The sequence below is a fragment of the Halomonas piscis genome, from assembly GCF_031886125.1.
GTDB classification, from domain to species: Bacteria; Pseudomonadota; Gammaproteobacteria; order Pseudomonadales; family Halomonadaceae; genus Vreelandella; species Vreelandella piscis.
Map to the genome: position 1 here is coordinate 3,062,255 of NZ_CP119391.1, position 56,812 is coordinate 3,119,066.

Genomic DNA, 56,812 nt, shown 5'->3' on the forward strand with positions numbered 1-56,812 from the left:
GTCGCCCACGGTCAGAGGAAAGCCCTCGGGGCTGTAGTCGCTTTCGTGGGTGATGTGCAGCACGCTGCCGTCCTGCACGCTGACCCGCGCGCCGATCCGGATACGGTGCATGTCGCCGCGGATGACCGTCGTCGGCCATACCGAGCTGTCATCCCCAAGCGTCACGTCGCCGATGACCACGCTTGCCGGATCCACATAAACCCGCGCGCCCAGGCGCGGCGTCGCGCCCTGAAACGAACGAATGGCCGCCGTCATATAACCTCTCCTCGTGTAGACCGGTGATGGATAAACAAGGCCGCACCTGTTTAGAGAAATGCGCTCAGCAGCACGATAAACGTCAGCGGAATCGCGATCCAGCGCACGACGCTTTGCCACAGCACAAAGCCGCGCTCGCTAGCGCCCAGCGCCCGATACGCCGCCGCCCGGGGCATGACCCAGGCGGCAAATATCGCTGTCAGCACCCCGCCCAGGGGGAGAAAAATGTCCGGCGGGACGCTGCTCACCAGCTCGAACACGTTGCGCCCCAGCAGCGGGCGGAATCCGTCAAGGGTGGAAAACGACAGCGCCGACAGCAGCCCCAAAAGCCAGACACCGACCCCGACTGTCAAAGTCGCGCGCCGGCGCCCCAGGCCTGCCCCCTGAAGTGTCGCCACCATGGGCTCGGCGAGATTGATCGCCGACGTCCAGGTAGCCAGCAGCAGCAGCAGAAAAAACACGCCCAGCCAGAACGCGCCCCAGGGCAGCTCGGCGAAGGCAATCGGCAGCGTGACGAACATCAGCCCCGGGCCGTCGGCCGGGTCCAGCCCCTGGGCAAACACTACCGAAAAGATCGCGATGCCGGCCAGTAGCGCCACGCTGATATCCAGCACCGCTACCGTCACCGCCGCTCCGGGCAGGCTTTGCTCGTCGGGCATGTAGGCACCGTAGGCCATCAGCGCGCAGGCGCCCACCGCCAGGGTAAAGAAGGCATGCCCCATGGCGTGCAGGACAACCTCCGGGGTGACGGCAGAAAACGACGGCCAGAACAGCCACGCAAGCGCCGTACCAAAGCCTTCGGTGGTGGCCGCGTAGACCGCCAGCAAAATCAGCAATAGGTACAAAAGCGGCATCAGCAGGTTGTTGAGCCGCTCAAGCCCCTTGGCCACGCCGGCGGCCACCACCGACATGACCATCAGCAGAAACAGCGTATGGTTGAGCACCAGAAGCCCGGGGCTTGCCAGAAACGCCTCGAACCCCGCGCCCACCTCGGCGGCCGTGGCTCCGCTGAACCGGCCGCTTAGAGAAGCCACCAGAAACTCGATCGACCAGCCCGAGACCACCGAATAAAACGACAGGATGCAGAACACCGTCAGCGCGCCAAACAGGCCCAGCCAGCGCCAGTGGCGCGATGCGCCGGCATCCGCGGCCAGCGCGCCGAGCGAGCCCATGGGCCCGCGCCGCCCGGCTCGGCCGATGAGAATCTCCGCCATCATCACGGGAATGCCCAGCAGCAGCACAAAGGCCACGTAAACGAGCAGAAACGCCGCGCCGCCGTTCTCCCCGGCGATGTAGGGAAAGCGCCAGATATTGCCAAGCCCCACGGCCGCACCGGTGACGGCTAGAATAAAGGCACGCCTTGACCCCCAGCGCTCCAGCGTTTCGCTCATCGCACGACCTCGTTTCGTCAGTGATCCGTCAATAGCATGATCGGTGAATAATAAAGCGGCTGACGTCTCGCCATCGCCGGTGGGACACTAGCTCCGGCCGGCAGACAGCGCCGCCCCCGGAGAACCCGCAAGCCTAGCAGGCGCCATGCTCCAGGCCAAACCAGGGGATTGAAACAAGCCTACCCCGCCCGCATTTAGCGAGTATCGCATTTTTACCCGCGGCGGCGGCCAGGCACCCACCGCCACCGTGGCCAACCGAGGTCGATATGCCCACCAATCCCCTGCTTGAAACGCACACGCTACCGCCGTTCGACGACATTCACGCCGAACACGTCGAGCCGGCCATCAGCCAGCTGATCGACGAAAGCCGCGACGCCATTGAGGAACTGGCCCGCCAGGCTCAGGAAACGGCACCCACCTGGGAGAACTTTGCCGCACCGCTGGAAGCCGTCAGCGACCGCCTGGCCCAGGCCTGGGCACCGGTATCGCACCTCAACAGCACCATGAACACGCCCGAGCTGCGCCACGCCTACCAGGCCTGCCTCCCCAAGCTTTCGGCCTTCAGCACCTGGGTGTGCCAGCACGCCGGGCTCTTCCACGCCTGGAAGGCGCTCAAGGACGGCCCCGCCTGGAACTCGCTCAGCGCCGAGCAGCGCCGCACCGTGGACAACAACCTGCGCGATTTCCGCCTGTCCGGGGTGGCCCTTCCCGAAGCGCAAAAAACGCGCTACGGGGAGATCCAGGCGCGGCTCTCCGAGCTCTCCAACCGCTATTCCAACAACGTGCTGGACGCAACCCAGGCCTGGTATAAAGACATCCACGACGCGGAGCAGCTTGCCGGCGTACCCCAAAGCGCGCTGGAGACGCTCAAAGCCACCGCCGACGCCAAGGGCGTCGAGGGCTATCGCATTACTTTGGATTTTCCCTGCTTTTTTCCCGTAATGAGCTACGCCGACAGCCGCGAGCTGCGCCAGGAGGTCTATACCGCCCTGGTGACCCGGGCGTCCGACCAGGGCCCCAACGCCGGCGAGTTCGACAACGCCCCGGTGATGGAGGAAATCCTCGCCCTGCGCCACGAGCTGGCCGGCCTGCTGGGCTTTGACACCTACGCCGACCTGTCGCTTGCCACCAAGATGGCTGACTCCTCGGAGCAGGTGCTCGCGTTTCTCAACGACCTGGCGAACCACGCCGTTCCCCAGGCGCAGACAGAGTTCTCTGAGCTGGAAAACTTTGCTCAAAGCGAGCTGGGCTTTGACAAGCTCTGCCCCTGGGATATCGCCTACGCCAGCGAAAAGCTCCGCGAAGCCCGCCACGCTATTTCCGAAGAGCAGCTGCGGCCCTACTTCCCCGCGCCCCGGGTTATCGACGGTCTGTTCAAGGTGGTCGAACGGCTTTACGGCCTGCGCTTTGTCGAAAACACCCGCGTGCCGCGCTACCACGAGGACGTGCGCTACTTCGAAATCATCGAAAATGACGCCCCCATCGCCGGCTTCTACCTTGACCTCTACGCCCGGGAAGGCAAGCAGGGCGGAGCCTGGATGGGAGGCTGCCGAGTCCGGCGCCAAACCGATAACGGTCTGCAGCTGCCGGTGGCCTTTCTCACCTGCAACTTCACCCCGCCGGTGGGCGAGCAACCGGCGCTTCTGACCCACGACGAGGTCATCACGCTGTTCCACGAGTTCGGCCATGGCCTTCACCATATGCTGACCAAGCAGGAAATCGCCGAGATTTCCGGCATCAACGGGGTCGCCTGGGACGCGGTGGAGCTGCCCAGCCAGTTCATGGAAAATTTCTGCTGGGAACGCGAAGGGCTGGACCTGATTGCCGGCCACGTGGAAACCGGCGAGGGGCTGCCCGATGAGCTTTTAGCGCGTCTGCAGGGGGCAAAAAACTTCCAGTCGGCCATGGGCATGGTCCGCCAGCTGGAGTTCTCGCTGTTCGACCTGCGCCTGCACGTCGAGCACAGCGCTCCCGGCGCCGACGATATCCAGGCGCTGCTGGACGACGTGCGCATGCGCGTGGCGGTCGTGCCTCAGGCCTCGTTCAACCGCTTCCAGAACGGCTTTGGGCATATCTTTGCCGGCGGCTACGCGGCGGGCTACTACAGCTACAAGTGGGCCGAGGTGCTCTCTGCCGACGCCTGGAGCGCTTTTGAGGAGGCCGGCACCTTTGACGCAGCCACCGGCCAGCGCTTTCGCCGGGAAATTCTCGAGCAGGGAGGATCCCGGGACGCCGCCGAACTGTTCAAGGCGTTTCGCGGCCGCGAGCCCAGCATCAAGCCGCTCTTGCGCCACAGCGGCATCCAGGCCGCCTGACGCGCCCGGCACTTTTCCGGCGCGGCCTTGACCCTCGGCGCTTGGGCCGCGCCGCCCAACTTACGCAGGAGTCGCTCATGTCATCGGTCAAACGCTTTATCGCCGGCGTGGTCTGCCCGCGCTGCTCGGCCATGGACCGCATCCGCGCCTGGGAGCAAAACGGCATTCGCTACCGCGAGTGCGTGAGCTGCGATTTCTTCGAGCAGCTGCCCGTCGACGATGAATCCGCCGAGGAGCTGACCACCCGAGTCAACGAGGTGCGCGACGAGCAAAAACACCGGGACGATGTCGTCCCGGTGCGCATTCTCGACCCCGGCAAGCCCTCCTCATAAGGCCTTCACCCTTCCGCCCGGACCGGCACCTGTGTGGCAATCCGCACAGGTGCCGGGTTTGGGTGTGCGCATTCCCCGACACACTGCCCTCTGACCCTGCCTTCGACGCGCTTCCCCTGCGCTTCCTGAAAAATATAGATTATTGATTACTATACAAAAACAAGCAAACGGCACGAAAATTGCTTTATGCAGGCTGCCGGCCGCGTGCACAGGCCGCTGCCGGCCACGCCCAACCGTTACAACAACACAGCAACGCACATCTGCACACGGGTATTACTATGCGCACGACAGCCAAGACAACCGCTCTGCTTTTCGCCGGTAGCGCCCTGCTAACCGCCGCCAGCGCCCAGGCCGACAAGGCCGACTGGCCGGAAAGCTTTACCGTGGGTACCGCAAGCCAGGGCGGCACCTATTACGTGTACGGCTCCGGCTGGGCCAACTTCATCGCCGACGAGCTGGATATCTCCGGCGGCGGCGAGGTTACCGGCGGCCCGACGCAGAACCTGGCGCTGGTGAACAACGGCGATGCCGCCTTTGGCCTGACCACCATGGGCCCCGCCGCCGACGCCGTGAACGGCAAAAGCCCGCTGGCGCCCGGGGTCGAAATGGACAACGTCTGCGCCATGTTCCCCATGTACGAAACGCCGTTTTCCATTACCGCGCTGGAAAGCTCCGGCATTGAATCCATCTCGGACATTCCCGACGGCGCGCGCATCGGCTTTGGTCCGGCGGCCTCCACCTCGGACACCTACTTCCCCGAGATCCTCAAAACCCTGGGCGTCGAGTTCGATCGCCGCAACGGCGGCTGGACCGACCTTGGCGGTCAGCTTCAGGACGGCCTGCTGGACGTCATCGCCTTTGCCGCCGGCATCCCGATCCCCGCGGTCAGCCAGCTCGAGGTGCAAACCGACGTCAACATCATCGAGTTTACCGAGGAAGAAGTCGACACCGTGCTGGAGGACTTCCCGGTAGCCGAGTTCATGATCCCGGCCAGCACCTATTCCACGCTCGAGGAGGATTCCCGGGTGGTGTCCATGTGGAACTTCGCCATTACCGGCTGCGACATGCCCGACGACTTCATCTACGAAGTCACCAAGCGGACCATGGAAAACAACGACAAGATGCGCTCGATCCACCGCAGCGCGGAAACCACGGTGCCGGAAAACATCAAGCACAACACCGTGCTGCCCTTCCACCCGGGCGCGGCGCGCTGGTATGAAGAAAACGGCTACGACATCGATCCCGAGCTGATCCGCTGATTTTTCTCGGCGATTTCTGCCCCGTCCCGGCGCTGCCGGGACGGGGCAGCGTACGCTTTCGCCTCTTCCGTTTGTCCTGCTGTGAGGGTGACCCATGAGTCACAACGCCAACCACCAAAGCGACGACCGTATCGCCAACGCCTCACCCGACGCCATTGCCGACGGCGTCGATGAAGATCCGGTAGAAAACAACCGCCGGCTGTTTACCGGCTGGCCGCTCGGAGTCTTTGCCGCCCTGGCAATAGCCTATTCGCTGTTTCACCTGATCTCGCTTAACGTCTACCCGCTGGAAACCTGGACGTACCGCATCATTCACATCGCCGGAGCGCTGGTGCTGGGCTACGGCCTTTACGCCGGCACGGCCTTTGCCGAGAGCGAAAGCGATACCTCTCGGGGCTGGCTGAAGGGGGCAAGCCTTGCACTGCTGCTGCCCGCGGGCTACGCCCTGGTGCAGGTCTTTTTCATGTACCAGACTTTGGCCGGCGAGGCCATGCGCATCGACCCGAGCGTTGAGACCTTTCACTACGGCCTGCCCCTGATGGCGACGAGCGCTGCGGGCATCGTGCTGAGCTGGTTTTATCGCCAGACCCGCGGCCGCTTGAGCCCGCCGGACCTGGCGCTGGCGGTATGCGCGCTGGCCAGCGCCGGCTATCTGATACTCGTCTACGGCACCAATATCCGCATGGCCACCGGTACCTCTTTCGCCCCGCCGGGGATCTCCTGGGCGGCCATTGCCGGCTCGCTGCTGATTCTCGAGCTGACCCGCCGCGTTGCCGGCCTGGCGCTGGTCATCATTGCCGCCATTTTCCTGGGCTATGTGTTTATCGGCCCCTACCTGCCGGGTTTTCTCAGCTATCCGGGGCTGTCGCTGCAGCGCTTTTTCAGCCAGGTCTACACCGACATCGGCATCCTGGGGCCGACCACCGCGGTATCGTCAACCTACATCATCCTGTTTATCATCTTTGCCGCCTTCCTCCAGGCTTCCAAGGTGGGCGACTACTTCGTCAACTTCGCCTTTGCCGCGGCCGGCCGGGCTCGCGGCGGTCCGGCCAAGGTATCCATCTTTGCCTCCGGGCTGATGGGCATGATCAACGGCACTTCCGCGGGCAACGTGGTGTCCACCGGCTCGCTGACCATCCCGCTGATGAAAAAGGTCGGCTACCCGGCCCGCAGCGCCGGCGCCATCGAGGCCGCCGCTTCCACCGGCGGCCAGATCATGCCGCCGATCATGGGCGCCGGCGCCTTCATCATGGCCGAGATTACCGGCATTCCCTACACCGAGATTGCCGTGGCGGCGATCATTCCCGCGGCGCTTTATTTCCTCTCGGTCTACTGCATGGTCGACTTCGAGGCGGCGCGCAAGGGCATGCGCGGCATGCGCAAGGAAGAGATCCCCCAGTTTCGCCGCCTGGCCAAGCAGGTCTACCTGTTCGCGCCGATCATTATTCTGATTGTGGCGCTGTTCATGGGCTACTCGGTGATTCGCGCGGGCACCCTGGCCACCGCCTCGGCCGCCGTGGTCAGCTGGCTGTCGCCCAACAAGATGGGCATCGCCGCGATTTTCAGGGCGCTGCAGCTGGCCGGCACCATGGCTATCCAGATCATCGCCGTGTGCGCCTGCGCGGGGATCATCGTCGGCGTCATCTCGCTGACCGGGGTGGGCGCGCGCTTTTCCTCACTGCTGCTGGGCCTGGCGGGCTTCAGCCAGCTGCTGGCGCTGCTGTTCGCCATGTGCATTTCCATCCTGCTGGGCATGGGCATGCCCACCACTGCCGCCTACGCCGTGGCTGCCTCGGTGGTGGCGCCGGGCCTGGTGGATCTTGGCATCGACCCGCTGATCGCGCACTTCTTCGTTTTCTACTTTGCCGTGGTCTCGGCGATCACGCCGCCGGTGGCGCTGGCCTCCTACGCCGCGGCGGGCATCTCCGGCGACAACGCCATGGGCACCTCGGTGGCCTCGTTCAAGATCGGCCTGGCCGCCTTTATCGTGCCCTTCATGTTCTTCTACAGTCCGGCCATGCTGATGGAAGGCTCACTGCTCGAGGTGCTGCGCGTGGGCGTTACCGCGACGCTGGGTATCGTGCTGCTGTCGGGCATGGTGCAGGCGTGGTTCTTCGGCCCGGTCAACGTCTGGCAGCGCCTGGCCATGCTGGTCGGTGCGGTTTTCATGATCTACGGCGGCTTCTATACCGACGTGGCCGGAATCGCGCTGGGCGCGGCCCTCTTCGTGCGGCAGCGCAGGCGCTACGCCAACGGCGGCGCTATCGCCGCCGGCTAGCACGCTGGGGTCGTCAACCGGCGCTGCGAAAAAATCCCCGCTTTACTTCGCGTAAAGCGGGGATCGGCGTTTGAGGAGATGGCAGGGAACCGGAATCACGCTCTGAGCTGATCGACGATCTTCAGCACCGGCACCGACTGGTTCAGGGTGTAAAAGTGCAGCCCCGGCGCGCCGCCGTCGAGCAGCTCCTGGCACAGCCGGGTCACCACCTCGGTGCCAAACTCGGCGATGGCATCGGCATCGTCGCCGTAGCTTTCCAGCTGCTTGCGGATCCAGCGCGGAATCTCGGCGCCGCAGGCGTCGGAAAAGCGCGCCAGCTTGGTGTAGTTCACAATCGGCATGATCCCGGGAATGATCGGCTTTTCCACGCCCAGCGCCCGAGCCTTGTCGACGAAGTGAAAGTACGCCTCGGCGGTAAAGAAATACTGGGTGATCGCCATGTCGGCGCCGGCGTGCATCTTGCGCACAAAGTTTTCCACATCCCGATCCAGGTTGGACGCCTGGGGATGGGATTCCGGATAGGCGGCCACGGCAATATCGAAGTGGTCCCCGGTTTCCTCGCGGATGAATTCCACCAGCTCGTTGGCGTAGCGCAGCTCGCCGATGCTGGCCATGCCCGAAGGCATGTCACCGCGCAGCGCCACCAGGCTGTCGTGGCCTTCCTCGCGGTATTCGGCGAGCAGCTCGCGCAGCTGGGCCTTTTCGCTGCCGATACAGGAGAGATGGGGGGCTGTGGTAATGCCGCTTTCGCCCACGGCGCGCACCGCTTGCCGGGTACGCGCCTGGGTCGAGCCGCCGGCGCCGTAGGTCACCGAGAAGAAGCGCGGCTGGCGGCTGGCCAGGGCGTCTCGCACCTGCAAAAGCTTTTCCCGACCGACCTCGGTGCCGGGGGGAAAGAACTCGAAGCTGATCCCTAGCGGGGGTTGCTGGCTACTCATGCATCGTCCTCGTACAAAACGCGCTATTAACAGGCGCCCAAACATCGGATATCTTGCGCTATTGTGTCCTTTTACCGCCAGACCGGCCAATGAAAGATTCGGCGCCGCACCTTCAATCCCGCTCATACCGGCGCCTCAGCTCAGGAATCCCGATGGAAGATATTGCACCCGGCGCGCTTGCCGGTCCGCTCACCATGCTGCTGGGCTTTGTCGGCCTCGGCTTTATCGCTGCCCGCCGCCTGGCGGTCGACCCGCGCCCCATTGCCACGCTGCTGATTTACCTGATCGCCCCGTTCACGTTTTTTCGCGCGCTGATGAACGGCGGTCCCACGCCGGGCTACGTGCTGCTGACGCTGATCCTGTTCTGCCTGTCCAGCGCCATTGCGCTGGCCGTGCGCGCGCTGACCCGCCATCGCTTTGGCCCCCAGGAAGGCGCGCTGCTGGCGTTTTCCTCGGGCACCGGCAACACTGGCTACTTTGGCCTGCCGGTCGCGCTGATCGTGCTGCCGCCCCAGGGCGTCACCCAGTATCTGTTCTGCATTCTGGGCATCACCCTGTACGAATTTACCGTCGGCTTCTACTTAAGCGCCCGAGGCCAGTTTTCCATTCGCCAGAGCCTGGGCAAGATCGTCCGACTGCCGCTTATTTACGCCTTTCTCGCCGCGCTGCTGCTGGCCCAGTTCGACCTCGCCCTGCCCGAGGCGGTGATGGCGTCGCTTGACGTCTTCCCCGCCACCTACACGCTGCTGGGCATGATGATCATCGGCATGACCCTGAGCCGGGTGACGCTTGCCGCCTGGGATACTCGACTGGTCGTCGCCTGCACGGCGCTGCGCTACGGCGTCTGGCCCCTGGCGACGCTCGCCACGGTGCTGGTGCTGCAAACTTTCTTTGCGCTGTCGCCAGACCTGGCCATGGCCATTCTACTGCTCGGCGTGGTGCCCATGGCGGCCAACGTCGTGGTGGTCGCCATGGAGCTTGGCATTCAGCCGCAGAAAGGGGCGCTTGCCGTGCTGGTCACCACACTGCTAGCGCCCCTGATCATGCCGCTGTATCTGGCCGGCATGCTTTCCCTGACCGGACTTGGCTAGCGCTCAGGCCTTCACGCGGATGAGCTTCTTGTTGACGAACTCATCGATACCCAGCCGGCCGAGCTCGCGGCCAAAGCCGCTGCGCTTGACGCCGCCGAAGGGCAGCTCGGCGGCTTCCCCACCAACTTCGTTGATGAAGACCATGCCCACCTCGAGGCGATCAGCGACGCGCAGCGCCTGTTGCTCGTCCCGGGAAACCACAATGGCGCCGAGGCCGTAAGGCGAGTCGTTGGCAAGCGCCACCGCTTCGTCTTCGCTTGCCACCCGATAGACCACGGCGACGGGGCCGAACAGCTCTTCGCGGTAGGCGTCCATCTCCGGGGTCACGTCGGTGAGCACCGTGGGCGCGAAAAAGTTGCCCTCGGGGTCGGCCCCGCCGGCGCGGAGCACCGCGCCCTGATCCAGCGCCTTCTGCACCTGGTGCTGGAGATTGCGAGTAGCGCTTGCCGAGGACAGCGGCCCCAGAGTGGCGCCGTCGACGGTGGGGTCAGTGGGCCTGTGCGCCGCCATGGCGGCGGCAAAGCGCTCGACGAACTCATCATAGAGATGGTCCATGACCACCATGCGCTTGGAGCCGTTGCAGGCCTGGCCGTTGTTGCCCAGCCGCCCGGCCACCGCCATCTCCACGGCGCTCGCGATATCGTCGGTGTCGAGAATGAGAAAGACGTCCGAGCCGCCGAGCTCGAGCACGACCTTTTTCAAATGGCGCCCGGCCTGCTCGGCCACGGCGGCGCCGGCGCGCTCGGAGCCGGTGAGCGACACACCCTGAACCCGGGGGTCGGCAATCACCTCGGCCACCTGGTCGTTGGTGGCGAACAGGTTGACGTAGGCGCCCTCGGGCAGGCCGGCGTCGACAAACAAGCGCTCCAGCGCCAGCGCCGACTCGGGGCACTGGGGCGCGTGCTTGAGCAGGATCGTATTGCCCAGCGCCAGGTTGGGAGCGACAAAGCGTGCCACCTGATAGAAAGGGAAGTTCCACGGCATGATGCCGACCAGCACGCCGAGGGGCTGACGGCGGATAAAGGCGGAGCCGCCGGCGGGGGAGTCGATCGGCTCGTCCGCCAGGAAAGCGGCGGCGTTGTCGGCATAGTAGCGAAAGATATCCACGCAGAAGTCGATTTCTTCGCGGGCCTGATCAACGGGTTTGCCCATCTCGCGCACGATAATGCCGGCCAGTTCCTCCCGGCGTTCGGCGTGAAGCTCTGCCACCCGCGCGAGGCGCGTCGCGCGCTCGGCGACGTCGACGTCGCGCGACCAGGCGTGAAACGACTTCGCGGCGCCGGCCAGCGCCTGCTCGATATCGGCCGCGGTGGCCGTGGGGTAGTCGGCGACCCTGTCGTCGGTCGCCGGATTGGTGACGGCGTAGTCAGCCATGAAGTCTCCTTGTGGCAGTGGTGCGGATACAAAGCTGACACTATCATAGCGCGCCGGCGCGGCGTCGATAGCCGTTGTCTCCCGCCGCGGCGCCGCTTTGACGCTTTATGCCAAATTTATGTCGCTTTATGCATACTAAGGGCGGCGTATATCAGGGACACTCTCCGCACGTTTTCAAGACGATCCGTTCAAGGAGGTCCCATGAACCGCAACGTCATCCTGACCTGCGCCGTTACCGGCGCCGGCGACACCACCGGCAAGAACCCCAACGTGCCGGTAACGCCCCGGCAGATCGCCGACAGCTGCATCGAAGCCGCTCGCGCCGGCGCCAGCGTGGCGCACATCCACGTGCGCGACCCGGAAACCGGCGGCATCAGCCACTCCACCGACCACTTCCGCGAAGTCATGGAGCGGGTTCGCGAGGCGGACACCGATATCGTCATGAACATCACCGCCGGCGGCGGCGGCGACTGGACCCCGGACTCGGAAGACCCCACCCGCGGCGGGCCCGGCACCGACATCCAGACGCCGGCCGAGCGCCACGAGCCGGTGGGCGAGCTGCTTCCCGAGCTCTGCACGCTGGACTGCGGCAGCCTCAACTTCAGCGACATGGTCTACATCAATACCGCCGAGTGGCTGCGCGAGCATGCGCGCCTGGTGCAGCAGGCCGGCGTCAAGCCGGAGCTTGAGTGCTTCGACCTGGGCCACGTCTGGTTTGCCCGCCAGCTGCAGCAGGAAGGCCTGATCGACGGTGACCCGCTCTATCAGCTGTGCCTGGGCATTCCCTGGGGCGCCGAAGCCGACACCGAAACCATGCTCGCCATGCGCAACAAGCTGCCGGACAATGCCGACTGGGCCGCCTTCGGCATCGGCCGCCACCAGATGCCCATGGTCGCCCAGGCCATGCTGCTCGGCGGTCACGCCCGGGTCGGCCTGGAAGACAACCTCATGCTCAAAAAAGGCGTGATGGCAACCAACGGCCAGCTGGTCGAAAAGGCCGGCGGCATCATCGAAAACCTCGGCGGGCGCGTCATGACCCCGGCCGAAACTCGCGAACGGCTCAAGCTGCGCGATCCCAGCACCGGCAAGATCGTTGGGGGTGAGGCATGAGCCAGCAGCTGACCGTTATCGGCACCGGCGTCATCGGCAACGGCTGGATCGCCCGGGCGCTGGCCCAGGGCTGGGACGTGGTTGCCTTCGATCCGGCTGCCGGCGCCGAGGCACGCACCCGAGAGTTCGTCGCCAGCGCCTGGCACTCGCTGACCCGCGCCGGGCTCGCCGAGGGCGCCGACCCCGAGCGGCTCACCTTTGCCGACAGCCTGGAAGCAGCCGTCGAAGGCGCCGATCTGATTCAGGAAAACGTGCCCGAACGCCTCGAGCTCAAGCGCGAGATCCTCGCCGCCATCGACGCCGCCGCGGCGCCGGAGGCGATCGTCGGCTCGTCCACCTCGGGCTTCAAGCCCAGCGATCTGCAGCAGGACTGCCAACACGAGGCGGGCCGCGTGATCGTGGCGCACCCCTTCAACCCGGTCTACCTGCTGCCGCTGGTCGAGCTGGTGGGCGGCGAGGCCACCGCCGCGGCGCAGACCGAGCGCGCCCAGGCGCTCTACCAGTCGCTGGCCATGCGCCCGCTGGTGGTGCGCCGCGAGATTGAAGGGCACATCGCCGATCGCCTGATGGAGGCGCTGTGGCGCGAAGCACTGCACCTGGTCAACGACGGCGTCGCCACCACCGAGGAAATCGACGCCGCCGTGGTGTACGGCTGCGGCCTGCGCTGGTCGCTGATGGGCACCTTTTTGACCTTCCATCTGGCCGGCGGCGATCAGGGCATGCGCCATATGCTCGAGCAGTTCGGCCCGGCGCTGAAGCTGCCCTGGACCAAGCTCGAAGCCCCCGAGCTTACCGATGACCTCATCGACAAGGTCGTCGAAGGCTGCGAACACCAGGCCGCCGGCCGCTCGGTAGCCGAGCTCGACCGCCGCCGCGACGACTTCCTGGTCGAGCTGCTCGGCCTGGTGCAGAAATACTGGCCCGAGGCCGAAGGCCTCGAGGGGCGCATCTGATGGCGCTTCTGGAAACCCGAGTCGCACCGGAGTGGGTCGACTACAACGGCCACATGAACGACGCCGAATACGCCCGGGTATTCTCCCTGGGCGTCGAGGCGCTGATGACCGCCATCGGCCTTGACGAAGACGGCTGCCGGCGCCACGGCTATACGATCTACACCCTGGAAACCCACCTTTGCTACCGCCGCGAGGCCCACGAAGGCCAGGCGCTGGCGGTGGAGATGACGCTGCTGGACCACGACGCCAAGCGGCTCCACGTCTTCTTCACCCTGCACGATGCCGAGGGCACCCTGCTCGCCAGCAGCGAGCAGATGCTGATGGGCATCGACAGCGACGCCGGCCGCCCCGCGCCCTTCCCCGAGGCCGTGGCCGACGCCGTCGGCACGCTGCCCGCCGCGGGCGACGACTGGCCCAAGCTCGCCGGCCGGCGCATCGGCCTTCCTCCCCAACGCTAGACGCCCGCCCGGTACCTCCGCGTACCGGGCTTCTCCGGGATCGTCGGCCCCTCGTTCGGCTCGCCCAGGGAGCCCCTATAGACTCGCCTGATCCTTGCCACCTGCAAAGGAAGCCACCATGTCATCACGTCATTCTGCCACCGCTGACGCGTCGACAACGCCCCGCACCTACCCGGACGCCGTGCTGGCGCAGCGGGGCTTCTTTCGCCACATGCACAAGGGCATGACCATCACCTCTGCGCTGCTGGTGCTCGCCTTCGCGCTGTTCACCGGCATCGACCCGGCATTTTCCGGCAGCGTCTTCGGCACCGCCCGGGAATGAATCGAAACCACCTTCGACGGCTACTACCTGGTGACCATCGTGCTGCTGATCCTCGTCTGCCTCTATATCGTGCTCAGCCGGCACGGCAGCGTGCGCCTCGGCGCCGATGACAGCCGCCCCGAATTCAGCAACTTCTCCTGGTTTTCGATGCTGTTTTCCGCCGGTATCGGCATCGGCATTCTGTTTTTCGGCGTCGCCGAACCGATTTTCTATCTCGACGACAGCGGCGCCCTTGGCTACCCCAACAACCCTCACGCCGACATGGCCGGCGCTGCGGCCATTGGCCACGAGCGCGCCGTGGACGCCCTGCGCGTGGCGGTTTTCCACTGGGGCCTGCACGGCTGGGCCGTCTATGTCATCGTCGGCATGGGGCTGGCCTACTTTGCCTATCGGCGCGGCCTGCCGCTGGCGCTAAGGTCCTCGCTCTATCCCTTCATCGGCGATCGCATCTACGGCCCCATCGGCCATGTCGTCGACATTCTCGGCGTGCTGGGCTGCGTGTTCGGCGTTGCCACCTCGCTGGGCCTCGGCGTCAGCCAGATGGCGGTGGGGCTTGAGCGCCTGATCGGCGTCAGCGCCGGCCTGGATACCCAGCTTACCCTTATCGCGCTGATCTCGACGGTTTCCATCCTCTCAGCCGTTTCCGGGGTGCGGCACGGCATCAAGGTCATCTCCGAGCTCAATATCTGGGTCTCAGTGCTGGTGGTGGGCACCTTTTTGATCGGCGGCCCGACCCTGTGGCTGATCGCCGTTTTCGGCGAGACCATGGCCGACTACGCCGTCAACTTCGTGCCCATGGGCCTGTGGTTCGCCGACGAGCCGGGGCCCTCCCAGTGGCAGCAGGCCTGGACCATCTTCTACTGGGGCTGGTGGCTTGCCTGGGCGCCTTTCGTCGGCCTGTTCATCGCGCGCATCTCCAAGGGCCGCACCCTGCGGGAGTTCGTGCTCGGCGTGCTGCTGGTGCCCACCCTGATCATCTTTGTATGGCTGATCACCTTCGGCGGCACCGCGCTCCACCAGGAGCTGACCGCCGCCGGCGGGCCGGGCACGGCGGGGATCATCGAGCTGGTCAACGCCTGGAACCTGCCCGCCGCGCTGTTTGCCAGCGCCGACGGCGTCGCGGGAACCGGGGCGCTGGGCTGGACCCTCTCGGCGCTGATGGTCTTTCTGCTCATGAGCTGGTTTGTGACTTCTTCGGACTCCGGCACCCTGGTGCTGACCACCATCCTCTCGCTGGGCAACAACGAACCGCCCCAGCGCTTCCGCGTGTTCTGGGGGCTGGTCATCGGCCTGGTGGCCGCCGTACTGCTGCTGGCCGGCGGGCTCAAGGCGCTGCAGACGGCGCTGCTCGCCGCGGCCCTGCCGCTGAGCGTGGTGATTCTGACCATGACCCTCGGCGTGCTGGTATCGCTGTTCCAGGAGTCGCGCCGGGCACGGCCGGCGAAAGCCTGAGTGCCCCCAAGCGCCGGGCACGCCCCGGCGCTCACTGCCTGACCTGGCGCGGCGACTTCCCGTAGCGCTCGCGAAAGGCCCGAGACAGACTCGAGCTCGAGGCGAAACCGCAGGCCAGCCCCACGGCGAGGATGTCCAGGTCGGTTTCCTCCAGCAGGTAGCGCGCCCGCGCCAGCCGCAGCGCCAGATACCGGCGCTGCGGAGAAACTCCGAAGGTATCCTGGAAAAGCCGCTGCAGCTGGCGCAGCGAAACGCCGCTGCGCCGGGCTATTTCGGTGAGCGCCAGCGGCGTTTCCAGATGATGTTCCATCAGGCTCACGGCGTCGATCAGCCGCCGGTTGTGGGTCCCCAGGCGCCGCGCCAGGGTCATGCGCTGCTGGTCGTGACGGGTGCGAATGCGCGCGTGAACCAGCTGTTCGGACACGTCCACCGCCAGCCTCTGACCGTGGCGGCGGGCGATGGCGTGCAGCGCCATGTCCATGGCCGCGGTGCCGCCGGCGCAGGAAAAGCGCCGCTCGCCAAGCTCGAACAGCTCGTCGGAAGTGGCGATGGCCGGAAAGCGTTCGCGAAAGGCCGGCAGGCTTTCCCAGTGCAGCGTCACCCGCTCGCCTTCCAGCAGCCCCGCCGCCGCCAGCAGAAAACAGCCGGTATCCAGCCCGCCCAGCGCGCCGCCGGCGGCCTCAATGCGGTGAAACCAGCGCATCAGCGCCCGGCTCAGGTAGCGCTCGGGGTCAAAGCCGCTGCATACCGCCAGCGACGACAGCGAATACGCCTGGTCAATGGACTGATCGGCGAGCAGCGTCATGCCGTTGGAGGCGGTCACCGGGCTTCCGTCTTCGCTGATCAGCATCCAGTCAAAAAGCGGACGCCCGCTGATGCGGTTGGCAATGCGCAAGGGCTCCACGGCCGAGAAAAAGGCCATCATCGAAAAACGCGGCAAAAGCAGAAAGCCCACCGGCTCGGGGGTGGGGCCGAAGTAGTCAAGGCGCATGGCACAAACCGCAAAAGCAAGCAAGGTCGCTCATGGTGACCGCCCATCCCCGGCCGAACAAGGGCATCGTTGCAACGGCCCGCGCAGTCTCTACAATCGGCACCACCACGCCACCATGCCGATCCCGCACTCATGAGACTCCACGCCCCCGACACCACCCCGGAGCGCATCGGTTTTTTGCTGCTGCCGCGCTTTGCCATGGTCGCCTTCTTCTCGGCCGTGGAGCCCTTGCGCATTGCCAACCGCATCAGCGGCGAGACCCTGTTTGACTGGGCCACCATCAGCCAGGACGGTGGCCCGGTCACCGCCTCCAACGGCATGACCCTGGACGCTGACTACGCCATGGCCGCGGCGCCGAACGTGCCCAGCCTGGCCGTATGCGCAAGCTTTGCCCCGGAGGCCGGTATCGATGATGCCCTGCTCGACTGGCTGCGCGCACGCGCCGCCGCGAACTGCGTGGTCGGCGGCGTCGACACCGGCTGCTTCGCGCTGGCCGCGGCCGGGCTGCTCGACGACCAGACGGTGACCCTGCACTGGGAGTCGCTGCCCGAGTTTCGCGCCCGCTTCCCGCGCGTCGACGCCGTCGAATCGATCTTTGAAGTCACTCCCGACAGCTTCTCCTGCGCCGGGGGCAGCGCCGCCATCGATATGAGCCTCGATCTGATCCGCCGCCGCCACGGCGACCGGCTGGTCAAGCGCGTTCGCGAACAGCTGATCCACGATCCCGGGCGGCGCCCGGCCAGCCGCCAGCGCGACCGCGGCCGGCCCGACGACCCCAACCTGCAAAAGGCCCTCGACCTGATGGAAGCCAACCTGGAGGCGCCGCTTGCCATCGGCGAGCTGGCCGCCAGGCTCAACCTCTCCTGGCGCAGTCTGGAGCGGCTGTTCGTCCGCCATTTGGGCAGCTCGCCCCAGCGCGTCTACCTCGACAGGCGCCTGAGCCACGCCCAGCGGCTGCTGCGCGATACCCGCCACAGCGTCATGGATATCGCCCTGGCCTGCGGCTTTGCCTCGGCGTCGAGCTTTACCCGTGCTTTCCGCCGCCGCCACGGGCTGACGCCCAGCGCCTGGCGGCAGCTGCCCTGAACCGCCTTGCCAGGAGCGGAGCTGTCGAACTGTGCATAGCTGCCGTCGAATTCTGTGGGGAATCACCGTCGCCGCGCTGCCATCCTGTGGCCGTTCCCATGACGACGCTCAGGAGTTTTCCATGACCCATAGCGAACTTCCGCTAACGCCCGATTACGACGCCTGGCCGGTGGACGCCGAGCTGGCTGACGTTTCCTTTACCCCGCGCCTGGTCACGGTGAACTGGAGCGACGGCCGTACAAGCCGCTATCACAGCGTCTGGCTGCGCGAGAACGCCGCCGATGAAAGCACCGTCAATCCGGCGACCCGGGAACGCATCCTGGATCTCTCCACCCTCTCGGCCTGGCCGGAAGTCACCGCCGCCGAGATCGACGACGCCGGCGCCCTCTGCGTGACCTTCGCCCCCGAGGATCGCCGCCTGCGCTTCCATCCCGGCTGGCTGCGCGCCAACGACTACGACAACACAAGCGACCCGGAAGCCCCGCTGGTGCCGGTCACTACCTGGCTTGGCGGCAGCGATGCCGGCCCCGACACTCTGGATGCCAGCGGCCTGCTGGAAACCGAGCCGGGCAGCGAAGCCGAAGAGACCGTTCTCGCCCCGGCGCTGGAAAGCGTGCTCGGCAAGGGCCTGGTGCGGCTGCGCAATCTGCCCACCGAGCCCGACTCCATCGAGTCGCTGGCCCGGCGCATCGGCCCGGTACGGCCGACCAACTTCGGCCAGCTGTTCGACGTCAAGGCCAAGCCCGACCCGGACTCCAACGCCTACACTTCGATCGCCCTGCCGCCCCACGTCGACCTGCCCACCCGCGAGTATCATCCGGGCCTGCAGATGCTCTACTGCCTGGAAAACACCGTGGAAGGCGGCCAGGCGGTAATGATGGACGGCTTTGCCATCGCCGAAGCCCTGCGCGAGCGCCACCCCAAGGCCTGGGAAACGCTGACCCGGGTGCGCTGGTGCTACGCCAACACCGCGCGCACCACCGACTACGTCTGGTACGAGCCGATGATCCGCCTCGACGCCCGCGGCGAGCTGCTCGAAGTGCGCATCGCCGACTTTCTGCGCGGCCCGCTGCAGACCGCCTTCGAGGATGTCGAGCCGGCCTACGAGGCGCTGATGGTGCTGCAGCAGCTGCTGCGCGACCCGGCGTTCTCCATCCGCTTCACCTACCATCCCGGTGACGTGGTCATCTTCGACAACCGTCGCCTGCTGCACGCCCGGGACGCCTTCGAGAACAGCACCGGCCACCGCTGGCTGCAGGGCTGCTACATGGAGCGCGACGAGGTACGCTCGCGCTATCGCATGATTCAGCGCGCCCGCCGCCAGCGTCGCGTGGACGACGCCGCCTAAGAGCCCCAAGGCGCCCGGAGGCTACCACCATGACCGCCACCGCCCCGACACCCGCCACCGCCGTTTCCGCGGCCTGGAGCCTCTGGGCGCTGCTGCTCGGGGTGGGCCTTTTGATGCTGGGCAACGGCCTCCAGGGCAGCCTGCTGGGCGTGCGCGCCGCCGAAGAGGCCTTCGGCAATAGCGTGACCGGCGTGGTGATGTCGGCCTATTTCGTCGGCTTTCTGGCCGGCTCGACCCTGACGCCGCGCAAGCTGCGCGACGTCGGCCACGTGCGGGTCTTCGCCGCTCTGGCCTCGGTCACCTCGGTGGCCATTCTGGTGCACGCGCTGTTCATCGACCCCTGGGTGTGGGCCGCCATGCGCGCCCTCACCGGCTTTACCTACGCGGGCCTCTACGTGGTCAGCGAAAGCTGGCTGAACGGCCATGCCGGCAACCACCTGCGCGGCCGGCTGCTGGCCTTCTACATGGTGATCACCTACCTGGGGATGGGCGGCGGCCAGCTGATGCTGAGCCTGGCGGACCCCAACGAAGTCACCCTCTTTCTGGTGGTCTCGGTTTTGGTCTCCGTTGCGCTGGTGCCGATTTTGCTCAGCTACACGCCCCAGCCGGACACCGGCCAGCCGGAATCCATGAGCCTCAGGCGGCTCTATCGACTGTCGCCGCTGGGCACCCTGGGCTGTCTGCTGACCGGCATTGCCAACGGCAGCGTGTTCGGCATGGGGGCGGTTTTCGCCAACGCCAGCGGCCTTGGCGTCAAGCAGGTAGCCGTCTTCATGGGCGCCTTCATTCTCGGCGGCGCCCTGCTGCAGTGGCCGCTGGGCAAGCTCTCCGACAAGACCGACCGCCAGGCGGTGATCATGGTCGTCGCCGGCCTCGCCACGGCGCTCGCCCTGCTGGGCCTGTACGCCGGCGGTGCCGCTCAGCTGACCCTGCTCGGCGTGCTGCTCGGCGGCACCACCCTGACCCTCTATTCCCTCTTTCTCGCCTGCGCCAACGATGTCCTCAGCCCGTCGCAGACGGTGGCCGCCAGCAGCAGCCTGGTGCTGGCGCTGGGCATCGGCGCCATTCTCGGCCCGCTGAGCACCGGCCTACTCATGGAGTGGCTTGGCCCCGACGGCTTTCTCTGGGATCTGGCGCTGATCCACGCCGCCATCGTCGTCTTCGGCGTCTACTGCCTGATACGTCATCCGGCGTCTAGCGCCGACGATCAAGGCCACTACGTGGCGGTGCCCGCCGGGACCGCGACGCTCGGCGCCACCTGGGTCGAAGAGGCGGCGAGCGAGCCGGTGCAGCTCGAGCTTGATTTCGACCCGGCGCCGGATGCCGCGGCCGAGGCGGAGCCGCAGGACTGACGGCCTGTTAATTCGGCAAATCGAATCAAGCATCAGGCGACCAGCGCTGCGCCGAGCAGGCGCCCGTCACTCTCGTCGGCGTAGAGCTTGAGGCAGCCCGCATTGCGCCCAGCCATCAGCGCTCGCGCCTGTTTGCTGAAATCGACGCTGCCGGTGACGATGCCGGTGTCGGGCAGCTGCCGCGACGTCAGACCCGCATGGCCCGCGCCCGGCTCAGTGAAGACGATCCCCTGGGGCGTGCGTCGAGCAAGACATTGGGCATCCGGATGCAGGGCGTGATAGGCGGCAATTCTTCCCGCGTCCGCCGCCTCGTGCAGCAGCGGGCGCAGCCCGTCCACGTCGCCGGCGATAAAAACCGGCAGCTCGCCGATACGCAGCGTCGATTCGTCGAACAACGGCACGCCCCGCTGGTCGAGTTCTACCCCAGTTTCTCGAGACCCAGCCCTTCGACGTTGGGCCGCCGCCCCAGGGAGGCGAGCACCCAGTCGACCTCCACTGCTTTCCCGCCGCCCTGAACCATCACACCAGTATCACTTTGGTGCAGCGACACATCCGCCTCAGTGGTGACCGTCATCTGGCGCTCGAGCACCTCGAGCAGGCTGGCGTTGACCTGCGGGTCGCTCAGTCCCGCCACGCTGGACCCGCGAGTAAACCCGTGCTCCTCGCAGCCGAGCTGGGCAAACGCCTGGCCCAGCTCCACGCCGATCGGCCCCAGGCCGACCACGCCCAGGCGCCTGCCCGGCGCCTCGAGCTCGAAGACATCGTCGGAGGTCACCACGCGATCGCCGAGAGAGCGCCAAGCCTCGGGCAGGTTGGGCCGAGTACCGGTGGCGATGATTACGCTCTTGGCTTCAATCCGCTCGCCGTTGACTTCGAGGGTGGTGGGGTCGAGAAAGCGCGGCTGTCCGTGAATGCTGCGCTCGCCGAGGGATTCGGCGGTGTCGATCGGACCGGCAGTGAAGCGATCACGCAGGGTGCGCACGTGCGCCATGATCGTGACCAGATCCGCTTCAAGGGTGTCGGTGCCTCGTATTCCGCTCTCTCCCAGCCAGTCCCGGCGCCCGTAGGCATGGGCGACCTCGAGCAGCGCTTTCGAGGGCATGCAGCCAACCCGCGCGCAGGTCGTGCCGTAAGGGCCGGCGTTGATCAGCAGCACGTCGTCCGTGTAGCGCCGCGCCTCGCTGAGGGCAGTCAGCCCCGCTGTGCCGGCGCCCAGAATCACCAGCTTCACTTGTCGTGTCATGATTTCTCCCTCTTTCACCGTGTTGCGTTGACCCACCTATCCCACGTCATGGCCAGCCGCTTGGAGACGATCCAGGCTCAAGGAACAGCGATCAGCGCGGTATCATTCTCCGAGCATCTCCGTGTCCTCGACAAACAGTCCCACGAGCTCCGCGTCTTCGCGCTTGGCCAGCCGCGTGGCCTCGTCGAGCATCCGCTGGGCGCGACGATTGCCGTCGAGCAGTACCACGACCCGCGAAATCAGGCGACCACTGTCATGTATCGTCATCGCGCTTCGCATCCTGTCGGTTGTCGCCGCTGCTCTGCCGGCGGCCAATGTCGGCGAACTCGTTCAGGCAATCCGCGACGCGCCGGTTGACAGTGCCAGCGGGGAAGGAGCCGTCTGTCTGGCGCTCACCGGCAACCAGGCCAGTCAGCAGACCGATGGCCTCATCGACGCTATCAAGCGCATACACCCTGAACTGCCCGGCCCGTACCGCCTCGACTACATCGCTGCGCAGCATGAGATGCACCGCGTTGGCCCTGGGCAGCAGGACGCCGTGACTGCCATTCAGCCCCCGGGCCCGGCAGATGTCGAAAACCCCCTCGATCTTCTCGTTGACGCCGCCCACCGCCTGCACCTGCCCGTGCTGGTTGACGGAACCGGTCACCGCCAGGGATTGCCGCAGCGGCGCCCTGGCGAGCACCGAAAGCAAGGCGCAGAACTCGGCCACGGAGGCGCTGTCGCCGTCGACCATGCCGTAGGACTGCTCGAAGGCCAGGCTCGCCGACAGCGACAGCGCCGATTCACCGGCGTAGCGCGAGGCCAGCAGGCGCGACAGGATCATCACCCCCTTGGAGTGGATGTTGCCGCCCAGCTTGGCCTCGCGCTCGATATCCACCAGGCCACCGCGCCCGGGCCGCGCCGTGGCGGTGATGCGGGTGGGACGCCCGAAGGAATGGCCGCCGAGCTGGATCACCGACAGGCCGTTGACCTGGCCCAGCGCCTCCCCGGCGGTGTCGATGAGCATGATGTCGCGCAGAATCGAGCGCTCCAGGCTCTCGTGCACCCGCGCGGCGCGATAGATCTGCTGGTCGATGGCTTCTTGCACATGTTCGGCGGTGACCTGATCGCTTCCCGCCTCGGCGGCCCAGTAGTCCGCCTCGCGCAGCAGATCGCGAAAGGCGCTCGCTGTCGTCGGCGAGACGGCTGGCATGCTCGATGAGCCGCGCCACGGCGTCGCGCCCCAAAGCCTTGAGATTCGCCTCCCGGGCCAGGGTGGCGAACAGGCGCGCATAGAGCCGCTGGGTATCCGCATCGCGCTGCACGTCTTCCTCGAGGTCCGCCTGTACCTTGAACAACTCCAGGAAGTCCGGGTCGTAGGCGCACAGCAGGTAGTACAGCATGCGATTGCCGATCAGCACGACCTTTAGATCCAGCGGCATGGGCTCGGGCTCCAGAGACACCGTGCTGGCCAGGCTGTAGAGCTGTTCCAGGGACTCGATCTTGACCCGCGCCCCGTAGAGGGCACGCTTGAGGCCCTCCCAGACGAAGGGTTGGGTCAACACCTTGACGGCGTCGAGGATCAGATAGCCGCCGTTGGCGCGGTGCAGCGCGCCGGCCCGGATAAGGCGAAAGTCGGTCAGCAGCGCGCCCTGGTGCACCTGATGCTCTACCCGCCCCACCAGATGCTGATAAGTCGGCATGTCCTCGTAAACTACCGCGGCCCCCTGCTGCTCGGCGTTGTCCACCAGCAGGTTGGCCTGATAGCGACTGAAGACCGAGGCCATGGAACTATTGCCGGGCGCCTCCTGACTGATCAGCGCATTGACGTTCTCGGTCACGTCCTTCTGGATGGCATTGATGTGCTCGACCGCTCGGGGGTGGTCACGATAGGCCTCGCGCAGCTCCTCGAGCAGCGGCCCCACCGAGGCCGCAGCCATCTCCTCGTTAAGCTCCTGGATGCGCTGCTGCACCTCCTTGCGCCAGCGCGGCATCTGCTGAACCGTCTTCTGCAGTTTCTCCTGCAACACCGCGATGGTGCGCTGAATGGCCTGGCGACGCTCCTCGGGCAGCGCCTGGAACGCCTCCACGTCCATCACCTCGCCTTCGTCGTTGCGCGGCGCAAAGCTGAAGCCATGGGGCGACTGGATCAGGGCAATGTGATCCTGCTCGGCCTCCTTGCCGATCTCGCGAAACGCCTCGCTTTGGCGCTGACCCAGCTCCTGCTGGATTTCATGCAGGCGGCTCTGGTACTCGTCGCTCTCGAAGGTGGAAGGAATGGCGTGCTGCAGCTCCTCGACCAGCTGCTCGAGATCACGTCGAAACCGCGCGCCCTTTCCCGCGGGTAATTCGATAAGACGTGGATGCCTGCCCTGCATGAAATCGTGCAGATAGCACCAGTCGGAAGGCGTCAGCGCCTGGCGGGAACGCTCGTGTAGAAAGCGCTGCACGATCTCGTGCTTGCCCGCCCCGGAAGGCCCCAGCACGAACAGGTTGTAGCCCTGCCCCTGGATGCCCGTGCCGAAACGCAGCGCCTCTAGCGCTCGCTCCTGACCAATCAGCTGATCAAGCGCCCTGAGTTCGTCGCTGGTCTCGAAATCCAGCGAATCGGGGTCGCAATGTCGGTAGAGCCGATCAGCGGCAAGCGGTGCAGGATGAGCCGTCATGATTTCCTCATGCCCCCTGAGTTCAAGTAGTATAGTGGCATAACAAGTCAGGAAAACACTGAATAAATGTCTTCATGACACGGTAACATCTTCGTTCATGTAGTATGAATTCTCACTACGCTTAAAGGTTAGTTAACTTTTCAGGGTGCGATTAATGGGTTGGGCCTATGTTTTCTGGGCGGCATTTGTCGAAATCTTCTGGGTTCTGGGCTTGAAGTATTCAGACAATCTCTGGATGTGGTCGGGAACGGTCATTGCGCTCGTTTTCAGCTTTTATTTCATCATCAAGGCCTGCGCCGTGCTGCCCTCCGGGGCGGTCTATGCGACCTTCACCGGAACCGGCGCAGCCGCCATCGCCATCATCGACTTTACCCTGCTGGGCGAGCCGTTTACCTTCCTCAAGGGGCTGTTTATCCTGTCTATCATTGTTGGGGTTGTCGGGGTTCAGCTGACCACTGAAGCTGACAGGAAGCCACTTGAAAAGGCTCCGAGCCCAAAGGGAGACCGTGCATAAATGGGCTCTTCGTCGTTGGGTGTGGAATTCGCCCCCTGAGCTGGGCCAGAATATGACCTCCACGACGACAGGAGGTATGACATGGACGGCACCCAGATTCTGACCCTCGGCCTGGGCTTGGAAGCGCCCTGGATTCTCAAGGACCAGCACCTGGACACCTCCGTATCGCCCCACCGTCTGGACCTCTACGTCGAGGCCGAGCGTGGCAGCCTCTACCCCTGCCCTGAGTGCGGCGAGGCCTGTCCGGCTCATGACTTCGCTGACAAGACGTGGCGGCACCTGAACTTCTTCCAGCATCACTGCTACTTGCATGCTCGCGTGCCGCGTACCAAGTGCCCGGAGCATGGCGTCAAGCGTATCGAGGTCCCTTGGGCGAGGCCGGGCAGCGACTTCACCCTGCTGTTCGAGCAGGCGGCCATGTCACTGGTCAAGGAGATGCCGGTGTTGGCCGTCTCCCGACAGCTGGAGATCTCCGACAAGCGGCTGTGGCGCATCGTGCATCACTACGTCGGTCGGATGCTGGGGCAGCTGGATCTGAGCAACGTGGCCACCGTTGGCGTGGACGAAACCGCGTCCCGGCGTGGCCAGCGCTATGTGACGGTGTTCCTTGATATGCAACGCAAGCAGGAACCGGTGATCTTCGCCGTCCCCGGCCACGGCAAGGACGCCATCAAGGCCTTTAGCGCCTTCCTGGCGGCCCATGGCGGCGATCCGGACAACGTGGTCGAGGTCGTCTGCGACATGTCACAAGCCTTCCTCAGCGGCGTGGCTGAGTACCTTCCCAAGGCCGAGGTCACGGTCGACTGGTTCCATATCGTGCAGACCTTCACCAAGCGGCTAGACGAGGTGCGCAAGAAGGAGCGCCGCGAGCAGGAACACCCCAAGTCGCTGCGCTGGGCCCTGCTGAAGAGCCTGGACAACGAGAACCTGACGCCCAAGCAGCTGGCGGCTCTCCAGGAGCTGGTGGCTGACCAGAGCGCCACGTCCGATGCCTGGGTGATCAAGGAGAAGCTGCGCTGGATCCAGAAGGCGCCGACGCCACGAGCGGCTCGATGGCGCATCACGCACTACCTCAGGGTCATGAAGGCGGCGGTCTCGGAGAAGCCATTGCTGAAGCCGATGGGAAAGGCCCTGGCGACGTTGGAGCGCCACGCCGATGCGGTGGTTAGGCGTTGGATTTCGGGACTGACGAACGCACGACTGGAAGGCATGAACGGTCTGTTTCAGGCGGCTCGGTCACGCGCACGGGGTTACCGGAACGAAGCCAACTTCATCGCCATGATCTACCTGATTGGCAGCCCGGTGGGGCGCCTGTTCGATCAGGCCAAATCCACATGAAACGACGAAGAACCCATAAATGGCCTGGATCTACCTGTTTATTGCCAGTTTCGGCGAGATCTTCGGCGTTGCCAGCATCAACATGTACCTGAAAAGAAACTCATGGAAATGGCTGCTGACGGTTATCGTCGTCTTTTCATTGGGCTTTTACTTTCTTGCCCTGGCGATGCGCGAGATCCCTCTGGGCACCGCCTATGCCATCTGGACCGGGCTTGGCGCCACGGGCGCCGTCATCATGGGAGTAATGTTCTTCCGGGAGCCCATGAGCCGTCTGCGTCTTGTATTCCTGACTTTTATCATCTGTGGCGCCGTTGGCCTGAAAATCGTGGCGTAGTAATCGTGGCGTAGTAAGTGCTTACGCATAATTAATCGTGCGTTCCGTCCCGTAACCTTTGAGCAGCCGATGGACTTCATCGCAGAGCCGATCAAATGATAGATAGGCACTGAGGGGCAGCCAGTGGTATTTGACCTGCCGCCAAAGGATCTCGATTAAGTTCAGCTCTGGCGAGTAAGCGGATAGGTAAACCAGATGCACGCGATGCGACATCCATTCCAGAATCTTGCGCTTAAACGCTTTGGAGCGATGCATACTGGCATTGTCCAGCACGACGATGGCGAAGGCCTCGGGGTCTTTCTGAGCCACAAATTGATCAAACGCCTCGATGACGGTCTCCGTGGTGACCGACTTGGTGGTCGTATGGTAGACCAGCTTCCCTTTTCGGCTCACAAAGCCCAGCACGTTCAGCCTATGGCTATGTGAGTACGCCGTCACTTCCCATGGCTTGCCGACGGAGCTCCATGCATAAGGTATCGATGGCGACTGGGAAAAGCCGGATTCATCGAAGTAGTAAAGCTCGTGTTCGCCTCGATCCTCTTGCTCTTGGAAATGGGATGGACCCGTCCTTCTGTGCCAAGCTGGATATAACATCTAGCCAGCAGTGCACAGAACACTGACGGCATCGGTGAAGGAGGATCCATCCATGAAACAGATTAGCATTATAGGCATTGACCTGGCGAAACACGTTTTTCAACTGCATGCCGTGGATGCGCACGGTCACAAAGTATTCAGCAAGCAAGTCCGGCGAGAGAAGTTACGCTTGACGCTGGCCCAAATTCCGCCTTGCCACGTCGCCATGGAAGCGTGCGGCTCCGCTCATTACTGGGCGAGAGACATTGGCACGCTGGGCCATGAGGCAGAACTACTGCCGCCGCAGGCGGTCAAGCCCTTCGTGCTGGGCCACAAGAATGATGCACGCGATGCCGCGGCTATCGCCGAGGCCGCAGCACGCCCGGCGACGCCTCGGGTGACGATCAAGACAGAAGCGCAACAATCCCTGCAAGCGGTGCACCGGGTGCGCAGTCGGTTAGTGCGCGAGCGCACTGCCATCGGCAATGAGCTGCGCGGCCTACTGGGAGAGTTTGGCCTGATCGTGTCGCAAGGGCATGCGGTAATACGCCAGGGTGTGATCCGTGAGCGACTGGACGAGCAACGGGCGCGGCTGGGTGAAGAACTCTACACCCTGCTGAACGACCTGCTCGACCAGTGGCTCGAGAACGATGCGCGAATCGCGCGCTATGACAAGCGGCTGCAGCGACAGGCCAAAGCGTCAGCCGACATGCAGCGGCTGATGAGTCTGCCCGGCATCGGCCCGATCAACGCCACGCTGTTGTTCAGCCACCTGGGCGATCCGGCACGGTTTCCCAACGGGCGTCAGTTCAGCGCCTCGTTAGGGTTAGTGCCACGCCAGCATTCCAGTGGTGGCCGCCATCAGTTAATGGGTATCACCAAATGCGGCAATGGTGAGGTTCGACGGCAGCTGGTGCACGGTGCCCGCGCGGCATTACGCCAGTTTCAGCGCCAGGAACAGCCCGACCGGCTGTCCCGCTGGGCCTGCTCATTAGCGGCGCGTCTTGGACAACGCAAGGCCATTGTGGCCCTGGCAAACAAGATGGCGCGGATTTGCTGGTCGCTATTGGCCCATGAACGCCGCTACCAGCCGCAGGAGGCCGCTTAATGATACCGAATAAACAGGCGAGATCGTTCAGCATACGATAAGTTACCCAACCCCGAGGTTGCGCAGGCGAGATGCTTCGATGGCATAACGGGTCAGACCGGCTCTCTGTCACTCTGTAAAGTGCGCAGGCCCATCACGAGGCCGAGTGGGAGATCAGAGCAGAGAGCGCGTATTCCATCAGGGCCAGGCACGGCAAGTGCCATCAATAGGCCGGATATAAGCGTGCAGTCCTCACTCTTATGCGTTGTTGCTTCTGGCTTGCACAACAGGACGGGTCCATATAAGCACTTTCAGAAGGCCTTGGGTATTGCGAAAATCCGTCTCATCGCGTCGGCCCTTTAGTGAGTGCCGAATGCGCTTGAAGCTATTTTGATTTTTTTTCAATGCCCGGCGCAAGGTGTCCGTGCTGAAGGTTTTTCCCGTTTCCTCCTGAAGCCTAGCCTGCAGGGTGCGTAGCTGATGAGGATGCTCCTCCACCAAGGTCTGTAGCCGCTCTCGATCGCTGTCATCAAGAATTGGGGTGCGGCCACTACGGGGCTTATCAACGAGCTCTTCGAGACCGGAGGCTTCCCACTTCTTGAACCAGATCGTCAAGGTATTTCTTCCGACCACCAAAATGTCGCCGATCTGGGCGATGGTGTAGCCTTGGTCGCTCAAGAGGATCGCATGAGCGCGACGGCGCGAGGCGCGTTTCTGCCCGTACTGATGGACATGGGTCAACGCCTGTCGGTCGGTTTCTGTCAGAGGAGAGATGAAGCGCCTTGCCATGCTGCCGTCCTAAGCTGATATTATACCGACATTATGCATGAAAATATTTGCCTAGGCACTTATAAGCACCTTGAGCGCCTTCTGCTGCGCTGGTAGCTGGGCTTTGCTTACCCCTCTTTGCTCTCTGTTCGGACCTTTGCAACAATCGTGCTCTGCAACGGTCAACGCTCCTGCGCGGCAGGACATCTCAGCACCTTGGCGTAACCGCCAAACGAACACGGCCCTTACCCCATGCGAGTCTTGCTGTATAGCGATCTAGACACGGAATCGATCCCCGGCTTCAAGAAGCTGCGCACCGCCCTGGAAGCGGACAACTTTCGGCAGGCCGATGTCCGCAAGATCGGCGACAACCTCTATCGGGCACGGCTCAACAAGCGCGACCGGATACTGTTCTCGCTTTACCGGCACGCGGGCGAGACCTGCTGCCTGATACTCGAATACCTGCGCAATCACGCCTACGATCGATCGCGCTTCCTGGCCGGCGACGCGGTGATCGACGAGGACAAGATTCCGCGCCTTGACGCCCCGGACGAGGCGGACGTTGAGGCCCTGGGCTACTTGCACCCGACCCGCGAGCGCTTCCACCTGCTCGACAAGATCCTGACCTTCGACGACGAGCAGGAGGATATCTTCGCCTCGTCGCCGCCGCTGGTGGTGGTCGGCTCCGCCGGCAGCGGCAAGACGGCGCTGATCCTCGAGAAGCTCAAGGAGGCCATCGGTGAGGTGCTCTATGTCAGCCTTTCATCCTATCTGGTGACCAGCGCCCGGGATCTCTACTACGCCCACGGCTACGACAACCCCGACCAGTCGGTGGACTTCCTGTCGTTCCAGGAGCTGCTGGAAAGCATCCAGGTGCCGCAGGGGCGGCAGGTCGAGAACCGCGACTTCCAGGCCTGGTTCCAGCGCCACCGCCAGGGCAGCGGCCTGAGCGACCCGCACAAGCTCCACGAGGAGATCCGCGGCGTGATCACCGGGCCGGTGACCGAGAGCGGCTGGCGATCGCGGGAGGAGTACCTGGAACTCGGCGTCAAGCAGTCGATCTTCCCCGAGGCCGAGCGGCCCCGGGTCTATGACCTCTTCGAGCGCTACCTCGCCTTTCTCGAGGAACAAGGGCTCTATGACCCCAACCTGGTCGCCCACGATCACCTCGCCCTGGTGCAGCCCGGCTATGACTTCGTGGTGGTCGATGAGGTGCAGGATATCACCAACGTTCAGCTCTACCTGATCCTGAAAACCCTGCGCGAGCCCGGTCAGTTCCTGCTCAGCGGCGACGCCAACCAGATCGTGCATCCCAATTTCTTCTCCTGGGCCAGCGTCAAGTCGCTGTTCTTCCACGAGCGCGATCTGACCGGCCACGGCGAGGTGGTGCGCATCCTGCACGCCAACTATCGCAACGCGCCGCTGGTCACGGCGCTGGCCAACCGCATCCTCAAGCTCAAGCATGCGCGCTTCGGCTCGGTGGATCGCGAGAGCAACTACCTGGTGCGCAGCGCCGTCGAGCAGTCGGGGCAGGTACAGCTGCTGGAGAACCGGGAGGTGCTCAAGCGCGAGCTCGATAGCCGCACCGCCCGCTCCACGCGGTTCGCGGTGGTGGTGCTGCATCCGGCGCAGAAGGCGGAGGCCCGGCGCTGGTTCCGCACCCCGCTGGTCTTCTCGATCCAGGAGGCCAAGGGACTCGAATACGACAGCGTCATCCTTTACAACGTGGTCAGCGACGATGCGGACATGTTTCAGGAGATCGCCAGGGGCGTGGACCCCGAGGCGCTGGAACGCGAGGAGCTCAGCTACCGCCGCGCCAAGGACAAGCGCGACAAATCGCTGGAGATCTACAAGTTCTTCATTAATGCCCTCTACGTGGCGGTGACCCGGGCGGTGCGCCACGTTTACCTGGTGGAGACGCGGCTCGACCATCCGCTGCTACGGCTGTTGCAGGTAGAAAGCCTGGAGGGCGAACTTCAGCTGGAGCAGGACGACTCCTCCCTCGAGGATTGGCAGCACGAGGCCAGGCGCCTCGAGCTCCAGGGCAAGGACGAGCAGGCCCAGGCAATTCGCGAGCGGATACTGGAGGAACAGCCGGTGCCCTGGACGGTGCTGGACCATGCCGGCTTCGAGGCGCTACGCGACCGGGTGCTCGCCGAAGGCGGCAAGAAGGCGCGCCTCGAGGTCTTCGAATACGCCCTGCTCCACCATCACCGTCCCACTCTGAACGCCCTCGCCGAGGCCGGCTTCAAGCCCGCCCTGGATACCGAGAACAAGGCGGTGCGCCAGCTCCATCGTAACCATTTCATGAGCTACGAGATGAAGCATCCCACGGCGGTGTTCCGGGATACCCAGCGCTACGGCGTGGACCATCGCACCCGTTTCGGCCTCACGCCCCTGATGCTCGCGGCGCGGCTGGGCAACGCCGCCCTGGTGGAGCAGCTGATCGAGCGCGGCGCCGACCCCACGCTGACCGCCAACAACGGCTTCACCGCCCTGCACTTCGCCCTGGAACAGGCGGTGCTCGACGACGCCTTCGCCCGCCAGCGCCTGGCCGGTCTCTATCCCCTGCTGGCGCCGACGAGCCTCAGCGTGCAGGTCGACGAGCGCCTGGTGAAGCTCGATCGCCGGCTCATGGAGACCTTCCTTCTCGAACTGCTTCAGGCCATGTTCTATCGCCATCTCGGCCCGGCCATGGTATGGCACCAAGGCTACACCGCCCAGGATATCGAGGCCTGGGTGGCCCGGCTTCCCGACCGGGTCCTGCCGCCGCGCCGCAAGCGCCGACAATATCTCTCCAGCATCCTCGCCAAGAACGAGATCCGGCGCGAAGACCGCTACAATCGCAAGCTGTTCCTGCGAGTGAAACGCGGCCACTACGTGCTCAACCCGGCCCTGAAGCTTCGCGACGGCGCGGCGTGGGTCCCATTACACCAGCGCTTCCCGCTGGAGGACCTGGATATCCGCCGCTTCGCGGAAACCCTATCCTCGCAGCAGGCTCACCGGTTTGGCGCCGACATGCTGCACGACCATGATCGGTGGCAGCGTGACAGACTGGACACCCTGCGCCGTACCCTGGAGGCGGATCGGCCCGGGGAGGCATAGTCAGCGCGCCGCCTCAAGGCAGCTGCTGCCTCGGCGATCCGCCGGCGAGGACTGACGCCGCTTATTCCACCGCCCGGGCCGCAGTTTCCCGGGGGGATTCGGCAAAGCGGGCGCGGTAGGCGCGCGAAAAGTGCGCCAGGTGCTGAAAACCGGTGGCTACGGCGGCTTCTGTTGTCCGGCAGCCGCTGCCGGCGAGCAGCTGCTGGGCGCGGTCCAGCCGCATCCCCAGGTAGCACTGCTTGGGCGTCTCGCCGAAATGGGTCCGAAACTGGCGCGTCAGCTGGCGCTGGGACTGGCCCACCAGCCGGCAGATCTCGGGGATCGGCAGCGTTCTGGCCAGGTTCGCCTCCATCACCGTCAGGCTTTTCACCACGCTGCGCGGCAGATGCGCATAGCGCACGTCGAGATCCACCGGCGAGCGCTCGTGGCGCTGGTAGATCAGCTGCCGGCCGACGGCGTCGGCGAGCGCCGGCCCGTAGGCAAGCCCGATCCAGGCGAGCATCATGTCGATGCTCGCCACGCCGCCGCCGCCGGTCAGCCGCCGGGCGCTGAGTTCGTAATACGACGAGCTGACCTCGAGCTGGGGAAACTCCCGGCGAAAGGCCGGCGCGCTCTCCCAGTGCAGCGCCACCGGATAGCCTTCCAGCACCCCGGCGCGCGCCAGAATAAACGGCGCGGTATCCAGCCCGCCGAGCCAGCCGCCGTGGGCCGCCACCCGGCGCAGCACCGCGCGGTCCTGAGCGCTGACGGCTACCTCCGGCTGATAGGAGGACACCACCATCAGGCTGGCGTCGTCGGCCACCCCGTCCAGCTCGCCGTCGACCTCGATGCGCACGCCGTTGCTGGCCACCACGCCTTCGCCGTCAAGCGAGCGCAGGCGCCAGGCAAAGAGGTCGCTGCCGAAGCGGTTGGCTACCCGCAGCGGCTCCAGCAGGCAGAACAGCGTCAGCATCGAAAAGCTGGGCACCACCCAAACGTCCAGGGTGTACTCGGCCTGCTCGGGGGCGAGAAGCGGCGGCGAGTCGGGGCGCGGATAGGGCCAGGCGGGGTCGAAAGTGTCGCTCATGGCTAAAATGATCAACAAAAAGTCTATTTTTATCAAGTCATCTCCCCTGCCCCGGACTAGGGTAGATGCCCGTCACCCGTAGCACGCTTGTGGAGATGTCGCCATGACTCACGTCAAAACCGTTGCCGACAACCGCCGTCTGGTCGTTGACTACCAGGATCAACCCCGGGAGCTCACCGCGCTCTGGCTGCGCGAGCGCAGCCCCGCCGAGGACACCCTGGACCCGCGCACCGGCCAGCGCCTGATCGAAGCCGCCGACCTGCCGCTGGACTTGCGCATCGAGCAGGCCAAGGCCGACGGCCGGCAGCTCGCGGTAAGCTTCAGCGACGGCCATCGGGCCGAGTTCGACCTGGCCACGCTGCTCGACACCTCATCGGAGAAAGCGGAAAAACCGCTCTGGGACGCCACCCTCGAACAAACGCCCGAGGCCGACTTCAACGCCGCCCTGGACGACGACGGCGCGCTGCTTGACATGCTCGAGGGGCTGCACCGCTACGGCTTCGTGCTGGTGTCCAACGTCCCCACTACCGAGGACGGCATGCAGGCGCTGATCGAGCGTATCGGGCCGCTGCGCCGCACCAACTGGGGCGGCATCGCCGACGTCAAGTCGGTGGCCAACGCCTACGACCTGACCATGACCCAGCGCGGCCTGGAGCCCCACACCGACAACCCCTACCGCGACCCGATCCCCGGCTACATCTGGCTGCACTGTCTGACCAACGCCGCCGACGGCGGCGACAACACCCTGGTCGACGGCTACCGCGCGGCCGAAGTGCTCCGCGAGCGCAATCCGGACGCCTTTGACGCCCTGACCCGGGTCTGGCCCACCTTTTGCTACCGGGACGACACCACCCACCTGGAAAGCGAAGGGCCGCTGATCGAGCTCAACAGCCGGGGCGAAACCGTTCGGGTGCGCTACTCCAACCGCACCGAGCGGGTGCCGGCGCTGCCCGCCGACGAGCTCGAAGCCTACTACGCCGCGCGCCAGGAGTTTTATCAGCTGATCACCGGCGACGAGCTGACCGTGCATCTCAAGCTCAACCCCGGCCAGATGCTGATCATGGACAACTATCGTCTCTTCCACGGCCGGCGCGCCTACGAGCTGGCCGGCGGCGTCCGCCACATGCGCCAGGGCTACGTGGATCGCGACAGTACCGCCAGCCGCCGCCTGGTGCTGCGTCGCCAGCTGTCTCCGTCCCGCAACGATGAGGAGGTTGCATGAGCCAGACACAGAATCCTTCCCAGGCACAGTCCCAGGCACAGTTCCGCCACTTTGGCGAGGCCAGCCACGACGAGTGGGCGCTGATCGACGATCGCTTTCGCGACTACGTCGCCGATGCCCCGCGGCGGGTGCTCGAGCACCTCCACCGCCTGGCCGGCGACACCCACGGCTATCCGGTCGACCGCTACGAGCACAGCCTGCAGACCGCGACTCGGGCGCTGCGCGACGGCGCCGACGAGGAGATGATCGTCTGCGCGCTGCTCCACGACATCGGCGACGATCTTTCGCCGGCCAACCACGCCGAGATCGCCGCCGGGATCCTCGAGCCCTTCATCGATCCGCTCAACGCCTGGATGATCCGCCACCACGAGCTCTTCCAGGGCTACCACTACCGCCATTTCTTCGGCCTCGACCGTCACGCCCGGGAGCAGTTTCGCGACCACCCGGCCTACGAGCGCACGGTGCGCTTCTGCGACCGCTGGGACCAGGCCAGCTTCGACCCCGACTACGACACCCTGCCCCTGGAGCACTTCGTGCCCATGGTCGAGCGCGTGCTGAGTCGTGAGCCCTTCGGCGGCCTGCCGGCGGTCACCGACGAAAAGGAAAGCGTATGAACTGTGCCAGGCTACTGATCCAGCAGCTCGAATCCTACGGGGTCGACACCGCGTTCGGCATTCCCGGCGTCCATACCATCGAGCTGTACCGCGCTTTGGGGCAAAGCCGGCTGGCCCACCATACCCCGCGCCACGAGCAGGGCGCGGGCTTCATGGCCGACGGCTACGCCCGCGCCAACGGCAAGCCCGCCGCCTGCTTCATCGTCACCGGCCCGGGCATGACCAATATCGCCACCGCCATGGGCCAGGCGCTGGCCGACTCGGTGCCCATGCTGGTCATCTCCAGCGCCAACCACCGCCCGACGCTCGGCCGCGGCCAGGGCCGGCTGCACGAAATGCCCCACCAGAGCGAAACGCTCGCCGGGGTCAGCCGGTTAAGCCACAGCCTCAACGACCCGGCGGCGCTGCCCGAGGTGCTGGCCCGCGCCTTTGCCGTCTTTCAAAGCGCGCGCCCGGGGCCGGTGCATATCGAGATTCCCCTCGACATCATCGACGCCCCGGCGCCGACGGAGCCCACGCGGCCGGCGCGGGTCTTCCCCCCCGCGCCGGCTCCCGCCGCGCTTGCGCTTGCCGGCAACTGGCTCGGCAACGCCGAGCGTCCGCTGGTGATGCTCGGCGGCGGTAGCGCCGCCTACCCCGAGGCGGCCCGGGCGCTGGTCGAGCAGCTCGACGCGCCGACCTTTACCACCATCAACGCCAAGGGCGTGCTGGGCCGGGAGCACCCGCTGGACCTGGGCGCCACCATGAGCCTGCCCGCCGCGCGCTGCCTGGCTGCCGGCGCCGACGTGGTGCTGGCGCTGGGCACCGAGATCGGCGAAACCGACTACGAGCTGGACGCCGAAGGCGACTTCCACCTCGACGGCAAGCTGATCCGGGTCGATATCGACGCCGAGCAGCTGGGCCGCAACCAGGCCGCCGATCTCGCCATCCAGGCCGACGCCGGCGAAACCCTGCGCGGGCTCGCCGAGCGTCTGCCGGCAAGCGCCGCGCGCGACGGCGCCGAGCGCGCCGCGACCGTACGCCGCCGTCTGGCGCTGGCGGAAGATCCGGAACTGGCGCCCTACGCGCCGCTGTTCACCACCCTCAACGAGGCGCTGCCCGACGCCATTCTGGTGGGCGACTCCACCGGCCCGGTCTACGCCGGCAACTTCCTCGCCTCGATGCCCGCTCCGCGGCGCTGGTTCAACGCCGCCACCGGCTTTGGCACTCTCGGCTACGGCCTGCCCGCCGCCCTGGGCGCCGCCCTGGCGCAGCCCGACCTGCCGGTGGTGGCGCTGGTCGGCGACGGCGGGCTGCAGTTCGTGCTCGGCGAGCTGGGTACCGCCCGGGATCTGGGCCGGCCGGTGGCCGTGATCATCTGGAACAACAACGGCTACGAGGAAATCCGCCGCTACATGTCGCTAAGCGAGGTGCCGCACCTTGGCGTCGACCTCACCGCGCCGGACTTCCCGTCCCTCGCCTTGTCCTACGGCTGCCGCCATGCTCATGTCGGTAGCCCGGCCAGCCTTCACGCAGCGCTTGGCCGGCTCGACGAGGCCGACTCACCGCTGCTGATCGAGGTCGATGCGGCCGCCTGGGCCGCGTCGCTCTGACACCGCGCTCGACATCGTCCGCTTTTCACCCGTGATAAGGAGGCGTCTGACGCATGAACACGACACTACAACGCACCGCCACGACCCTGACCCTGATCGCCGGACTGAGCCTGTCCGGCTCTGCCCTCGCCGCCGATGAAGACGACACCCTGCGCCTGGTGGTGCCGCCCTGGCCCGGCGTCACCGTCAAAAGCGAAATTCTCTCCCAGCTGATCGAGCCGCTTGGCTACACCACCGAAAAGCAGCAGCTCAGCTCGACGGTGGGCTACTCCACCCTGGAAAACGGCGACAGCGACGCCTTTTTGGCCGGCTGGGTGCCCGCCCAGCAGGAAAGCTACGACGCCGCCATGGAAAGCGGCACCATTGTCGACCTGGGCAACAACGTCAACGGCGCGCGGATGGGCTTTGCGGTACCCGGCTACGTGGCTGACGCCGGCATCACCAGCGCCGAGCAGCTGGCCGACCCCGAGATAGCCGAGCGCTTCAACCACAGCGTCTACAGCATCGAAAACGGCTCCACGGTCACCGACATGCTCAACGACGCCATCGACGCCGACGTCTACGGCCTCGGCGACTGGGAAGGCAAGCCCTCTTCCACCCCCGGCATGCTCAGCGAAGTCGAAGGCGCAGCCAAGGAAGAGCGCTGGATCATCTTCTACGGCTGGACGCCCCACTGGATGGTGCCGGAATTCGACACCGAGATTCTCGACGACCCCGAGGGCGTCTACGGCGACGATAACGGCAGCAGCGACGTCAAGACCATCGTCACCCAGCGCTACGCCGACGCCAACCCCAACATGCTCAAGCTGCTCGATCAGTTCGTGCTGTCCGCCGACGAGCAGAGCGAGTTCATCCGCGCCTACGGGCTGGAAAAAGGCGACCTGGAAACCGTGGCCCACGACTGGCTGGCCGACCACCCCGAGCGCGTCGCCACCTTCCTCGAGGGCGTGACTACCCGAGACGGCGAAGACGGCCTGGCAGCGGTCAAGGAGAGCCTGTGAACACCACCTCCGAGTCCGAGGCGGCCATCCGCCACGACCTGGCCGCTGCCTACCGTCTCATCGCCCTGGACGGCATGGACGACGGCATTTCCACCCACATCTCCGCTCGCCTGCCCGGCGAGCGTTTCCTGCTCAACCCCTTCGGGCTGCGCTTCGAGGAGATCCGCGCCGACAGCCTGGTGACCGTGGACGCCGAGGGCAGAGTGCTCGACGACCCCGCGGGGCTGGGCATCAACCCGGCCGGCTTCACCATCCACAGCGCCGTCCATGCGGCGCGTCCCGAAGTCGCCTGCGTGCTGCACACCCACACCGTCGCCGGCGTCGCGCTGTCGTGCCTCGAGGAAGGTCTGCTGCCGCTGAATCAGTGGTCGCTGCAGTTCCACGACCGCCTGGCCTACCACGACTACGAAGCCATTTCTCTGGATCTCGACGAGCGCAAGCGGCTGACCGCCGACCTCGGCGATCACTCGGCCATGGTGCTGCGCCAGCACGGCCTCTTGACCTGCGGACGCAGCGTCGGCGAGGCGTTTTTGCGCATGCGCGACCTGGAGCGCAGCTGCCAGACCCAGCTGGCTGCCCAGGCCACCGGGCAGGCGCTGCGGCTGGCGTCCCCCGAGCTTGCGGAAAAGGTCGCCCGCCAGTACGAAGCCTGGGCGGCTAGCCCCCACGGCACCGCGTGCGCCTGGCAGGCCGAGCGGCGCCGCCTGCCCGACGACGACATTTCCCCCGAATACTGAGGGCTGACATGCGATATTCCCGACTCACCGAGCGCATCGCCGGCGAAGGCGCGGCGGCCTGGGACATTCACAACCGCGCGCTGGCCCGCCAGGCCAACGGCGACGACATTACCGTGCTCTCCGTCGGCGACCCGGACTTCGATACCCCGGCGCCGATCGTCGAAAGCGCCGTGGCAAGCCTACGCGCCGGCGCCACCCACTATCCCGACGTCCAGGGCAAGCTGGCCCTGCGCGAGGCGATTGCGCGCCGCTACCGGGCAAGCGGAATGGACGTCTCGCCGGACAACCTGATCATCATGGCCGGCGCCCAGTGCGGCCTTTACGCCGCCGCCCAGTGCCTGCTCGACCCCGGCGACGAAGTCATCGTCGCCGAGCCGAACTACGTCACCTACGAAGCGGTGCTGGAGTCCACCGGCGCAACCATGGTGCGCATTCCCCTGTCCGGCGACCGCGGTTTTCGCCTGGACCCTGCCGACATCGAAGCGGCCATCACCCCGCGCACCCGGGCGATCATGCTCAACACCCCCCACAATCCTACCGGCCAGCTGATCGACGCCGAGCAGTGGGAGGCCGTGGCAGCGCTCTGCCGCCGCCACGATCTCTGGCTGATCTCCGACGAGGTCTACGCCGAGCTGATCTTCGACGGCGAGCACGTCTGCGCGGCGGCCCTTGCCGACATGGCCGAGCGCACCGTGGTCGTCAACAGCCTCTCCAAGTCCCACGCCATGACCGGCTGGCGGCTGGGCTGGGTGCTCGGCCCCGAAGCGCTGATCGGCCATATGAGCCACCTGGCGCTGTGCATGCTCTACGGCTGCCCGGATTTCGTCCAGGACGCCGCCTGCAGCGCTCTCGAGCAGCAGCCGCCCCAGCTCGACGCCATGCGCGAGGCCTACCGCGCTCGCCGCGACGTCGTCTGCGATGCCCTGGACGACTGCTCGGCCGTAGCGGTGGTCAAGCCCGCGGCCGGCATGTTCATGATGGTCGACGTGCGCGCCACCGGGCTTTCGTCCCAGGCCTTCGCCGACCGTCTGCTCGACGAGCAGGGCGTGTCAGTGCTTTCCGGCGAAGCCTTCGGCCCATCCGCCGCGGGCTTTGTACGCCTCAGCCTGACCGTCGACGAGGCGCGTCTCGCCGCGGCCAGCCGCCGCCTGGCAAAGGTTGCCACGGCGGCCCGCGCCGAGGCCGCCTCCCTTTCCACCGTTCAATGAGTTGCCTATGACGACATCGCCCAACCCCTCTCCCGCTTCTTCCACCGCCCCGGCGGTGGAAGCCCGCCACCTCGTCAAGCGCTTCGGCGATCTTGAGGTGCTCCGCGACGTTTCCCTCCAGGTCAGCGAGGGCAGCGTCACCTCCATCATCGGCGCCAGCGGCTCGGGCAAGAGCACCCTGCTGCGCTGCCTGAACCTGCTCGAACGCCCCGTGCAAGGCGAACTGACGATTGCGGATGAAACCATCCGCTTCGACCGCAATCGCCAGGGCGACATTGTCGGCCTGGACCGGCGCCAGCTGCAGCGGCTGCGCGCCAGAGTCAGCATGGTGTTTCAGCAGTTCAATCTGTGGCCGCACCTCACGGTGCTGGGCAACATCATCGAAGCGCCCATGCGCGTCCAGAAACTGTCGCGCAAGCGCGCCGTCAAGCGCGCCGACCACTACTTGAAGCGCGTGGGCATGGCCGACAAGCGCGACAGCTACCCCGCCTTTCTCTCCGGCGGCCAGCAGCAGCGCGTGGCCATTGCCCGGGCGCTGGCCATGGAACCCAGGGTGCTGCTGTTCGACGAGCCGACGTCGGCTCTCGATCCCGAACGGGTCAGCGAGGTGCTCAGCGTCATCCGCAGCCTTGCCGACGAGGGCCGCACCATGGTGCTGGTCACCCACGAGATGGCCTTTGCCCGGGAGGTATCCGACCAGGTCGTCTTCCTCGACCGCGGCGTGGTCGGCGTTGCCGGCACCCCGAGGGACGTCTTCGAGGAGAACGGCAACGAACGCTGCCGCCGCTTTGTCGCGCCGGCGGCCTGACCTCGCCACCGCTATTGCTTCTATCCCCGTTACGGAGATCACCATGAAAAACAACCTGATAACCGCCGCTGCCCTGGCCCTGCTGACCTTTTCCACCGCAAGCCAGGCCGACGAGCCGTTGCAAATCGGCATTTCCGCCGAGCCCTACCCGCCCTTCACCTACACCTCCGCCGACGGCGACTGGACCGGCTTCGAGGTCGAGCTGGGCCTGGCCTTCTGCGAGGCCATGGGCCGGGAGTGCGAGATCAAGCCCACCGGCTGGAGCGGGATCATTCCCTCGCTCAAGGCCGGGCGCATCGACATGATCATGAACTCCATGTCGATCACCGAAGCCCGCCAGCGGGTCATCGACTTCAGCGACCCCTACTACTTCACGCCCGGCGCCTACGTCGCCGCCAGGGACATGGCATTCACCCCGCCGGAAGACCTCGACGGCAAGGTGCTGGGCGTGCAGAGCGCCACTACCAACGCCACCTATACGCGCCGTGCCCTGCGCGACAGCGGCGCCCGCGTACGCCTTTATGACCAGGCCGAGCAGGTCAACCGCGACCTGCTGTCCGGCCGGCTGGACGTGATCCTCGCCGACCAGATCGCCATGCTTGAGCTGGTCGAGCGCGACGCCGCCGAGGACTTCGAAATCAAGGGCACCGCGCCGCATCACCCGGCCTACGGCGACGGCGTGGGCATCGGCCTGCGCCAGGAAGACGACGCCCTGGAAGCCGACCTCAATGACGCCATCGCCGAGGTGCTGGAAAACGGCACCTGCACCCGCCTTTCCAACGAGTATTTCGATACCGATATCTGCACCTGACAGTCCTTAGCGACGCTAACCGGGAGGCGTCTGAACCGCGCCTCCCTTCTTGCCTCAACAGGGACCCATCACTGCCATGAACAACGTTTCTCAAGAGGGGCTGCTCGACTGGGCCGGCCCCATCGCCGAGGGCGCGCTGACGACGCTGGAAATCGCCTTGCTGTCCTACGCCATTGGCCTGGTACTGGGCCTGATCGGCGCCAGCGCGCGGCTCAGCCCCTGGGCGCCGCTGCGCGGCCTGGCGACCGCTTATTCCACCGCGGTGCGCGCCATCCCCGAGCTTTTGCTGATCATTCTGCTGTACTACGCCGGCTCCCAGGCATTGACCGCGATCACCCAGGCGCTGGGCCTGCCCGGCCAGGTCGCCATCAACGGCTTCGTCACCGCCGTGGGCGTGCTGGCCTTCGTCCAGGGCGCCTACATGACCGAAGTGCTGCGCGGCGCCATTCTGGCGATCCCCAGGGGCCAGCTGGAAGCCGCCGACGCCTTCGGCTTCTCCGCCTGGACGCGCTTTCACCGCATCGTCATCCCGGGCATGCTGCCCAACGCCATTCCCGGCATGTCGAACCTCTGGCTGATTCTGATCAAGGACACCGCCCTGATCAGCGTGATCGGCTTCAGCGAGCTTTTTTTCACCGTCCAGCAGGCCGCCGCCAGCACCCGCGCCCAGTTTCTGTTCTACAGCGTGGCAGGCGTCATCTACCTGGCCATGACGCTGACCTCCACCGCGCTGTTTGCTCGGCTGGAGCGCTACGTTCGTCGCGGCCAGCCGGCCACCGAGGAGGGCTGACATGGATTTCTCCTGGCTGCACGACCCCTTTTATCAGTCCTATCTCATAGAAGGCTTCGTCAATACGCTGCTGCTCATCGCCGTATCCGCCGCTGGCGGCCTGGCGCTGGCCGTCGCCCTGGCCATGGCGCGGCTCAAGGGGCCAAGGCCGCTGGCCTGGGTCGTTCACGGCTTCACCACGGTGATGCGGGGCACGCCGCTGCTGGTGCAGCTGTTCTTTTTCTACTACGGCGTCGGGCGCCTGCTCGAAGGCATCCCCGGCATTCAGAACAGCCTGATCTGGCCGGTGCTGCGCGACCCTTTCTTTTACGGCGCGCTAACCTTCATCCTCAGCGTCGGCGCCTATTCCGGCGAAGTGATCCGCGGTGCCCTGATCAGCGTGCCCGCCGGCGAGCGCGAGGCCGGCCGCGCCTTTGGGCTGTCGCCGGTTCAGGTCTTCTTTCGCCTGTGGCTGCCCCGGGCCATCCAGACATGCCTGCCCACCCTCACCGGCGAGATGATCCTGCTGCTCAAGTCGATACCGCTGGTGTCGACCATTGCCATGATGGACCTGCTGCAGGCGGCCAACATCATCCGCGACGAGATGTTTCTGGTCTACGAGCCGCTGATGCTCATCGCCGGTATCTACCTGGCCATGACGGTGGTGCTGACGCTGGTGCTGCGCCAGGTCGAGCAGCGCTTCCCCGGCATGCGCCCGACCCGCGGCCGCCGGCTGATACCGGGGCGCGCCTGAACGGTTTAAAAGCCGTCGACGCCGGCCGCCCTCAGGCGGGCGGCGAGCGCCTGCACCCGGGGCGCGCGGAAAAACGCCGTCAGCGCCTCGGCGCGGGTGGCACCGACGCCGGGTAGCGCCCGCCACTGCTGCCGGCCGTAGCCGGCAAGCGCGGCCCAGTCGCCGCTGGCCCGCTCGCTTCCCGGCGGTGCGCCCAGCGCCTTGAGCCAGGCGGAAAACGGCCGGGTTCGCGCCGCGGCAAAGCGCGCCATCAGCGCTTGCGCCCGGACCTTACCCACTCCCGGCACCTGCTCAAGCTCGGCCCGCTCCAGCGCCAGCCAGTCCAAAAGCCCGGTCACCGCGCCTGCCTCCATCAGCGCCTGCCAGGTGCCCTCGCCTATCCCGCGCATCGTAAGCGCCTCGCCCAGCCAGCCGAGCCGAGCGAGCAGCTGGGCCTTGCAGCCCAGCGGGTAGGTGCTCGCGTCTTCCAGAGAGAAACAGCTGAGCCGGTGATAGTCGTCCGCCGCCGGCACCGTCAGCGGCTCGCGTTCGACGGCCTGCCAGACAACGCCGTCGAACGCCGGAATCGTCAGCCCGCCCAGCACCACGGCCACCTGGTCGCCGACGCGCACGTCAAGGCGCCGCCAGCGCTCAAGCGAGCCCAGCGAGACCCGGCTTATGCGCCGGCCCTCAAGGCGCACCGGGTCAAGGTGCAAAAGCGGCGTCACCCGCCCGGTACGGCCGAGGCTAAACTCGACGCCGCGCACTCCGGCCAGCGCCCGCTGGCCGGGGTACTTCCACGCCACCGTCCAGTCCGGCGGTTGCGGGCGCCAGTGCGCCCCGCCGGGCCGCTTGCCCTGCTTGAGCACCACGCCGTCGGTAGCGAAGGGCAGCGGCGCGGTATACCAGTGGTTTCGCCAGTGGGCGGCGTCGCGGCGGTCATCAAGGCGGTGGGTATAGTCGGCGGTGGCAAAGCCCAGCGCGGCAAGCCCTTCAAGGCGCTCGGGCATGGTAGCGGGGCCGTCGGGCCAGCCCCAGACAAACAGCCCCGCGCGCTCAAGCTCGGCGGGAGAGGGCTCGGCCTGGCGCATCAGCCCGGCAACTTTATTGCGCGCTCGGTGACGCTGAGGCTCGGCCTGCACGTGGCCGTCAAGCTGCCAATAAAGCTCTCCCTGCAGCACGATGGAGACCGGCTCGGGCAGCCTGTTGGGCACCGCGGGAAGCCTAAGTGCCCGCGCCGTCCAGTCCTGCCCCCGCTCGCCGTCGCCTCGGCTCACGGCCTCGGCCAGCCTGCCGGCCGCGTAGCGCAGCGTTACCGCCACCCCGTCCACCTTGGGCTGAATCCACAGGTCGTCCCGGCGGCTGGCCCAGCGCTCGGTGCCGGCTTCGTCGGCTTTCTCGAGCCCGGTCTGGGCAATCGGATGGCGACGTACGCGGCTCTTGCCCGCCGAGGGGCCGGCGGTCACGCTAAGCTCAGGGGCATGGCGCCGGGGCTTGCCGGCGCAGGTCCGCCAGCTTTCCAGCCGCGCGGCCGCCTGGTCGTATAGCGCATCGTCAACGGGCGAGACGCCGTCTCGATAGTAGGCGCGGTCCCACTCGGCCAGGCGCGCCTCTAGGGCGCCAATCTCCCGGTCCAGACGCGCCTCGTTCCAGACCGGGCAGCCGGCCGCCGCCGGCCCCGACCACAGCGCCAGCGTTGCCGCTATCGCCATCGCCGCCCGCGCGCCCGTCGCATTATCCGGCTTCCCGCCTGGCCAGCAACAGCAGGCCGCCGGCAACCAGCGCGCCCACCAGGTCGCTGATCAGGCCGGGGAAAATCAGCGCCAGCGCCCCGCTCCCGGCGAGCAGACGCCAGAACACGTTGAGCGGCCGGCGCAGGTAGCCTTCCACCGCCACCGCCAGCAGCAGCACGCCGACCACGCCGGTGGCCACCACCAGCAGGATGTCGCCGACGCTGGCGTCGATCATCAGCATGCTGTGGGCAAACACGAACATGTAGGGCACCACGAATCCGGCCACGGCCAGGCGCATGGCCTGAAAGCCGGTGGCGTTGGGCGAGCCGCCGCTGATGCCCGCGCCGGCGTAGGCGGCGAGCGCCACCGGCGGCGTGAGGTTGGCAAAGATGCCGAAGTAGAAGACGAACATGTGCGCCACGAAGATCGCGGTATCGCTGCTGCCGGCCAGCTCCCGGAACAGCGGCAGGTTGAGCAGAATCGGCGCGGCCATGGTGCTGGTGATGATATAGGTGGGAATGCTCGGCAGCCCCATGCCCAGCACGATCGAGGCGAGCATGGTGAGCATAAGCGTCACCAGCAGCTGCACCGTAGGGAACGGGATCTGCTGGCCCAGCGTCACCACCGCGTCGGCCACTTCCAGGGCGATGCCGGTGAGCGTCGCCACGCCGACGATAATGCCCACCGCGCCGCAGGCAATGGCCACGGGGATGGCGTTGCGCACGCCGTCGTGCATGGCGTCCCGGCAGTCGGCAACGTCCATTTTTTCGGCCACCAGGCCACGCTTCGCCCGCAGCGCGTTGATCGCCGCCGGCAAAGCCACGATACCGAACAGCATCAGCCGGCTGGCGGGCAGGCCGGGGATCGGGTTACCCGCCAGCAGCGCCTGCCACTGGGGCTCGACAATCAGCAGCGCGAGAATGAGGCTGGCCCCCAGGGTGACCCGCCAGGTACCGCAGATCAGCACGGTGGCGGCGATGGACCAGAAGGCGGCGAAAAACGGCGCGCGGCCGTCAAACAGCAGCCACAAAAGCACCGCCATGGGCACCAATAAATGCCCGCGCTTGAGCAGCACGGCCTTGAGGGGCGTAAGCCTGGCGCGATCGATGCCTTCCAGGCCGTCGCGCAGCGCGCGCAGGTGCACCTGGAACAGCACCCCCAGATAAAACAGCAGCGCCGGGATGATCCCCGCCAGGATCACCTGGGTGTAGGGCACCGAGAGCACCTCGGCCATGATGAAGGCCGCCGCCCCCATGATCGGCGGCAGTATCTGCCCGCCGACGCTCGCCGAGGCCTCCACCGCGCCGGCAAAGTTGGGCCTGTAGCCGGTGCGCTTCATCAGCGGAATGGTAAAGGCGCCGGTGGTCACCACGTTGGCAATGGCCGAGCCGTTGATCGATCCCAGAAAGCCGCTGGCAATGACCGCGACCTTGGCCGGCCCGCCCCGGGTATGCCCGGCCACGGCCAGCGCCAGGTCGTTGAACAGCTGCCCCAGCCCCGACTTGCCGAGAAAGGCGCCGAACAGGATAAACAGAATGATGTAGCTGGCCGACACCCCGGTGGCGGTGCCCAAAAGCCCCTCGGTGATGAATACCAGGTGCGAGACGATCTGGCGGCAGGTGGCCAGCACGATATTGGCGTCCAGGGCGGGGTAGAACAAAAGCTTGGCGTAAAAGCCGTAGGCCAGAAACGCCGTGGCCAAAAGCGTCAGCCCCCAGCCGGTGGCCCGCCGGGTGGCGTCCAGCACCAGGGCCACCGCCAGCAGGCCCACCAGCATGTCGGTATCGTTGATGCGCCCGGCCGAGGCGATAACGCGGTCGGCCACCGCCAGCATGTAAACGCCCACGCCGAAGGCCAACAGGGCCAGCGCGGCGTCACCCCAGGGCACCCGGTGCCGCGCGCCGGTGCGGGTCAACGGGTAGAGGATAAAGGTCAGCCCCAGCAGGGTGTAGAGGTGAATACTGCGCTGGGCCACGTCCACCAGCGGGCCGGCGAAGGAAGTATAGAGGTGAAACAGCGCCAGCAGTACCGCCACCATCATGACGCTCCTGATCACGCCGTCCGGCAGCCTGTCCCGCACCAGGCTTTCGCGATCGTATTTTTCCAGCGCCTCCTTCACCGCCGGATCGTCGGTAGCGTCGGCCGCGGCCTGCCCGGATGATAGGTGCTTGTCGTCGGACATCGTGCCCTTCTCGCTCTCTTGTGTGATGGCTATGGACGCTCGGCCCCGGTCTCCCGCTCAAAAGAATAGGCCAGCCGCCAGGGGCGCACCAGCGCCGGCAGCACCCGCCAAAGCGGTTCGCGCTGCACGCTGAACGTCAATATCGGGGGAGGTTCGGCCCGGGACAGCGCAAAGGTAGGCTCGAGCGGACCCAGCTGATAGCGCATGCGGTAGCGCTCGGCGGCGGCCGCCTGCACGGCGAGGGGGCTCACCGCGCGATCGATGCCGGTCATCACCACCCAGCCATCATCCAGCCTGGTGGTCTTGCCCGCCGCGGCCGGCACGCCGGCGCCGAAGGTCTTGAAGCGCGTGCCGGTGAGCACGATGGCGCCGTCACCCCTTACCCGGAACCACTCTTCCCAGTCTTCCTTCTCCACCGAGTGCCGCCAGCGCAGGGTAAAGCGGGCGCCCTCACCGCCGGGGAAGGCATAGCGCAGCTCGCCTCCCTTGTGCACCGCAAGCCAGGGAAGCGGCCACGCAAGCGCGGCGGCCATGGCGGCCGCCGCGACAAGGGAAACCCCGACGGTGCCGGGCGTTACCCGCGGCGCCATGGAGCCCGTCCGTAACGGAAGTCAGCGGCTCCCTCAGGACGACTGGCTGTCGGCACTCTCTTCTGCCGCCTTGGCGTCGTTGGTCTGTTCATCAGCGGCGCTCCGACCATCGGCATCACCGCTATCGGCGTCTTCGTCGGCGCTGCCGGACAGGGACTCGTACACCGATTCGGCGCCGGGGTGCACCGGTGCCACCAGGTTCTCGTTCATGGTGTTCGGCTCAAACTGCTTGAGCGCGCCCACCGATACCTTGTCGGAATTGAGGTAGTCGTAGAAGCGCCGGGTCAGCTCTTCGGCGACGTCGTCGCGCATGTCGCTACCCACGATCAGCATGTTGCGGATCGCCACGGTGTCCACTTCCTCGTCGAGGTCGTAGCGCTCCGGCGCGCCGGCCGGCACCGTGTAGGTCTCGTAGTAGGGATACGCCTCCAGCAGCTTGTCCGCGACCTCGCCTTCCACCGGCACAAACACGATATCGGTATTCTGCTGAAGCCCGGTAATGCTGGAGTTGGGCACGCCCGAGGTAAAGAAGGCCGCGTCCAGGTTGCCGTTGCTCATGGCGGTGACGCTGTCGGCATAGCCGGTATGGCTGACCTTGGCCAGGTCGTCGTAGCTCATGCCCGCGGACTCGATGACCTTGGTCGCGCTCTGCTCGACGCCGGAGCCTACCTTGCCCACGCCCACGCGCTTGCCTTCAAGATCGGCAACGCTCTCGACATCGCTGTCCGCGGTGGCAACAATCTGCACCACGTTGGGATAGAGCCCCGCCAGCGCGCTGATCTCTGCCGGCTCGCCGTCAAACTGGTTGTCGCCGTTGACCGCGTCGTAGGCCACGTCGCTCATGACAATGGCGATATGGTTCAGGCCGTCACTGATGTTGTTGATGTTCTGCACCGAGGCGCCGGTGGATACCACCTGAACGTTCTCCACCAGGTCGCCTTGCTCAAACACGCCCTTGAGCGCGCCGCCGATGGGGTAGTAGGTGCCGCCGGTACCGCCGGTGCCAAAAATCAGGCTGACCGGCTCGCCGCTGGCCGCCTCATCACCGGCTTCATCGCCGCCCTTTTCGCCCATGTCGGCATCCGCCTTGTCTTTTTCCTCCTGCGCCTCGTCCGCCGCGTCGCTAGCGGCCGGGGCATCCCCTGCGCGGTCGTCGGCGGCTTCCGGCGTTTCCACCTCGGCCGACTTGGCACCGGCATCGCCGGTGGACTGCTGCGCGCCCGCGTCGCCGGTCTGGCTCGGCTCTTCGACGTCGGCATCGTCACCGCAGCCCGCCAGCAAGGCGCCGGAAAGCCCCAGCGCCGCCGCCTGTACCCAAATACGCTTTCTCATCGTCACTCTCCTCTTGTTATGGCGATTTGTCATGAACGATTTGCCCGGGTCGCTGCCCGGCATCGACGTTACCGTGACACTCTGCAACATAAAAAGGCCCCGGTATAGCGGTAATGCCGGTCAGTGGCACCTGTTCTCGGCAAACGGATCACGAGGCCTTCGCCTGCCGATCGGGACGACTGGCTCGGCGGTTTTTTCACGTAGCAGGGCAAAGCTTTGCAGTATCAAGAAAAATTGAGGAATTTCATTATTTTATAAATTGGTGCTAGGGTTAATAAAGCTAGACGTTATCCATGAAACGTGAGGGTAAGCGGGAGGGGTCACCATGAAGAACGTCTTTGTCGTGGGTCTCGATCCGTTCAATCGCCGCCTTCTCGAAGCGTTGCCGCAAGCGCACGGCGTTCGTTTTCACGCCCTGCTTGATTTCGATGAGGTTCGCGGCCGGAACGAATATCCGGTGGAGGCATTGCTCGCCCGCTGCGAGCGGCGCCTGGCGCATTTTGACGGCAGCATCGACGCCTTTATGGGATTTCTGGATTTTCCGGTCTCGCTGATGCTGCCGCTGCTGTGCCAGCGCTACGGCACGGCCGGGCCATCGTTCGAGTCAATGTTGCGCTGCGAGCATAAGCTGTGGAGCCGCATGCTGCAGCAAGAAGTCATTGCCGACAACATTCCCCACTTTGTCGGCTTTGATCCCCATGATGAGCAGCCACTCAGCGACCCTGGCCTATCGCCTCCTTTCTGGATCAAGCCGATCAAGTCGTTTCAGTCCTATCTCGCCTTCCTGATTCATGACCAGGCGAGCCTTGCTGCCGGCATTCAGGAAATGCGCCGCAGCATCGCGCATCTCGCCGATCCCTTCAATCAGCTTCTCGATCGCATCACGCTTCCCGAAGCCCTTGCTCAACAGCGCGATGCCGTCGCCATTGCCGAGGGTCAGCTCTCGGGAAGCCAGCATACAGTGGAAGGCTACGTCTTCAACGGGGAGGTCACGGTCTACGGCGTGGTGGATTCGATCCAGGAGGCAGACTCCTCCTCTTTTCACCGCTACGAATACCCCTCCCGTCTGCCGGCAGCCGTACAGGCGCGGATGGCGCGGATCTGCGAGCGGCTCATGCCGCACCTGGGCTACGACTATGGCGCCTTCAACGTGGAGTTCTTCCACGAGCAGGATGACGATCATCTGTGGCTACTCGAGGTCAACTCACGACACTCCCAGTCCCACGCCTACCTCTTTCAACAGCTCCACGGCGCCGCCCATCATCAGGTCGCGCTTGAGCTTGCACTGGGCCAGCGCCCGGCATTCCCCGCGCTCGACCCCGAGGCCGGCGTCGCCGCCAAGTTCATGCTGCGAACACGAACCGATGCCTTCATCACCGGCGTGCCCACACTCCGGGAGCGCGCCGCGCTGACAGAGCGCTTTCCGGATGCACACCTGGAAGTACTGGTACAACCGGGGCAGCGCCTCTCGGACCTCGCGGCGCAGGACAGCTATAGCTACGAGGTTGCGGACCTCTATCTCAGCGCCAAGGACGCTGAAGCGCTCGATGACGCCTATCGCGTGGCAGTCGATGCGCTGACCTTCCGCGTCGCTCAGGAGGTAGAAAGACCTCTGATCGTTTGAGCCGCAAGGCGGTTACGCAGCACGCCCCGGGTGCCACGCCCGGGGCAAAATGTTGGGTGCGCCTGCCCCACAGGCGGTTGAACGTGAGGAACGTCATGGAGATTGTCGAAGCCTTTCAGCACCGCGTGCGGCACGTGGAAAACCTCTGGATACCTCTTCCCGACGGCATGCGTCTGGCGGCGCGGGCGTGGATTCCGGAAGGGGCGGATGATCGGCCAGTGCCGGCAATCCTGGAGTACATTCCCTACCGCAAGGGAGATGTCACCCGGCAGCGCGACGAGGCCGTGCATCCGTTTCTTGGCGGCCACGGCTACGCCTGCCTGCGGGTCGACCTGCGCGGCAGCGGCGACTCCGACGGCGTGCTCACCGACGAATATCTGTCCCAGGAACTGGACGACGGCGAGGTAGTTCTCGCCTGGATCGCCGAGCAGACCTGGTGTGACGGCAACGTTGGCATGCTTGGCATCTCCTGGGGCGGCTTCAACGGCCTGCAGCTTGCCGCACGCCGGCCGCCGGCGCTGAAGGCGATCGTCACGGTCTCCTCCACCGATGATCGCTACACCGACGACGTGCACTACATGGGCGGCTGTCTGCTGACCGAGAACTTCGCCTGGGCGGGAACGATGTATGCGCACACGTCGCTGCCGCCAAATCCAAAGCTGGTCGGCGAGCGCTGGCGGCAGATGTGGCACGAGCGCATGGAAGGCAGCGGCTTCTGGCTCGGTGAGTGGCTCGCCCATCAGCACAGGGATAGCTACTGGCGCCATGGCTCGGTGAACGAGAATTATGCCGCCATCGATATTCCCGTCATGGCCGTTTCCGGCTGGGCCGACGGCTACTCCAACTCCGTCTTTCGTCTGATGGCGAACCTGAGCGGCCCGCGCGCCGGCCTGATCGGACCCTGGGGGCACAAGTACGCTCACGAAGCGCGACCCGGGCCGGCCATCGACTTCCTTGGCGAAGTGGTGCGCTGGTTCGACCGCTGGCTCAAGGGCCTGGCCAGCGGCGTCGAGGCCGAACCCATGCTGCGGGTGTGGATGCAGGATGCCACGCCGCCGGATACCACCCTGCAGATGAGCGCCGGCCGCTGGTGCTCATTCTCGGCAACTCCCGACCTGCCCCACGATCAGCGCGAGGAAGATGGGGGGGCGCTGGTGTTTGACAGCGACCTCCTCGCCGCACCCATGGAAATTCTGGGAGCGCCCCTGGTACAGCTGCGCCTGAGCGCCGACCGCCCGGTGGCTCAGGTAACCGTGCGCCTCTCCAAGGTGGCGCCAAACGGCGAAGTGGCGCGCGTGACCTACGGCCTGCTGAACCTCACGCATCGCGACAGCCATGCCGCGCCGCAGCCGCTCACCGAGGGTGTTTTCTATGGGGTGAAGGTGCGACTCAATGAGATTGCCCAGCGTTTCCCCGCCGGATACCGTCTGCGGGTCGCCGTCTCATCCTCATACTGGCCGCTCGCCTGGCCGGCGCCGGAGCCGGCGCGACTGACCCTGGACCTGGCCGGCAGCGCGCTGCAGCTGCCGCTGCGCCACGGCGAGGGCGCGGACGCGGCAATGGGCCCGCTTGGCGAGCCGCGTCGTGCGCCCAAACCGGAGACCACGGTATTGCGTCCGCGAGACTACGAGTGGCAGGTGATTCGCGATCTGCTGAGTAACCGCACCACCATGCAGATCAAGAAGGACGAGGGCGGCTTTCGCTTTGATCGGCTGGGGCTGACCATGTGGATCGACAGCGAGGAGCGCTACCATTGCACCGGCAATGACCGCGGCTCAGTGCGGGCCGAAAAACGCACCGAGCGCCGCCTGAAGCGCGAAGGCTGGGACGTGCGCGTGGTCACCCGCACCCGTCTCAGCTCGGACTCGCGTGCGTTTCATCTGCGTGCCGAAATGGACGGCTACGAGGATGATCGGCGGGTTCACAGCCACAACCTGGAGCAGACGATCCCCCGAGACCTGGTCTAGCCTTGTTTAACAGCCGGGCCAGGCATGGCTCACAGTCCCTCGAAGCCCCGCCAGCCGCCTTTGTAGGGGACAAGCGCCGAGGCCCCAGGAATTAGACCGGCAAGACAATGCCGATCCCGACCTCGGTGACCGGCCCGCTGCGCCTTCCGGCGAAGGCTATTCTATACCGGCGGCCTGGCGCAGGGCCTCGGCGCGGTCGGTTTTCTCCCAGGGGAAAGCGGTGAAGGTCTCCACGTGCTCCTCGCCCCGATCATCGGTCCAGCGGTAGCTGTGCTCGAACGGCTTGCGGCCGAAATGGCCGTAGGCGGCGGTGAGCTGATACATGGGGTGCTCAAGGTCGAGCATCCGGGTAATGGCGTAGGGGCGCAGATCGAAGTGCTCGCGCACCAGGCGCACAATAGCGGCCTCGCTCACCTTGCCGGTGCCGAAGGTATCGACCGACACCGACGTCGGCTCGGCCACGCCGATGGCGTAGGACACCTGGATTTCGCACTTGTCGGCAAGCCCCGCGGCAACGATGTTCTTGGCCACGTAGCGCCCGGCGTAGGCGGCGCTGCGGTCGACCTTGGACGGGTCCTTGCCCGAAAACGCGCCGCCCCCGTGGCGCGCCATGCCGCCGTAAGTATCGACGATGATCTTGCGCCCGGTGAGCCCGCAGTCGCCTACCGGCCCGCCGATGACAAACTTGCCGGTGGGGTTGATGTGATACTGGGTAGCCTCGTCCAGCCATTCGGCGGGGATCACCGCTTCGATGATTTCGCGCCTGACGATCTTGCGCAGCTCTTCCTGATCGATATCGGGGTCGTGCTGGGTCGAAAGCACCACGGCATCGACGCCGCAGGGCTTGCCGTGCGCGTCGTAGCGGAACGTCAGCTGGCTCTTGGCATCCGGGCGCAGCCAGGGCAAAAGCCCCTCGCGGCGAAGCTCGGACTGCTTTTGCACCAGCCGATGCGCGTAGTACACCGGCGCGGGCATGTAATCGTCGGTTTCGTTGGTGGCGTAACCAAACATCAGCCCCTGGTCGCCGGCGCCCTGGTCTTCGGGCTTGACGCGGTCCACGCCCTGGGCAATGTCCACGCTTTGCTTGCCGATGAGGTTGATGATGCCGCAGGTATCGCCGTCAAAACCGACTTCCGAGGAGGTATAGCCGATGCCGTTGATCACCTCGCGCACCAGCGCGTCAAGATCAATCCAGGCAGACGTGGTCACTTCCCCGGCAATGATCGCCACGCCGGTCTTGACCAGGGTTTCACACGCTGTGCGCGCCTGTTTATCGCGGGCAATAATGGCATCCAGCACCGCATCGGAAATCTGGTCGGCGATCTTGTCGGGGTGACCTTCGGAAACCGACTCGGAAGTAAACAGGGAATATTCGCTCATCGCGCTCTCGACCCTCTGTTCTGGTGGCAGGAGTGAAAATTGTTGCCAAAGGGCTGGAGTTTACACCCTGCCCGCACGGCTTCCTAGGATTTGCCGCCATGGGCGAAGTCAGCGATAATAACGGCTTTGATTTCCGTTTGCAGGCGAGGAGCACCCCATGCCGTCCCGATTTGAGCTGGCCAATGCCGTTCGCGCGCTTTCCATGGACGCCGTACAAAAGGCCAATTCCGGCCACCCCGGCGCGCCCATGGGCATGGCCGACATCGCCGAAGTGCTGTGGAATGACTACCTCAAGCACAGCCCTGAGGCCCCCCAGTGGGCCGACCGCGATCGCTTTGTGCTCTCCAACGGCCACGGCTCGATGCTGCTGTACTCGCTTTTGCACCTTACGGGCTACGACCTCGGCCTCGAGCAGCTGCAAAACTTCCGCCAGCTCCACGCCGCTACCGCCGGCCACCCGGAGCACGGCTACGCCCCGGGGATCGAAACCACCACCGGCCCGCTGGGCCAGGGGCTGGCCAACGCCGTGGGCATGGCGCTTGCCGAGAAAACGCTGGCCGGCCAGTTCAACCGCCCGGGCCACGCGATCGTCGATCACCGCACCTGGTGCTTTCTCGGCGACGGCTGTCTGATGGAAGGCATCTCCCACGAGGTGGCCTCCCTTGCCGGCACCCAGAAGCTGGGCAAGCTGGTGGCGTTTTACGACGATAACGGCATTTCCATCGACGGCGAGGTCGACGGCTGGTTTACCGAGGATACCGCCAAGCGCTTTGACGCCTACGGCTGGCACGTAGTGGCCAACGTCGACGGCCACAAGCCCGACGAGATCAAGGCAGCCATCGAGCTTGCCCTGACCCAGGACGATAAGCCCAGCCTGATCGTGTGCAAGACCGTGATCGGCTTTGGCGCGCCCAACAAGCAGGGCAAGGCGTCCTCCCACGGGGCCGCGCTCGGCGACGACGAAGTCGCCGCCGCCCGGGAGCAGCTGGGCTGGCATCATGCCCCCTTCCACGTTCCCGAAGACATCTACGTCGGCTGGGACACTCGGGAGGCGGGCAAGGCGCGCCAGGCCGAGTGGGACGCACGCTTTGCGCGCTACGCCGAGGCCTTCCCCGAGGACGCCGCCGAGCTTAAGCGCCGCCTGAAGGGCGAGCTGCCGCGCACGCTCACCAGCCTGGCGCTGGTGGAAAAGGCCCAGCAGGAGGCCAAGACCACCGCGTCGCGCAAGGCATCGCTTGCCGTGCTCAACGAGCTTGGTCCCCAGCTGCCCGAACTGCTCGGCGGCAGCGCCGATCTGGCGCCGTCGAACCTGACATTCTGGGACGGCGCCAGGACCATCACGCCCGACGCGCCCGACGGCAGCTACCTGCACTACGGCGTGCGCGAATTCGGCATGGCCGCGATCATGAACGGCATCGCCCTGCACGGCGGCTTTGTGCCCTACGGCGCGACGTTCTTGACCTTTATGGACTACATGCGCAACGCCATCCGCATGTCGGCGATCATGAACCAGCAGGCCATCTACGTCTTTACCCACGACTCCATCGGCCTTGGCGAAGACGGCCCCACCCACCAGCCCGTCGAACAGCTGACCGGCTTGCGCACCATTCCCAATCTTTGTGCCTGGCGCCCCTGCGACGCGGTGGAAACCGCCGCCGCCTGGGACGCGGCGGTCAAGCATACCTCCGGCCCCACCGCGCTGGTGTTTTCGCGCCAGAACCTCGACCACCAGCCGCGTACCCGGGCCCAGCTGGCCAACATCCAGCGCGGCGGCTACGTTCTTAAGGACAGCGAGGCCGCGCCGGAGCTGATTCTGATCGCCACCGGCTCCGAGGTCGGCCTGGCCATGGACGCCGCCGCCGAGCTTGAAGCCGGCGGCACCGCCGTGCGCGTGGTCTCCATGCCGTCCACCCAGCGCTTCGATGACCAGAGCGCCGAATACCGCGACAGCGTGCTGCCGGCATCGGTCACCAAACGCATTGCCGTGGAAGCCGCCCACGCCGACTACTGGTACAAGTACGTGGGCCTTGAGGGCCGGGTGATCGGCATGACCACCTACGGCGAATCCGCCCCGGCGGAGGATCTGTTCAAGCACTTCGGCTTTACCGTCGATCACGTGGTCGAGCAGGCCCGGGCGCTGCTGGAGAAAATGCCTTTGTCGGTGACGTCATGCCTGCGCTGAACGGTTTTTTGTGGCTGCTGCTGTGCTGGCTTGCCGGTGAGCTGATCGTCTACTACACCGGCATCCCCATTTCCTCCGGCGTGATCGGCATGCTGCTGCTGGGCGGCGCCCTGGCGATAAACGGCGGCGTGCCGGATAGCGTGGCCGCCGCCGCCCAGCCGCTGATCGCCATGCTGGCGATGCTGATCATGCCCGGCGTGACCGGCGTGTTTTTCATGATCGACGAGCTGGCCGGGCAGTGGACCGCGATCATGCTAAGCCTGGTCGTGGGCACCCTGCTCAGCGTGTTTACTACGCTTTGGCTATTGAAGCGCCTGATGCAGGATGACCATGCTGAGTGAGGCACTGCTAGAGCGACTGACCGCCACGCCGCTGTTCGCCGTGGCGCTTACGCTGGCTGCCTACCTGGTCGCCATGGCGCTGCTCAAGCGCCTTGGCCGGCCGCCCTGGCTACCGGCCATTCTGCTCGCCACCGTTCTGCTGACCGGCGCGCTGGTGCTCACCGGGGTGGATTACACGGCCTACCAGGACGGCGCCCGCTGGCTTACCGTGCTGCTGGGCCCGGCGACCGTGGCGCTGGGCATGCCGCTATACCAGCTGCTGCCCCGCATTCGCCAGCTGTGGCGCCCGTTGGCCGTGTGCCTGCCGGTGTCCGCCGTCATGGCCATTGTCTACGCGCTGGGCCTCGCCTGGCTCATGGGCGCGCCTCCCGAGATCATCGCCTCGCTTGCCGCCAAATCGGTTACTGCCCCCATCGCCATGGGCATTGCCGAGCAGATCGGCGGCAACGTCTCGCTGCTGCTGGGGGCGCTGCTGATCACCGGCGTGGCCGCCATTGCCTTTGTCAGCCTGGTTGCCAGGCTGATGGACATTACCGACGAGCGCCTGATCGGCTTTGCCCTGGGCGTCAACGGCCACGCCCTGGGCACGGTACGCGCCTTTGAAATCGGCCCCACCGCCGGCGCCTTTGCCTCGCTTGGGATGAGCCTGACGGGCATCTTCACCGCGCTTTTGCTGCCGCTGGCCTGGCAGCTGTTAAGCTGACGCCAATAGCCCCCTGAGCCCGGCTGCCGGCGGCCACGCATCTCACTTCAGCATAGCGGAGGACATCACACCATGGCGGACGAGGCTTACCGGTACCGCATTGCCATCAACGGCTACGGCCGCATCGGCCAGTGCGTGCTGCGCGCGCTGGTAGAGCGCGAGACGGCCAGCACCGACCCTACCCATATCGACCCGGTACCCATCGACATCGTCGCCATCAACGAGCTCTCGGACGCCGCTACCATCAGCTACCTGACGCGCTTTGATACCACCCACGGGCGCTTTCCCGGCACGGTGGAAAG

The 56,812-nt window shown here is 65.7% G+C and carries 49 protein-coding genes and 3 pseudogenes (2 of these 52 cut by a window edge); 34 read left to right on the forward strand and 18 right to left on the reverse strand.

The window, feature by feature from the left end; genetic code table 11:
- Positions 1–255, reverse strand: partial view of a gamma carbonic anhydrase family protein gene (locus P1P91_RS14390; RefSeq protein ID WP_311883486.1) — the start only. 285 nt of this gene lie to the left of the window's left edge; 255 of the gene's 540 nt are visible here — the first part of the coding sequence; its start codon is at positions 253–255; the stop codon falls past the left edge of the window.
- 50 nt (positions 256–305) lie between these two features.
- On the reverse strand, positions 306–1,646 hold the full coding sequence (locus P1P91_RS14395; RefSeq protein ID WP_311883487.1) for a sodium-dependent transporter: 1,341 nt from the start codon (positions 1,644–1,646) through the stop codon (positions 306–308).
- Positions 1,647–1,912: 266 nt separating this feature from the next.
- Between P1P91_RS14395 and prlC the strand changes: the two genes are divergently transcribed.
- From prlC to P1P91_RS14415, 4 genes are all read left to right on the forward strand, one after another.
- Complete coding sequence (prlC, locus tag P1P91_RS14400; protein ID WP_311883489.1) at positions 1,913–3,961, forward strand: oligopeptidase A; 2,049 nt, start codon at positions 1,913–1,915, stop codon at positions 3,959–3,961.
- A gap of 77 nt (positions 3,962–4,038) precedes the next feature.
- The gene (locus P1P91_RS14405) at positions 4,039–4,293 is read left to right on the forward strand and encodes a YheV family putative zinc ribbon protein (RefSeq protein ID WP_311883491.1); all 255 of its coding nucleotides are present in this window, start codon (positions 4,039–4,041) and stop codon (positions 4,291–4,293) included.
- Between the two features lie 278 nt (positions 4,294–4,571).
- Positions 4,572–5,552 (forward strand): TAXI family TRAP transporter solute-binding subunit, encoded by a 981-nt coding sequence (locus P1P91_RS14410; protein WP_311883493.1) that lies wholly within the window; start codon positions 4,572–4,574, stop codon positions 5,550–5,552.
- Between the two features lie 94 nt (positions 5,553–5,646).
- Positions 5,647–7,830, forward strand: coding sequence for a TRAP transporter permease (locus P1P91_RS14415; protein WP_311883495.1), 2,184 nt, complete (start codon positions 5,647–5,649; stop codon positions 7,828–7,830).
- A 95-nt stretch (positions 7,831–7,925) separates the two neighbouring features.
- Here P1P91_RS14415 and metF read toward each other — a convergent pair whose 3' ends face one another.
- Complete coding sequence (gene metF, locus P1P91_RS14420; protein WP_311883497.1) at positions 7,926–8,768, reverse strand: methylenetetrahydrofolate reductase [NAD(P)H]; 843 nt, start codon at positions 8,766–8,768, stop codon at positions 7,926–7,928.
- 152 nt (positions 8,769–8,920) lie between these two features.
- On the opposite strand from metF, the gene P1P91_RS14425 reads away from it, so the two are divergent.
- Complete coding sequence (locus tag P1P91_RS14425; RefSeq protein WP_311883498.1) at positions 8,921–9,859, forward strand: AEC family transporter; 939 nt, start codon at positions 8,921–8,923, stop codon at positions 9,857–9,859.
- Between the two features lie 3 nt (positions 9,860–9,862).
- On the opposite strand, the gene P1P91_RS14430 is transcribed toward P1P91_RS14425, so the two are convergent.
- Complete coding sequence (locus P1P91_RS14430; RefSeq protein WP_311883499.1) at positions 9,863–11,233, reverse strand: NAD-dependent succinate-semialdehyde dehydrogenase; 1,371 nt, start codon at positions 11,231–11,233, stop codon at positions 9,863–9,865.
- A 201-nt stretch (positions 11,234–11,434) separates the two neighbouring features.
- Between P1P91_RS14430 and P1P91_RS14435 the strand changes: the two genes are divergently transcribed.
- From P1P91_RS14435 to P1P91_RS14455, 5 genes are all read left to right on the forward strand, one after another.
- Positions 11,435–12,343, forward strand: a complete 909-nt coding sequence (locus P1P91_RS14435; protein WP_311883501.1) for a BKACE family enzyme — start codon at positions 11,435–11,437, stop codon at positions 12,341–12,343.
- Complete coding sequence (locus tag P1P91_RS14440; protein ID WP_311883503.1) at positions 12,340–13,296, forward strand: L-carnitine dehydrogenase; 957 nt, start codon at positions 12,340–12,342, stop codon at positions 13,294–13,296. Before P1P91_RS14435 ends, P1P91_RS14440 begins: the two co-directional genes overlap by 4 nt.
- The gene (locus P1P91_RS14445; protein ID WP_311883505.1) at positions 13,296–13,754 is read left to right on the forward strand and encodes a thioesterase family protein; all 459 of its coding nucleotides are present in this window, start codon (positions 13,296–13,298) and stop codon (positions 13,752–13,754) included. Before P1P91_RS14440 ends, P1P91_RS14445 begins: the two co-directional genes overlap by 1 nt.
- 118 nt (positions 13,755–13,872) lie before the next feature.
- Entirely contained in the window at positions 13,873–14,076 is a 204-nt protein-coding gene (locus P1P91_RS14450) for a hypothetical protein (protein ID WP_311883507.1), read from the forward strand.
- A gap of 30 nt (positions 14,077–14,106) precedes the next feature.
- Positions 14,107–15,528 (forward strand): BCCT family transporter, encoded by a 1,422-nt coding sequence (locus tag P1P91_RS14455; protein ID WP_311883508.1) that lies wholly within the window; start codon positions 14,107–14,109, stop codon positions 15,526–15,528.
- A gap of 31 nt (positions 15,529–15,559) precedes the next feature.
- Here P1P91_RS14455 and P1P91_RS14460 read toward each other — a convergent pair whose 3' ends face one another.
- Complete coding sequence (locus P1P91_RS14460) at positions 15,560–16,519, reverse strand: GlxA family transcriptional regulator (RefSeq protein WP_311883510.1); 960 nt, start codon at positions 16,517–16,519, stop codon at positions 15,560–15,562.
- A 132-nt stretch (positions 16,520–16,651) separates the two neighbouring features.
- Here P1P91_RS14460 and P1P91_RS14465 point away from each other — a divergent pair, with 132 nt between their 5' ends.
- The 3 genes from P1P91_RS14465 (at position 16,652) to P1P91_RS14475 (ending at position 20,305) form a co-directional block, all read left to right on the forward strand.
- Complete coding sequence (locus tag P1P91_RS14465; RefSeq protein ID WP_311883512.1) at positions 16,652–17,605, forward strand: GlxA family transcriptional regulator; 954 nt, start codon at positions 16,652–16,654, stop codon at positions 17,603–17,605.
- 121 nt (positions 17,606–17,726) lie between these two features.
- A complete protein-coding gene (locus P1P91_RS14470; protein ID WP_311883515.1) occupies positions 17,727–18,953 on the forward strand; it encodes a TauD/TfdA family dioxygenase in 1,227 nt (408 codons plus the stop codon).
- 29 nt (positions 18,954–18,982) lie between these two features.
- On the forward strand, positions 18,983–20,305 hold the full coding sequence (locus tag P1P91_RS14475; protein WP_311883517.1) for an MFS transporter: 1,323 nt from the start codon (positions 18,983–18,985) through the stop codon (positions 20,303–20,305).
- Between the two features lie 32 nt (positions 20,306–20,337).
- Here the strand turns inward: P1P91_RS14475 and P1P91_RS14480 are convergent, their stop codons facing one another.
- The 5 genes and pseudogenes from P1P91_RS14480 to P1P91_RS14500 all read right to left on the reverse strand — a co-directional run.
- On the reverse strand, positions 20,338–20,706 hold the full coding sequence (locus P1P91_RS14480; RefSeq protein ID WP_311883518.1) for an NAD(P)/FAD-dependent oxidoreductase: 369 nt from the start codon (positions 20,704–20,706) through the stop codon (positions 20,338–20,340).
- 17 nt (positions 20,707–20,723) lie between these two features.
- Positions 20,724–21,548 carry an FAD-dependent oxidoreductase gene (locus P1P91_RS14485; RefSeq protein ID WP_311883519.1) on the reverse strand — a complete coding sequence of 275 codons (825 nt, stop codon included), beginning with the start codon at positions 21,546–21,548 and terminating at the stop codon, positions 20,724–20,726.
- 102 nt (positions 21,549–21,650) lie between these two features.
- Positions 21,651–21,815, reverse strand: coding sequence for a universal stress protein (locus P1P91_RS14490; RefSeq protein WP_311883521.1), 165 nt, complete (start codon positions 21,813–21,815; stop codon positions 21,651–21,653).
- The gene (locus P1P91_RS14495; RefSeq protein WP_311883522.1) at positions 21,802–22,428 is read right to left on the reverse strand and encodes a S16 family serine protease; all 627 of its coding nucleotides are present in this window, start codon (positions 22,426–22,428) and stop codon (positions 21,802–21,804) included. The genes P1P91_RS14490 and P1P91_RS14495 overlap by 14 nt, the downstream gene beginning before the upstream one ends.
- A gap of 237 nt (positions 22,429–22,665) precedes the next feature.
- Positions 22,666–24,196, reverse strand: a pseudogene (locus P1P91_RS14500) (AAA family ATPase); the annotation flags it as partial.
- Between the two features lie 154 nt (positions 24,197–24,350).
- On the opposite strand from P1P91_RS14500, the gene P1P91_RS14505 reads away from it, so the two are divergent.
- From P1P91_RS14505 to P1P91_RS14515, 3 genes are all read left to right on the forward strand, one after another.
- Positions 24,351–24,710 (forward strand): DMT family transporter, encoded by a 360-nt coding sequence (locus P1P91_RS14505; RefSeq protein ID WP_311883525.1) that lies wholly within the window; start codon positions 24,351–24,353, stop codon positions 24,708–24,710.
- A gap of 81 nt (positions 24,711–24,791) precedes the next feature.
- Entirely contained in the window at positions 24,792–26,048 is a 1,257-nt protein-coding gene (locus P1P91_RS14510; protein ID WP_311881765.1) for an ISL3 family transposase, read from the forward strand.
- Positions 26,049–26,067: 19 nt separating this feature from the next.
- Positions 26,068–26,382 (forward strand): DMT family transporter, encoded by a 315-nt coding sequence (locus P1P91_RS14515; RefSeq protein ID WP_311883527.1) that lies wholly within the window; start codon positions 26,068–26,070, stop codon positions 26,380–26,382.
- A gap of 21 nt (positions 26,383–26,403) precedes the next feature.
- Here the strand turns inward: P1P91_RS14515 and P1P91_RS14520 are convergent.
- Positions 26,404–26,928: pseudogene (locus P1P91_RS14520) on the reverse strand (IS630 family transposase); the annotation flags it as partial.
- A 100-nt stretch (positions 26,929–27,028) separates the two neighbouring features.
- Between P1P91_RS14520 and P1P91_RS14525 the strand changes: the two are divergent.
- Positions 27,029–28,063: an IS110 family RNA-guided transposase gene (locus P1P91_RS14525; RefSeq protein ID WP_311883528.1), complete on the forward strand. Its 1,035-nt coding sequence runs from the start codon at positions 27,029–27,031 to the stop codon at positions 28,061–28,063.
- Between the two features lie 282 nt (positions 28,064–28,345).
- On the opposite strand, the pseudogene P1P91_RS14530 reads toward P1P91_RS14525, so the two are convergent.
- Positions 28,346–28,831, reverse strand: a pseudogene (locus tag P1P91_RS14530) (helix-turn-helix domain-containing protein); the annotation flags it as partial.
- Between the two features lie 231 nt (positions 28,832–29,062).
- On the opposite strand from P1P91_RS14530, the gene P1P91_RS14535 reads away from it, so the two are divergent.
- A complete protein-coding gene (locus P1P91_RS14535; RefSeq protein ID WP_311883529.1) occupies positions 29,063–31,915 on the forward strand; it encodes an ankyrin repeat domain-containing protein in 2,853 nt (950 codons plus the stop codon).
- 61 nt (positions 31,916–31,976) lie between these two features.
- Here the strand turns inward: P1P91_RS14535 and P1P91_RS14540 are convergent, their stop codons facing one another.
- Positions 31,977–32,981 carry a GlxA family transcriptional regulator gene (locus P1P91_RS14540; RefSeq protein WP_311883531.1) on the reverse strand — a complete coding sequence of 335 codons (1,005 nt, stop codon included), beginning with the start codon at positions 32,979–32,981 and terminating at the stop codon, positions 31,977–31,979.
- A 103-nt stretch (positions 32,982–33,084) separates the two neighbouring features.
- Here P1P91_RS14540 and tmpA point away from each other — a divergent pair, with 103 nt between their 5' ends.
- The 10 genes from tmpA (at position 33,085) to P1P91_RS14590 (ending at position 42,497) form a co-directional block, all read left to right on the forward strand.
- On the forward strand, positions 33,085–34,203 hold the full coding sequence (gene tmpA, locus P1P91_RS14545; RefSeq protein ID WP_311883532.1) for a 2-trimethylaminoethylphosphonate dioxygenase: 1,119 nt from the start codon (positions 33,085–33,087) through the stop codon (positions 34,201–34,203).
- A complete protein-coding gene (locus tag P1P91_RS14550; protein ID WP_311883533.1) occupies positions 34,200–34,817 on the forward strand; it encodes an HD domain-containing protein in 618 nt (205 codons plus the stop codon). Before tmpA ends, P1P91_RS14550 begins: the two co-directional genes overlap by 4 nt.
- Entirely contained in the window at positions 34,814–36,409 is a 1,596-nt protein-coding gene (locus P1P91_RS14555; RefSeq protein ID WP_311883534.1) for a 5-guanidino-2-oxopentanoate decarboxylase, read from the forward strand. Before P1P91_RS14550 ends, P1P91_RS14555 begins: the two co-directional genes overlap by 4 nt.
- A 53-nt stretch (positions 36,410–36,462) precedes the next feature.
- Complete coding sequence (locus tag P1P91_RS14560) at positions 36,463–37,410, forward strand: glycine betaine ABC transporter substrate-binding protein (RefSeq protein ID WP_311883535.1); 948 nt, start codon at positions 36,463–36,465, stop codon at positions 37,408–37,410.
- Complete coding sequence (locus tag P1P91_RS14565) at positions 37,407–38,147, forward strand: class II aldolase/adducin family protein (RefSeq protein WP_311883537.1); 741 nt, start codon at positions 37,407–37,409, stop codon at positions 38,145–38,147. The genes P1P91_RS14560 and P1P91_RS14565 overlap by 4 nt, the downstream gene beginning before the upstream one ends.
- Before the next feature lie 8 nt (positions 38,148–38,155).
- Positions 38,156–39,355 (forward strand): pyridoxal phosphate-dependent aminotransferase, encoded by a 1,200-nt coding sequence (locus tag P1P91_RS14570; protein ID WP_311883538.1) that lies wholly within the window; start codon positions 38,156–38,158, stop codon positions 39,353–39,355.
- A gap of 7 nt (positions 39,356–39,362) precedes the next feature.
- On the forward strand, positions 39,363–40,163 hold the full coding sequence (locus tag P1P91_RS14575) for an amino acid ABC transporter ATP-binding protein (RefSeq protein ID WP_311883540.1): 801 nt from the start codon (positions 39,363–39,365) through the stop codon (positions 40,161–40,163).
- 43 nt (positions 40,164–40,206) lie between these two features.
- Entirely contained in the window at positions 40,207–40,974 is a 768-nt protein-coding gene (locus P1P91_RS14580) for a transporter substrate-binding domain-containing protein (RefSeq protein ID WP_311883542.1), read from the forward strand.
- Between the two features lie 76 nt (positions 40,975–41,050).
- Positions 41,051–41,764 carry an ABC transporter permease gene (locus P1P91_RS14585; RefSeq protein ID WP_311883544.1) on the forward strand — a complete coding sequence of 238 codons (714 nt, stop codon included), beginning with the start codon at positions 41,051–41,053 and terminating at the stop codon, positions 41,762–41,764.
- Position 41,765: 1 nt separating this feature from the next.
- Positions 41,766–42,497, forward strand: a complete 732-nt coding sequence (locus P1P91_RS14590; protein WP_311883545.1) for an ABC transporter permease — start codon at positions 41,766–41,768, stop codon at positions 42,495–42,497.
- A 5-nt stretch (positions 42,498–42,502) separates the two neighbouring features.
- Here P1P91_RS14590 and ligB read toward each other — a convergent pair whose 3' ends face one another.
- Genes ligB through P1P91_RS14610 form a run of 4 tightly spaced genes read right to left on the reverse strand, consistent with a single transcriptional unit; the run spans position 42,503 to position 48,313 of the window.
- The gene (gene ligB / locus P1P91_RS14595) at positions 42,503–44,188 is read right to left on the reverse strand and encodes an NAD-dependent DNA ligase LigB (RefSeq protein ID WP_311883547.1); all 1,686 of its coding nucleotides are present in this window, start codon (positions 44,186–44,188) and stop codon (positions 42,503–42,505) included.
- A 22-nt stretch (positions 44,189–44,210) separates the two neighbouring features.
- Positions 44,211–46,391, reverse strand: a complete 2,181-nt coding sequence (locus tag P1P91_RS14600) for a TRAP transporter permease (protein WP_311883549.1) — start codon at positions 46,389–46,391, stop codon at positions 44,211–44,213.
- Between the two features lie 29 nt (positions 46,392–46,420).
- On the reverse strand, positions 46,421–46,981 hold the full coding sequence (locus tag P1P91_RS14605; RefSeq protein WP_311883551.1) for a DUF1850 domain-containing protein: 561 nt from the start codon (positions 46,979–46,981) through the stop codon (positions 46,421–46,423).
- 33 nt (positions 46,982–47,014) lie between these two features.
- Positions 47,015–48,313 (reverse strand): TAXI family TRAP transporter solute-binding subunit, encoded by a 1,299-nt coding sequence (locus P1P91_RS14610; protein ID WP_311883553.1) that lies wholly within the window; start codon positions 48,311–48,313, stop codon positions 47,015–47,017.
- Positions 48,314–48,638: 325 nt separating this feature from the next.
- Between P1P91_RS14610 and P1P91_RS14615 the strand changes: the two genes are divergently transcribed.
- Together P1P91_RS14615 and P1P91_RS14620 are read left to right on the forward strand one after the other, a co-directional pair.
- The gene (locus tag P1P91_RS14615) at positions 48,639–49,937 is read left to right on the forward strand and encodes an ATP-grasp domain-containing protein (RefSeq protein ID WP_311883554.1); all 1,299 of its coding nucleotides are present in this window, start codon (positions 48,639–48,641) and stop codon (positions 49,935–49,937) included.
- Between the two features lie 95 nt (positions 49,938–50,032).
- Positions 50,033–51,904 (forward strand): CocE/NonD family hydrolase, encoded by a 1,872-nt coding sequence (locus P1P91_RS14620; RefSeq protein ID WP_311883556.1) that lies wholly within the window; start codon positions 50,033–50,035, stop codon positions 51,902–51,904.
- Positions 51,905–52,060: 156 nt separating this feature from the next.
- Here the strand turns inward: P1P91_RS14620 and metK are convergent, their stop codons facing one another.
- Positions 52,061–53,284, reverse strand: coding sequence for a methionine adenosyltransferase (gene metK, locus P1P91_RS14625; RefSeq protein ID WP_311883558.1), 1,224 nt, complete (start codon positions 53,282–53,284; stop codon positions 52,061–52,063).
- Between the two features lie 157 nt (positions 53,285–53,441).
- Between metK and tkt the strand changes: the two genes are divergently transcribed.
- The 4 genes from tkt to P1P91_RS14645 all read left to right on the forward strand — a co-directional run.
- Complete coding sequence (gene tkt, locus P1P91_RS14630) at positions 53,442–55,466, forward strand: transketolase (RefSeq protein ID WP_311883559.1); 2,025 nt, start codon at positions 53,442–53,444, stop codon at positions 55,464–55,466.
- A complete protein-coding gene (locus P1P91_RS14635) occupies positions 55,454–55,807 on the forward strand; it encodes a CidA/LrgA family protein (protein WP_311883560.1) in 354 nt (117 codons plus the stop codon). The genes tkt and P1P91_RS14635 overlap by 13 nt, the downstream gene beginning before the upstream one ends.
- Entirely contained in the window at positions 55,797–56,510 is a 714-nt protein-coding gene (locus tag P1P91_RS14640) for an LrgB family protein (protein WP_311885812.1), read from the forward strand. The genes P1P91_RS14635 and P1P91_RS14640 overlap by 11 nt, the downstream gene beginning before the upstream one ends.
- A gap of 72 nt (positions 56,511–56,582) precedes the next feature.
- On the forward strand, positions 56,583–56,812 hold the start of the coding sequence (locus P1P91_RS14645) for a type I glyceraldehyde-3-phosphate dehydrogenase (RefSeq protein ID WP_311883562.1). The gene runs 886 nt beyond the window's last position; only the first 230 of its 1,116 coding nucleotides appear in the window; it begins with the start codon at positions 56,583–56,585; the stop codon falls past the right edge of the window.

Excerpts from the sequence above, each read along its gene's own strand:
- P1P91_RS14570 (WP_311883538.1), top strand. The coding sequence starts at position 38,156 with ATGCGATATTCCCGACTCACCGAGCGCATCGCCGGCGAAGGCGCGGCG.
- P1P91_RS14510 (WP_311881765.1), top strand. The coding sequence starts at position 24,792 with ATGGACGGCACCCAGATTCTGACCCTCGGCCTGGGCTTGGAAGCGCCC.
- P1P91_RS14525 (WP_311883528.1), top strand. The coding sequence starts at position 27,029 with ATGAAACAGATTAGCATTATAGGCATTGACCTGGCGAAACACGTTTTT.
- P1P91_RS14590 (WP_311883545.1), top strand. The coding sequence starts at position 41,766 with ATGGATTTCTCCTGGCTGCACGACCCCTTTTATCAGTCCTATCTCATA.
- P1P91_RS14620 (WP_311883556.1), top strand. The coding sequence starts at position 50,033 with ATGGAGATTGTCGAAGCCTTTCAGCACCGCGTGCGGCACGTGGAAAAC.
- P1P91_RS14505 (WP_311883525.1), top strand. The coding sequence starts at position 24,351 with ATGGGTTGGGCCTATGTTTTCTGGGCGGCATTTGTCGAAATCTTCTGG.
- tmpA (WP_311883532.1), top strand. The coding sequence starts at position 33,085 with ATGACTCACGTCAAAACCGTTGCCGACAACCGCCGTCTGGTCGTTGAC.
- P1P91_RS14440 (WP_311883503.1), top strand. The coding sequence starts at position 12,340 with ATGAGCCAGCAGCTGACCGTTATCGGCACCGGCGTCATCGGCAACGGC.
- metF (WP_311883497.1), bottom strand. The coding sequence starts at position 8,768 with ATGAGTAGCCAGCAACCCCCGCTAGGGATCAGCTTCGAGTTCTTTCCC.
- P1P91_RS14435 (WP_311883501.1), top strand. The coding sequence starts at position 11,435 with ATGAACCGCAACGTCATCCTGACCTGCGCCGTTACCGGCGCCGGCGAC.
- P1P91_RS14550 (WP_311883533.1), top strand. The coding sequence starts at position 34,200 with ATGAGCCAGACACAGAATCCTTCCCAGGCACAGTCCCAGGCACAGTTC.
- P1P91_RS14445 (WP_311883505.1), top strand. The coding sequence starts at position 13,296 with ATGGCGCTTCTGGAAACCCGAGTCGCACCGGAGTGGGTCGACTACAAC.
- P1P91_RS14515 (WP_311883527.1), top strand. The coding sequence starts at position 26,068 with ATGGCCTGGATCTACCTGTTTATTGCCAGTTTCGGCGAGATCTTCGGC.
- P1P91_RS14485 (WP_311883519.1), bottom strand. The coding sequence starts at position 21,548 with ATGACACGACAAGTGAAGCTGGTGATTCTGGGCGCCGGCACAGCGGGG.
- P1P91_RS14430 (WP_311883499.1), bottom strand. The coding sequence starts at position 11,233 with ATGGCTGACTACGCCGTCACCAATCCGGCGACCGACGACAGGGTCGCC.
- P1P91_RS14405 (WP_311883491.1), top strand. The coding sequence starts at position 4,039 with ATGTCATCGGTCAAACGCTTTATCGCCGGCGTGGTCTGCCCGCGCTGC.
- tkt (WP_311883559.1), top strand. The coding sequence starts at position 53,442 with ATGCCGTCCCGATTTGAGCTGGCCAATGCCGTTCGCGCGCTTTCCATG.
- P1P91_RS14605 (WP_311883551.1), bottom strand. The coding sequence starts at position 46,981 with ATGGCGCCGCGGGTAACGCCCGGCACCGTCGGGGTTTCCCTTGTCGCG.
- P1P91_RS14600 (WP_311883549.1), bottom strand. The coding sequence starts at position 46,391 with ATGTCCGACGACAAGCACCTATCATCCGGGCAGGCCGCGGCCGACGCT.
- P1P91_RS14610 (WP_311883553.1), bottom strand. The coding sequence starts at position 48,313 with ATGAGAAAGCGTATTTGGGTACAGGCGGCGGCGCTGGGGCTTTCCGGC.
- P1P91_RS14535 (WP_311883529.1), top strand. The coding sequence starts at position 29,063 with ATGCGAGTCTTGCTGTATAGCGATCTAGACACGGAATCGATCCCCGGC.
- P1P91_RS14475 (WP_311883517.1), top strand. The coding sequence starts at position 18,983 with ATGACCGCCACCGCCCCGACACCCGCCACCGCCGTTTCCGCGGCCTGG.
- P1P91_RS14560 (WP_311883535.1), top strand. The coding sequence starts at position 36,463 with ATGAACACGACACTACAACGCACCGCCACGACCCTGACCCTGATCGCC.
- P1P91_RS14575 (WP_311883540.1), top strand. The coding sequence starts at position 39,363 with ATGACGACATCGCCCAACCCCTCTCCCGCTTCTTCCACCGCCCCGGCG.
- P1P91_RS14640 (WP_311885812.1), top strand. The coding sequence starts at position 55,797 with ATGCTGAGTGAGGCACTGCTAGAGCGACTGACCGCCACGCCGCTGTTC.
- P1P91_RS14395 (WP_311883487.1), bottom strand. The coding sequence starts at position 1,646 with ATGAGCGAAACGCTGGAGCGCTGGGGGTCAAGGCGTGCCTTTATTCTA.
- P1P91_RS14615 (WP_311883554.1), top strand. The coding sequence starts at position 48,639 with ATGAAGAACGTCTTTGTCGTGGGTCTCGATCCGTTCAATCGCCGCCTT.
- P1P91_RS14585 (WP_311883544.1), top strand. The coding sequence starts at position 41,051 with ATGAACAACGTTTCTCAAGAGGGGCTGCTCGACTGGGCCGGCCCCATC.
- P1P91_RS14555 (WP_311883534.1), top strand. The coding sequence starts at position 34,814 with ATGAACTGTGCCAGGCTACTGATCCAGCAGCTCGAATCCTACGGGGTC.
- P1P91_RS14460 (WP_311883510.1), bottom strand. The coding sequence starts at position 16,519 with ATGCGCCTTGACTACTTCGGCCCCACCCCCGAGCCGGTGGGCTTTCTG.
- P1P91_RS14540 (WP_311883531.1), bottom strand. The coding sequence starts at position 32,981 with ATGAGCGACACTTTCGACCCCGCCTGGCCCTATCCGCGCCCCGACTCG.
- P1P91_RS14425 (WP_311883498.1), top strand. The coding sequence starts at position 8,921 with ATGGAAGATATTGCACCCGGCGCGCTTGCCGGTCCGCTCACCATGCTG.
- prlC (WP_311883489.1), top strand. The coding sequence starts at position 1,913 with ATGCCCACCAATCCCCTGCTTGAAACGCACACGCTACCGCCGTTCGAC.
- metK (WP_311883558.1), bottom strand. The coding sequence starts at position 53,284 with ATGAGCGAATATTCCCTGTTTACTTCCGAGTCGGTTTCCGAAGGTCAC.
- P1P91_RS14490 (WP_311883521.1), bottom strand. The coding sequence starts at position 21,815 with ATGACGATACATGACAGTGGTCGCCTGATTTCGCGGGTCGTGGTACTG.
- P1P91_RS14580 (WP_311883542.1), top strand. The coding sequence starts at position 40,207 with ATGAAAAACAACCTGATAACCGCCGCTGCCCTGGCCCTGCTGACCTTT.
- P1P91_RS14635 (WP_311883560.1), top strand. The coding sequence starts at position 55,454 with ATGCCTGCGCTGAACGGTTTTTTGTGGCTGCTGCTGTGCTGGCTTGCC.
- P1P91_RS14415 (WP_311883495.1), top strand. The coding sequence starts at position 5,647 with ATGAGTCACAACGCCAACCACCAAAGCGACGACCGTATCGCCAACGCC.
- P1P91_RS14410 (WP_311883493.1), top strand. The coding sequence starts at position 4,572 with ATGCGCACGACAGCCAAGACAACCGCTCTGCTTTTCGCCGGTAGCGCC.
- P1P91_RS14465 (WP_311883512.1), top strand. The coding sequence starts at position 16,652 with ATGAGACTCCACGCCCCCGACACCACCCCGGAGCGCATCGGTTTTTTG.
- P1P91_RS14450 (WP_311883507.1), top strand. The coding sequence starts at position 13,873 with ATGTCATCACGTCATTCTGCCACCGCTGACGCGTCGACAACGCCCCGC.
- P1P91_RS14470 (WP_311883515.1), top strand. The coding sequence starts at position 17,727 with ATGACCCATAGCGAACTTCCGCTAACGCCCGATTACGACGCCTGGCCG.
- ligB (WP_311883547.1), bottom strand. The coding sequence starts at position 44,188 with ATGGCGATAGCGGCAACGCTGGCGCTGTGGTCGGGGCCGGCGGCGGCC.